Origin of the sequence: Streptomyces sp. NPDC001401, from assembly GCF_042895385.1 — a bacterium.
Classification (GTDB): Bacteria; Actinomycetota; Actinomycetes; order Streptomycetales; family Streptomycetaceae; genus Streptomyces.
The window spans coordinates 57,672-112,859 of sequence record NZ_JBIAWI010000013.1; the positions used below are offsets into that span (position 1 = coordinate 57,672).

At 68.8% G+C, this 55,188-nt stretch carries 56 protein-coding genes, 1 tRNA gene and 2 pseudogenes (2 of these 59 running past the window's edge); 25 read left to right on the forward strand and 34 right to left on the reverse strand.

Annotation, left to right across the window (positions count from 1 at the left end; genetic code table 11):
* The 4 genes from ACFY10_RS35330 to ACFY10_RS35345 form a co-directional block, all read left to right on the forward strand.
* Nucleotides 1-40 carry the 3' portion of a transposase gene (locus ACFY10_RS35330; protein WP_390669319.1) on the forward strand. Its footprint begins 716 nt before the window's first position, so the window shows 40 of its 756 coding nt (coding positions 717-756); its start codon lies beyond the left edge, outside the window; the stop codon is at nt 38-40.
* Between the two features lie 188 nt (nt 41-228).
* Nucleotides 229-615: a hypothetical protein gene (locus ACFY10_RS35335; RefSeq protein ID WP_390669320.1), complete on the forward strand. Its 387-nt coding sequence runs from the start codon at nt 229-231 to the stop codon at nt 613-615.
* 1,375 nt (nt 616-1,990) lie between these two features.
* On the forward strand, nt 1,991-2,134 hold the full coding sequence (locus ACFY10_RS35340; RefSeq protein ID WP_390669321.1) for a hypothetical protein: 144 nt from the start codon (nt 1,991-1,993) through the stop codon (nt 2,132-2,134).
* Entirely contained in the window at nt 2,113-2,406 is a 294-nt protein-coding gene (locus ACFY10_RS35345; protein ID WP_390669322.1) for an MMPL family transporter, read from the forward strand. The genes ACFY10_RS35340 and ACFY10_RS35345 overlap by 22 nt, the downstream gene beginning before the upstream one ends.
* Nucleotides 2,407-2,976: 570 nt before the next feature.
* On the opposite strand, the gene ACFY10_RS35350 is transcribed toward ACFY10_RS35345, so the two are convergent.
* The 5 genes from ACFY10_RS35350 to ACFY10_RS35370 are packed head-to-tail and all read right to left on the reverse strand — an operon-like array spanning nt 2,977 to nt 8,998.
* Nucleotides 2,977-3,321, reverse strand: coding sequence for a DoxX family protein (locus ACFY10_RS35350; protein ID WP_390669323.1), 345 nt, complete (start codon nt 3,319-3,321; stop codon nt 2,977-2,979).
* Entirely contained in the window at nt 3,318-5,285 is a 1,968-nt protein-coding gene (locus ACFY10_RS35355; RefSeq protein WP_390669324.1) for an acetoacetate--CoA ligase, read from the reverse strand. Before ACFY10_RS35355 ends, ACFY10_RS35350 begins: the two co-directional genes overlap by 4 nt.
* A complete protein-coding gene (locus ACFY10_RS35360; protein ID WP_390669325.1) occupies nt 5,282-6,865 on the reverse strand; it encodes a bifunctional 3-(3-hydroxy-phenyl)propionate/3-hydroxycinnamic acid hydroxylase in 1,584 nt (527 codons plus the stop codon). The genes ACFY10_RS35355 and ACFY10_RS35360 overlap by 4 nt, the downstream gene beginning before the upstream one ends.
* Nucleotides 6,866-6,884: 19 nt before the next feature.
* On the reverse strand, nt 6,885-7,823 hold the full coding sequence (locus ACFY10_RS35365) for a fumarylacetoacetate hydrolase family protein (protein ID WP_390669326.1): 939 nt from the start codon (nt 7,821-7,823) through the stop codon (nt 6,885-6,887).
* 29 nt (nt 7,824-7,852) lie between these two features.
* On the reverse strand, nt 7,853-8,998 hold the full coding sequence (locus tag ACFY10_RS35370; protein WP_390669327.1) for a VOC family protein: 1,146 nt from the start codon (nt 8,996-8,998) through the stop codon (nt 7,853-7,855).
* 134 nt (nt 8,999-9,132) lie between these two features.
* On the opposite strand from ACFY10_RS35370, the gene ACFY10_RS35375 reads away from it, so the two are divergent.
* Nucleotides 9,133-9,768, forward strand: a complete 636-nt coding sequence (locus ACFY10_RS35375; RefSeq protein ID WP_390669328.1) for a TetR/AcrR family transcriptional regulator — start codon at nt 9,133-9,135, stop codon at nt 9,766-9,768.
* Nucleotides 9,769-9,779: 11 nt separating this feature from the next.
* Here ACFY10_RS35375 and ACFY10_RS35380 read toward each other — a convergent pair whose 3' ends face one another.
* A complete protein-coding gene (locus ACFY10_RS35380; protein WP_390669329.1) occupies nt 9,780-10,565 on the reverse strand; it encodes a DUF2993 domain-containing protein in 786 nt (261 codons plus the stop codon).
* Nucleotides 10,566-10,601: 36 nt separating this feature from the next.
* Entirely contained in the window at nt 10,602-11,240 is a 639-nt protein-coding gene (locus ACFY10_RS35385) for a TetR/AcrR family transcriptional regulator (RefSeq protein WP_390669330.1), read from the reverse strand.
* 184 nt (nt 11,241-11,424) lie between these two features.
* Here ACFY10_RS35385 and ACFY10_RS35390 point away from each other — a divergent pair, with 184 nt between their 5' ends.
* Nucleotides 11,425-13,038 carry an MFS transporter gene (locus ACFY10_RS35390; RefSeq protein ID WP_390669331.1) on the forward strand — a complete coding sequence of 538 codons (1,614 nt, stop codon included), beginning with the start codon at nt 11,425-11,427 and terminating at the stop codon, nt 13,036-13,038.
* Nucleotides 13,039-13,607: 569 nt separating this feature from the next.
* On the opposite strand, the gene ACFY10_RS35395 is transcribed toward ACFY10_RS35390, so the two are convergent.
* The 4 genes from ACFY10_RS35395 to ACFY10_RS35410 all read right to left on the reverse strand — a co-directional run bounded on the left by ACFY10_RS35395 (nt 13,608) and on the right by ACFY10_RS35410 (nt 17,427).
* Complete coding sequence (locus ACFY10_RS35395) at nt 13,608-14,234, reverse strand: TetR family transcriptional regulator (protein ID WP_390669332.1); 627 nt, start codon at nt 14,232-14,234, stop codon at nt 13,608-13,610.
* 113 nt (nt 14,235-14,347) lie between these two features.
* Nucleotides 14,348-15,436, reverse strand: a complete 1,089-nt coding sequence (locus ACFY10_RS35400; protein ID WP_390669333.1) for a catalase family protein — start codon at nt 15,434-15,436, stop codon at nt 14,348-14,350.
* A gap of 28 nt (nt 15,437-15,464) precedes the next feature.
* A complete protein-coding gene (locus tag ACFY10_RS35405) occupies nt 15,465-16,805 on the reverse strand; it encodes a Dyp-type peroxidase (RefSeq protein WP_390669334.1) in 1,341 nt (446 codons plus the stop codon).
* Nucleotides 16,806-16,818: 13 nt separating this feature from the next.
* Nucleotides 16,819-17,427: a hypothetical protein gene (locus ACFY10_RS35410; protein WP_390669335.1), complete on the reverse strand. Its 609-nt coding sequence runs from the start codon at nt 17,425-17,427 to the stop codon at nt 16,819-16,821.
* Between the two features lie 275 nt (nt 17,428-17,702).
* Between ACFY10_RS35410 and ACFY10_RS35415 the strand changes: the two genes are divergently transcribed.
* From ACFY10_RS35415 to ACFY10_RS35425, 3 genes are read left to right on the forward strand one after another with little or no spacing between them, the layout of a single operon-like run.
* Nucleotides 17,703-18,878 carry a DUF4331 family protein gene (locus ACFY10_RS35415; RefSeq protein ID WP_390669336.1) on the forward strand — a complete coding sequence of 392 codons (1,176 nt, stop codon included), beginning with the start codon at nt 17,703-17,705 and terminating at the stop codon, nt 18,876-18,878.
* A complete protein-coding gene (locus ACFY10_RS35420) occupies nt 18,875-19,957 on the forward strand; it encodes a hypothetical protein (RefSeq protein ID WP_390669337.1) in 1,083 nt (360 codons plus the stop codon). The genes ACFY10_RS35415 and ACFY10_RS35420 overlap by 4 nt, the downstream gene beginning before the upstream one ends.
* A 29-nt stretch (nt 19,958-19,986) precedes the next feature.
* Nucleotides 19,987-20,580, forward strand: coding sequence for a TetR/AcrR family transcriptional regulator (locus ACFY10_RS35425; protein WP_390669338.1), 594 nt, complete (start codon nt 19,987-19,989; stop codon nt 20,578-20,580).
* Nucleotides 20,581-21,602: 1,022 nt separating this feature from the next.
* On the opposite strand, the gene ACFY10_RS35430 is transcribed toward ACFY10_RS35425, so the two are convergent.
* The 9 genes from ACFY10_RS35430 to ACFY10_RS35470 form a co-directional block, all read right to left on the reverse strand.
* The gene (locus tag ACFY10_RS35430; protein WP_390669339.1) at nt 21,603-21,761 is read right to left on the reverse strand and encodes a hypothetical protein; all 159 of its coding nucleotides are present in this window, start codon (nt 21,759-21,761) and stop codon (nt 21,603-21,605) included.
* A 190-nt stretch (nt 21,762-21,951) separates the two neighbouring features.
* Nucleotides 21,952-22,566, reverse strand: a complete 615-nt coding sequence (locus ACFY10_RS35435; RefSeq protein ID WP_390669340.1) for a nucleoside deaminase — start codon at nt 22,564-22,566, stop codon at nt 21,952-21,954.
* A 32-nt stretch (nt 22,567-22,598) separates the two neighbouring features.
* Nucleotides 22,599-23,432 carry an ABC transporter permease gene (locus tag ACFY10_RS35440; protein WP_390669341.1) on the reverse strand — a complete coding sequence of 278 codons (834 nt, stop codon included), beginning with the start codon at nt 23,430-23,432 and terminating at the stop codon, nt 22,599-22,601.
* Complete coding sequence (locus tag ACFY10_RS35445) at nt 23,429-24,208, reverse strand: ABC transporter permease (RefSeq protein ID WP_390669342.1); 780 nt, start codon at nt 24,206-24,208, stop codon at nt 23,429-23,431. Before ACFY10_RS35445 ends, ACFY10_RS35440 begins: the two co-directional genes overlap by 4 nt.
* Nucleotides 24,205-25,065 (reverse strand): ABC transporter ATP-binding protein, encoded by an 861-nt coding sequence (locus ACFY10_RS35450; protein WP_390669343.1) that lies wholly within the window; start codon nt 25,063-25,065, stop codon nt 24,205-24,207. Before ACFY10_RS35450 ends, ACFY10_RS35445 begins: the two co-directional genes overlap by 4 nt.
* Nucleotides 25,066-25,149: 84 nt before the next feature.
* The gene (locus ACFY10_RS35455; protein WP_390669344.1) at nt 25,150-26,256 is read right to left on the reverse strand and encodes an ABC transporter substrate-binding protein; all 1,107 of its coding nucleotides are present in this window, start codon (nt 26,254-26,256) and stop codon (nt 25,150-25,152) included.
* 113 nt (nt 26,257-26,369) lie between these two features.
* Nucleotides 26,370-27,359, reverse strand: a complete 990-nt coding sequence (locus ACFY10_RS35460; RefSeq protein ID WP_390669345.1) for a PDR/VanB family oxidoreductase — start codon at nt 27,357-27,359, stop codon at nt 26,370-26,372.
* A gap of 10 nt (nt 27,360-27,369) precedes the next feature.
* Complete coding sequence (locus ACFY10_RS35465) at nt 27,370-28,413, reverse strand: Rieske 2Fe-2S domain-containing protein (protein ID WP_390669346.1); 1,044 nt, start codon at nt 28,411-28,413, stop codon at nt 27,370-27,372.
* A gap of 393 nt (nt 28,414-28,806) precedes the next feature.
* Nucleotides 28,807-29,298: a molybdopterin-dependent oxidoreductase gene (locus tag ACFY10_RS35470; protein ID WP_390669347.1), complete on the reverse strand. Its 492-nt coding sequence runs from the start codon at nt 29,296-29,298 to the stop codon at nt 28,807-28,809.
* A 117-nt stretch (nt 29,299-29,415) separates the two neighbouring features.
* Here ACFY10_RS35470 and ACFY10_RS35475 point away from each other — a divergent pair, with 117 nt between their 5' ends.
* Nucleotides 29,416-30,018 carry a TetR/AcrR family transcriptional regulator gene (locus ACFY10_RS35475; RefSeq protein ID WP_390669348.1) on the forward strand — a complete coding sequence of 201 codons (603 nt, stop codon included), beginning with the start codon at nt 29,416-29,418 and terminating at the stop codon, nt 30,016-30,018.
* A gap of 33 nt (nt 30,019-30,051) precedes the next feature.
* Here ACFY10_RS35475 and ACFY10_RS35480 read toward each other — a convergent pair whose 3' ends face one another.
* Nucleotides 30,052-30,888: a TauD/TfdA family dioxygenase gene (locus ACFY10_RS35480; RefSeq protein WP_390669349.1), complete on the reverse strand. Its 837-nt coding sequence runs from the start codon at nt 30,886-30,888 to the stop codon at nt 30,052-30,054.
* A gap of 558 nt (nt 30,889-31,446) precedes the next feature.
* On the opposite strand from ACFY10_RS35480, the gene ACFY10_RS35485 reads away from it, so the two are divergent.
* Nucleotides 31,447-31,544, forward strand: a tRNA-Ser gene (locus tag ACFY10_RS35485).
* Between the two features lie 919 nt (nt 31,545-32,463).
* On the opposite strand, the gene ACFY10_RS35490 is transcribed toward ACFY10_RS35485, so the two are convergent.
* The 7 genes from ACFY10_RS35490 to ACFY10_RS35520 all read right to left on the reverse strand — a co-directional run bounded on the left by ACFY10_RS35490 (nt 32,464) and on the right by ACFY10_RS35520 (nt 39,317).
* A complete protein-coding gene (locus ACFY10_RS35490; protein WP_390669350.1) occupies nt 32,464-32,763 on the reverse strand; it encodes a hypothetical protein in 300 nt (99 codons plus the stop codon).
* Nucleotides 32,764-32,888: 125 nt separating this feature from the next.
* A complete protein-coding gene (locus tag ACFY10_RS35495; protein WP_390669351.1) occupies nt 32,889-33,152 on the reverse strand; it encodes an integrase core domain-containing protein in 264 nt (87 codons plus the stop codon).
* A gap of 83 nt (nt 33,153-33,235) precedes the next feature.
* Entirely contained in the window at nt 33,236-34,252 is a 1,017-nt protein-coding gene (locus ACFY10_RS35500) for an ABC transporter ATP-binding protein (RefSeq protein WP_390669352.1), read from the reverse strand.
* A gap of 44 nt (nt 34,253-34,296) precedes the next feature.
* Nucleotides 34,297-35,400 (reverse strand): ABC transporter ATP-binding protein, encoded by a 1,104-nt coding sequence (locus ACFY10_RS35505; RefSeq protein ID WP_390669353.1) that lies wholly within the window; start codon nt 35,398-35,400, stop codon nt 34,297-34,299.
* On the reverse strand, nt 35,397-36,407 hold the full coding sequence (locus ACFY10_RS35510) for an ABC transporter permease (protein ID WP_390669354.1): 1,011 nt from the start codon (nt 36,405-36,407) through the stop codon (nt 35,397-35,399). The genes ACFY10_RS35505 and ACFY10_RS35510 overlap by 4 nt, the downstream gene beginning before the upstream one ends.
* Before the next feature lie 110 nt (nt 36,408-36,517).
* Nucleotides 36,518-38,281, reverse strand: a complete 1,764-nt coding sequence (locus tag ACFY10_RS35515; protein WP_390669355.1) for an ABC transporter substrate-binding protein — start codon at nt 38,279-38,281, stop codon at nt 36,518-36,520.
* A 40-nt stretch (nt 38,282-38,321) separates the two neighbouring features.
* Complete coding sequence (locus tag ACFY10_RS35520; RefSeq protein ID WP_390669356.1) at nt 38,322-39,317, reverse strand: ABC transporter permease; 996 nt, start codon at nt 39,315-39,317, stop codon at nt 38,322-38,324.
* Between the two features lie 475 nt (nt 39,318-39,792).
* Between ACFY10_RS35520 and ACFY10_RS35525 the strand changes: the two are divergent.
* Nucleotides 39,793-40,227, forward strand: a pseudogene (locus ACFY10_RS35525) (MFS transporter); the annotation flags it as partial.
* Nucleotides 40,228-40,436: 209 nt separating this feature from the next.
* Nucleotides 40,437-40,697 carry a hypothetical protein gene (locus ACFY10_RS35530; protein WP_390669357.1) on the forward strand — a complete coding sequence of 87 codons (261 nt, stop codon included), beginning with the start codon at nt 40,437-40,439 and terminating at the stop codon, nt 40,695-40,697.
* A 63-nt stretch (nt 40,698-40,760) separates the two neighbouring features.
* Here ACFY10_RS35530 and ACFY10_RS35535 read toward each other — a convergent pair whose 3' ends face one another.
* Both ACFY10_RS35535 and ACFY10_RS35540 read right to left on the reverse strand, forming a co-directional pair.
* Entirely contained in the window at nt 40,761-41,411 is a 651-nt protein-coding gene (locus ACFY10_RS35535) for a DUF305 domain-containing protein (protein ID WP_390669358.1), read from the reverse strand.
* Between the two features lie 88 nt (nt 41,412-41,499).
* On the reverse strand, nt 41,500-41,913 hold the full coding sequence (locus ACFY10_RS35540; RefSeq protein WP_390669359.1) for a DUF6153 family protein: 414 nt from the start codon (nt 41,911-41,913) through the stop codon (nt 41,500-41,502).
* Between the two features lie 109 nt (nt 41,914-42,022).
* On the opposite strand from ACFY10_RS35540, the gene ACFY10_RS35545 reads away from it, so the two are divergent.
* The 8 genes and pseudogenes from ACFY10_RS35545 to ACFY10_RS35580 form a co-directional block, all read left to right on the forward strand.
* A complete protein-coding gene (locus tag ACFY10_RS35545) occupies nt 42,023-42,244 on the forward strand; it encodes a heavy-metal-associated domain-containing protein (RefSeq protein WP_390669360.1) in 222 nt (73 codons plus the stop codon).
* A 95-nt stretch (nt 42,245-42,339) separates the two neighbouring features.
* Nucleotides 42,340-42,708, forward strand: coding sequence for a BlaI/MecI/CopY family transcriptional regulator (locus tag ACFY10_RS35550; protein WP_361254786.1), 369 nt, complete (start codon nt 42,340-42,342; stop codon nt 42,706-42,708).
* Nucleotides 42,705-43,610 carry a M56 family metallopeptidase gene (locus tag ACFY10_RS35555; protein ID WP_390669361.1) on the forward strand — a complete coding sequence of 302 codons (906 nt, stop codon included), beginning with the start codon at nt 42,705-42,707 and terminating at the stop codon, nt 43,608-43,610. The genes ACFY10_RS35550 and ACFY10_RS35555 overlap by 4 nt, the downstream gene beginning before the upstream one ends.
* Before the next feature lie 155 nt (nt 43,611-43,765).
* Nucleotides 43,766-44,791 (forward strand): NlpC/P60 family protein, encoded by a 1,026-nt coding sequence (locus ACFY10_RS35560; RefSeq protein ID WP_390669362.1) that lies wholly within the window; start codon nt 43,766-43,768, stop codon nt 44,789-44,791.
* Between the two features lie 32 nt (nt 44,792-44,823).
* Nucleotides 44,824-45,696, forward strand: a complete 873-nt coding sequence (locus ACFY10_RS35565; protein WP_390669363.1) for a F510_1955 family glycosylhydrolase — start codon at nt 44,824-44,826, stop codon at nt 45,694-45,696.
* A gap of 113 nt (nt 45,697-45,809) precedes the next feature.
* A complete protein-coding gene (locus tag ACFY10_RS35570) occupies nt 45,810-46,355 on the forward strand; it encodes a hypothetical protein (protein ID WP_390669364.1) in 546 nt (181 codons plus the stop codon).
* Between the two features lie 104 nt (nt 46,356-46,459).
* Nucleotides 46,460-47,119 (forward strand): TetR/AcrR family transcriptional regulator, encoded by a 660-nt coding sequence (locus ACFY10_RS35575; protein WP_390669365.1) that lies wholly within the window; start codon nt 46,460-46,462, stop codon nt 47,117-47,119.
* A gap of 74 nt (nt 47,120-47,193) precedes the next feature.
* A pseudogene (locus ACFY10_RS35580) lies at nt 47,194-47,688 on the forward strand (sensor histidine kinase); the annotation flags it as partial.
* Here the strand turns inward: ACFY10_RS35580 and ACFY10_RS35585 are convergent.
* From ACFY10_RS35585 to ACFY10_RS35600, 4 genes are all read right to left on the reverse strand, one after another.
* Nucleotides 47,646-48,329, reverse strand: a complete 684-nt coding sequence (locus tag ACFY10_RS35585; protein WP_390669366.1) for a DUF2218 domain-containing protein — start codon at nt 48,327-48,329, stop codon at nt 47,646-47,648. The pseudogene ACFY10_RS35580 and the gene ACFY10_RS35585 overlap by 43 nt on opposite strands.
* Before the next feature lie 28 nt (nt 48,330-48,357).
* The gene (locus ACFY10_RS35590) at nt 48,358-48,987 is read right to left on the reverse strand and encodes a class I SAM-dependent methyltransferase (protein WP_390669367.1); all 630 of its coding nucleotides are present in this window, start codon (nt 48,985-48,987) and stop codon (nt 48,358-48,360) included.
* A gap of 270 nt (nt 48,988-49,257) precedes the next feature.
* Complete coding sequence (locus tag ACFY10_RS35595; RefSeq protein WP_390669368.1) at nt 49,258-50,883, reverse strand: multicopper oxidase family protein; 1,626 nt, start codon at nt 50,881-50,883, stop codon at nt 49,258-49,260.
* Nucleotides 50,884-50,957: 74 nt separating this feature from the next.
* On the reverse strand, nt 50,958-51,365 hold the full coding sequence (locus tag ACFY10_RS35600) for a DUF6153 family protein (RefSeq protein WP_390669369.1): 408 nt from the start codon (nt 51,363-51,365) through the stop codon (nt 50,958-50,960).
* Between the two features lie 210 nt (nt 51,366-51,575).
* Between ACFY10_RS35600 and ACFY10_RS35605 the strand changes: the two genes are divergently transcribed.
* From ACFY10_RS35605 to ACFY10_RS35620, 4 genes are all read left to right on the forward strand, one after another.
* A complete protein-coding gene (locus ACFY10_RS35605) occupies nt 51,576-52,787 on the forward strand; it encodes an Ig-like domain-containing protein (RefSeq protein WP_390669370.1) in 1,212 nt (403 codons plus the stop codon).
* An 89-nt stretch (nt 52,788-52,876) separates the two neighbouring features.
* On the forward strand, nt 52,877-53,746 hold the full coding sequence (locus ACFY10_RS35610; RefSeq protein ID WP_390669371.1) for a DUF5134 domain-containing protein: 870 nt from the start codon (nt 52,877-52,879) through the stop codon (nt 53,744-53,746).
* Between the two features lie 216 nt (nt 53,747-53,962).
* Nucleotides 53,963-54,256, forward strand: coding sequence for a heavy-metal-associated domain-containing protein (locus ACFY10_RS35615; RefSeq protein WP_390669372.1), 294 nt, complete (start codon nt 53,963-53,965; stop codon nt 54,254-54,256).
* Between the two features lie 109 nt (nt 54,257-54,365).
* Nucleotides 54,366-55,188, forward strand: partial view of a heavy metal translocating P-type ATPase gene (locus tag ACFY10_RS35620; RefSeq protein ID WP_390669373.1) — the 5' end (the start) only. It continues 1,460 nt past the right edge of the window; only the first 823 of its 2,283 coding nucleotides appear in the window; it begins with the start codon at nt 54,366-54,368; the stop codon falls past the right edge of the window.

Consider the following 55,188-nt stretch of genomic DNA (forward strand, 5'->3'; position numbering starts at 1 on the left):
CGGATTCGAACTCCTGCGCAAGATGATCCTGCTCCAATAGCGTCCCGCCCCAAGCTCTGCAGCCAACCCTGGTCACACCAGCGACTGTGACGGGCTGAGAAGATCGCCACGAGACTTCAGGTTCCCCCGAGACCGAGAAGGACAGGAATGTCGAGGAGACTGCCCATAGACCAGGCGCAAGAGTGCCTTCGACACGCGCTGAGCCCTAGACAACAGCCCCTCACCGAAATGGACTCGGACGAGGTGTGGCCCAGGTTCGTACGCTTCGGCTCACAACGCTTCGACACCGCGAACACACCCGACGCAGATGGCCTGCTCTGCCAGTACGGGACCCACACCTTCGAGGGGCCGCCTGCCTTCACGCTGGACTTTGCCCGGCAGTTCGAGGTCAACGATGCCTCAGGCGAGCATGATCATTATATCCAGCTCCACTGCGAACTTCGGTACGAACCCGTCCCTCAACTTCGGGCGCTGGGGCACTTCGAGTCCTGGTTCTTCCACGACACGGACGACGAACTCGACCGCTGGGTTGATGGCCTCGGGCTTCACGAATTTTGGACGATCGTCCGCAATTTCCATCCCACGGAAATCAGGGTCTACCAAGAACAGGTGTGATCACAGCAGCGATGCGACTGGCCTAGTGACCCTCCGCGACCGCTCGCAAAGGTCGGTGCCAGAGCCCAGGTCACACGTACAAAGCCAGTCAGTACCCTTCGTCCATGAGACGTCGCGTCCGCACCCCCTCCTGGAGGGTGCTGCTATGCCTCGCGGCCGTTGTCCTTGCGATGTCGGGCTGGTATGCGACCCGCACCGTGCGGCCACACTGCGCGATCACCGTCAGCGCCCCTCCAACCGACAGTCGCGGGAACCCGCTGCTGACCATCGCGAACTGGAAGCGATGGACTGCTGAGCAACGCACCGATGCGGCCTACTGGTTCGCGGTTGGTACGGGCCGCTGCAAGTCGCCTGAACCTCGCTGGCGGCAGTGGATCGGCTGAGTCTGTCAGACGGCGGGGCGTACACGGTCTCACGAACGAGCAGCCAACCCACGATCAAACACCGCGGTGACGCTCCGCGACCGCTCCCCAAGATCTGTGCCAGAGCCCAAATGACGTCGTCGTAGCCAGCGGGATCCTTTGCGTCGGTAAGGAACTCCGCTGCGGGTGAGTTCTAGGCCGAGACCGAGACCTGCGTTGACGTTCTCACCGTGATCCCCGACCCCCGGCGGGACGGGTCTGCTCAGCTCCGTAGTGGACAGAAGGATCAGGAAGAGCTGGGAAGGAGTCGGACGGGCTCGACCATGAAAAGTTGCCTGACCTGCAGAAACAGGAAGATCACGACCGGACTCGGAAGATCACGGAAGATCCTCAAAGGACTCATAATCCGTCGGCCGTGGGTTCGAGTCCCACCCGCCCCACCTGCGCAGGGCTCTGACCTGCGGAAACGTTCATTTTGTCCTGTCGGATCGTCAACTTCGCCTGAACGGACTCAATCCGCTGCTCGTGGGTTCGGCATCGTGGCCAGTGTCGATGGTGCGTGTGGCTCTGACCTGCACGGATGTTCTGGTTCGCAGCGGTTGAGCCTGCGGTACATGGCTCCTGCGGCTCGTTGGGCACCGAATTCTGGACGCTGGCTGGACGCGAGGAAATCGGAAGGGATAGTTCCGGAGTCGAGTCGTCCATGTTGCCCCGGAGGAGCGGAGCCGGTGCGGCGTGGTGGCAATGGGCTCATGCAGTTGCCGACGAGGCCGATCGGCGCGAGAGAGAAACGGCCCGTACTGAAAACGGCCCAGATCGCACGCCTCTCACCCTCGCCAGCCTGACCGCACCCTCTCTCTCACCCCTTGACGGGAGGCGCGCCGGCTCGGTGGGTGACCCACGCGCATCGGTCTCCCCGATCCGAATCGCCCTGACGCTGGGTAGCGCCCCTTGCGTGACGGCTGGCCGAGCCCGCCTTCCGCCGCCGCAGACTCGTCCTCGTCCTCTGGGCCGTGGTGATCGCCGCAGTCGTGGCAGGTCTTGGCATCGCCGGTGAGGACACCGACGACACGTTCACGAACCCCGGCTCGGGGTCCCAGCAGGCTCTCGAACCCCTCGGTCGGGTGCGTTTCGAGTGGTCGCTGCTGCCGCGTTGATCATGGTGGCGGTCTTCGCCGGCTTTGTCGCGACGCAGGACGCGATCGTGAAGCCGATCGCCTTCGCCCTGGACTTCGGGGTTCTGGTCGACGCCCTCCTGATCCGGATGACGTTCGTGCCCGCAGTGCTCCTGTGGGTCGGCCGCCGCGGGTGGTGGCTGCCGCGCTCGCTGCAGAAGATCCTGCCGAACGTGGACATCGAAGGACGTGATCTGCCCAAGTCGGCCGCGCAGCCCAGGGGGACACCCGCCGCTGCCCCTCAGCGCGACTGACGCGGCCGGGCGCAGAGACAGCGCGTCCGGGGCCTGTCGAGCCCAGCTGTCTCGCAGGCCCCGGACGTCGGCGCGAGCCACCCCGGCCTCGGAGGGGAGGAGGCCGGGGTGCGATGGCGACCCGCGGGGGAGCCGGGGTGAGGACAGCCGCCGCTCGTCGGTCAGCCGCGGTACCTCGGCGAGGAGCCTGTTGAGGACGACCCCCTGGCCGAGCCGGTGCGCCCGTAGCATCGCGGTGACGGGCGTACAGTGCTGGGCCGGCCGACGGGCGCGTTCCACGTCGGCCGGCGGTGGTTCGATGTCACCCGGCTTGATGCCCAGTTCCAGTCCGGTCAGCACGCCGACGACATGTTTCGCGATGTTCTTGGCGGTCATCCGGGCGAGGTCCGGGGCGGTCCAGAGCTCTGGAACCTCACGCCGCAGGCATCGCGCCACCTCTGCGATCAGCTCGTCCGCTCTCGGTGCGAGCTCACGCGCGACACGGGCCATGAGGCCATCGGCCGTGACGTCGGCGCTTTCGACGGTACGCCGTGCAGCATGCCTGAGTCATCGGCGAACCTTCGGACGATGTCAGCCCAAGGAGACCGCCGCCCCTGCGTACGCCAGCGCCGCCACCGCCAGTACGGCCGCCGGGACGGCCCGGGGCGGCGGGTCGCCGTGGCGCAGGTGGACCACCGCCGCCGCGGCCATCAGCAGGGCGAGGCCTGTCGCGGCGGCTACGCCCAGTGGCGTCCAGGCCAGACCCGTCAGCAGACCGGCGACCCCGGCCACCTCCAGCGTGCCGACGACGCGATAGAGCCGGACCGACATGCCGAGATGGGCCGCCGCCTGGCGCATGAACGGCACCGCGGCGAGCTTCGCCAGCCCCAGCGGAAGGAAGACCAGGGACAGGACGACGGCGAGCACGATTGTCATGAGGAGGACCTGCCCTTGCGGCGCTCCTCGCCCAGCCGGGCGTAGTGGTCGATGAGATCGGGGTCATCCACGGTGGCAGGGTTGACGACCTGCTCCACCGCGGCACCCTGGAGCAGCCGCTTGATCGGGACCTCCAGCTTCTTGCCGGTGCGGCTGTGCGGGATGCCGGGCACTTCGAGGATCTCGTCGGGGACATGGCGGGGCGAGGCGCCGGTGCGGATCGCGTCGCGGATACGGTCGCGCAGGGCGTCGTCGAGTTCTACGCCGGCCGCCGGGACGACGAACAGCGGCATCCAGTAGCCGCCGTCGGGTTCCTCCGCGCCGATGACCAGCGCCTCGGTGATGTCGGGGAGGCGTTCGACGACGTCGTGGATGTCGGCGCTGCCGAGCCGGACGCCGTTGCGGTTGAGCGTCGAGTCGGAGCGGCCGTGTATGACGACCGAACCGTGCGAGGTGAGCGTGATCCAGTCGCCGTGCCGCCACACTCCGGGGTACGCAGAGAAGTAGGTGTCGCGGTAGCGGGTGCCCTCCGGGTCGTTCCAGAGGTACAGCGGCATCGACGGCATGGGGCGGGTGACGACCAGCTCGCCGACCTGGTCGACGACGGGGAAGCCCTCGGCGTCGTACGCGGCCAGCGCCACACCCAGGTGCGGCGCGGACAACTCCCCGGCCCAGACAGGGGTGTTGGGTGCGCTGCCCGCGAAGCCGGAGACGATGTCGGTGCCGCCGCTGATGGAGGCCAGCAGGACGTGTTCGCCGACGTGTTCGCGGACCCAGGGGTAGGCGGAGGCGGGCAGGGCGGAGCCGGTGCAGCCCACGACGCGGATCGACGACAGGTCGTGCGCGGACGGGGCGATGCCGAACTTGGCCATGCCCAACAAGTATTGAGGGCTGGTGCCGAAGACAGTGACACGGTGGCGGGCGGCCAGCTCCCACAGGACGTCGAGCTTGGCGAAGGGCGCCGGGCTGCCGTCGTAGGTGCAGGTGGTGGCGCCCGTCAGGAGGGTGGAGACGACCAGGTTCCACATCATCCAGTGGGTGGTGGTGTACCAGAGCAGACGGTCGCCGGGGCCCAAGTCCGAGTGCAGGCCCAGGGTTTTCAGGTGCTCCAGCAGCACGCCGCCGTGGCCGTGGACGATGCCCTTGGGCAGGCCGGTGGTGCCGGAGGAGAACACGACCCACAGCGGATGGTCGAACGGCACCGGCACACAGGTGAGTGGCTCGGTGCGGGTCGAGGCATCCTCCCAGGGGATCACCAGCGACGGGTAGGCCTGCGAGGGCCACGGCAGCCCCACGTGGTCCACCAGCAGGGTCGCCTTCAACGTCGGCAGCGCGCCGGCCAGTTCGAGGACGGCGTCGCGGCGATCGTGGGTGGTGCCGTTGAAGAGGTAGCCGTCAGCCGCGATCAGCACGGTGGGTTCGAGCTGGGCGAAGCGGTCGGCGGCGGCCTTGGGGGCGTAGTCCTGCCCGCACACCGACCACACGGCACCCAGACTCGCTGCGGCGAGGAACGCGACGATGGCGTGCGGGGTGTTGGGGAGGTAGCCGACGACCCGGTCGCCCTTGCCGACGCCGAGGTCGCGCAGGGTGGCGGCGACGGAGGCCACGAGGGCACGCAGCCGTGCGCCGGTCACCTCGTATCCGGAGCCGGTCTCGTCGAGGGCGAGGATCGCCGCGTCGTCGTCGCGGACGTTGCGCAAGGCGTGGTGGGCGTAGTTGAGGGTGGCGCCGGGGAACCAGCGGCCGCCGGGCATGGTCTCCTCGGCCAGGACCTGCTCGTAGGGGGTGTTGGCGTCGATGTCGAAGTACTCCCACACCGCGGCCCAGAAGCCCTCCAGGTGAGTGACCGACCAGCGATGCAGGGCGGCATAGTCGGTGCCGTCCACACCGACGTAGCGGGCGAAGTCCGCGATGCGACTGGCGGCCGCCGTCTCCGGATCGGGGGTGAAGAAGGGCGTGCTCATCGCGTCGTACTCCTCAACAGGCTTTTCGGGGCCGTCCGTTCGAAAGGAACAGGGCTTCGAGTGGTGTGCAGCAGGGACGCCCAGGCGGCGGTCGACGTGAAGTCGCGGCCACCCGAGGGGACGACGTCGATCACGACGCGGTCGGGCCGCAGCAGGACCGCGTCTGCGCGTCCGGCACGCAGCCAGGCGGCGAGGGTGCCGTCGTCGCCGAGGTCGGCCACCGGGATCGCGTGCACGCCGAGGCTGTGGGCGAGCGCGGTCAGGGAGGGGCCGGGTTCGGAGGCGGTCAGCACGGCGAAGGAGTCGCCGAGCACGTCGTCGAGACGGGTAGGCCGTCCACCGACGCTCACCCACGGTTGCGGACAGTGCGTGCCCGCCAGGCCCCGGCGGATTCCGCGCCGCACCAGCGGTCCGGCGGTCAGGGGCGGGCTGAGGTCGCGGCCGGCCAGCTCGGTCAGGCCGGGTATCCGGCAGGCGGCGGCCAGTGCCCTGCGGCGGAGGGTGGCGGCGCTGTCCTGACCGCCGGTCATGGCCCAGCCCATGGCGACAGCCAGCCGGACCACATGGCGGGCGTGCGGCTTGCGTTCGCTCTCGTAGGTGTCCAACAGCCGTTCATCGCTGCCCTGTAGGAGGACGCGGGCGAGCTTCCAGGTGAGGTTGTGGGCGTCCCGGAGGCCGGAGCACAGGCCCTGTCCGACGAACGGCGGGGTGAGGTGGGCGGCGTCGCCGAGGACGAAGACCCGTCCCTTGCGCCAGCGGTCGGCGACACGAGCCCGGAAGGTGTACTGCGTCTCGCGGACGACCTCGAAGTCACCGTCGTACGAGGTCGGCAGCCACGGGGCGATCAGCTCGCGGACCGTCTCCTGCCCTTCGCCGAGCCGGAATTCCCAGCGGTAACGGTTCTCGCTCACGCGCATGAAGGTGGCCGGCCGGGCCGGGTCGCAGACCTGGTCGACCCCCTCCCAGCAACGGACGGGGCCCGTCGTATCGACGTCGATGACCTTCCAGCGTTCCTCGAAGCGCAGGTCCTCCCACACGCCGCCGATCGCCTCGCGGGTGAGGCTGCCCGCGCCGTCGCAGCCCAGGACGGCGTCGGCCCACAGCTCATGCTCGCCGCCGTCCTCGTCACGGTAGGTCACCCGGACCGGGCCGGTGGTGTCCGGGCCGACGCCGGTGACCTCCACGCCGCCGCGCAGTTCGCACTCCGGGCGCCGGTCCAGGGCGTCGCGCAGTACGCGTTCCAGTTCGGGCTGGTCGAACATGCTGGACTGCGGATAGCCGTGGTGGCCGTGCGGGGTGCGGCGGAACTCGGCCATCACCCGGTGCCGGGAATCCAGCAGCCGCAGTCCACCCGCCGGGCGGGAGATCGCGGTGAACTCCTCACCGACGCCCGCGGCTTGGAGGATGCGGTGGATCTCGTCATCGTTGGCGACGGCGCGGGGGAGCGGGTAGATGTCCCGGTGGCGTTCGAGGACGACACTGCGGACTCCGCGCCGGGCCAGGAGGAGGGCGGCGGTCACGCCCACCGGCCCGGCCCCGACGATCACGACGGGCACACGTGCGGCTTCATCGACGGTCATGTGCGGCTCACCTCGGGTGTCAGTTCGCGGCCGCGACGGGCGTACGCTGCTCGCCGAGGTCGATGCGGCCGTCGGGGGTCGCGATCGTCGCCGTGATCACATCGCCCGGGTTCAGGTAGTGCGGGTTCTTGGCCTGGCTCTTGAAGAAGGCCTTCCACTTCACCGCGGGAGGCAGCAGCGCGCCGATCTTCTCGACGGCCTTCGGCGGGGCCTTCAGGGCGGTGCCGCCGGGGGTGCCGGTGAGCAGCAGGTCGCCGGCGTCCAGGGTCTGGAATCGGGCCAGCAGGGTGAGTGCCTGTGCCGGACGGACGATCATGTCGGCGAGGGTGCGGTCCTGACGCAGCTCACCGTTGACGCTCAACTTCAGCCGCAGATCGAGGAGATGGGTGAAGTCCTCCAGCTCCAGCAGCGTGAGGTGCGGGCCGGTGGGCGTGAAGGTGGGGTACGACTTGCTCTCGTAGAACTGCGTCTTGGTCAGCTGCACCTCGCGGGCACTGATGTCGTTGGTGATCACCAGTGCGGCGACGTACGACGGCAGGTCCCGCTCCTCGACCACGGTGCCGACGGGCAGCGGCGCACCCATGACGAGCCCGAGCTCGATCTCGTAGTCGAGGAACTTCACGTGGGAGGGGCGGACGACGGCGTCGCCCGGGCCGCTGACTGAGCCGGACGCCTTGCGGAAGAAGGCGGGCGGGATCTCTCCCTTGAAACCCGAATCGCGGGCGTGGCTGCGGTAGTTGACCATCTGGGCGACGACCCGGCAGGGGGTGGTGACCGGCGAGAGGGCCACCAGGTCGGCGACGGGCGTGCCCGCCTCACCCGAGAGGGCCGCCTCTCGTACGGCGTCCCGGTCGGCGAGCAGTTCGGCGGTGGTGGCGGCCTTGGTGTCGACGGGGACGGCGTGGTCACCGCGGACGACCCACCAGCCGTCGGCGGTACGCAGGACATCGGTACTCATGTCAGTGCCTTTGTGAGGGAGTCGGGGGTTCAGGAGTTGGCGGCCTTGAGCAGGCCGAGCAGGCGTGCCGGGTCCATCTCGTTGTCGCCGCGCAGGGCCTCGATGACATCGCGGACGCGTTGCGGGGAGGGGCTCGCGCCGAGGAAGTCGCGGGTGGCCGGCGGGCCCCACTGGGCGAGGCCGCTGGTCGACATGGGCGCCCAGCCGGGTTCGACGTCGCTGGAGAACAGGTCGCCGTCGGCGAAGTGCTCCAGCATGAAGTGGTCGGGGTCGCGCCAGTAGTCGAAGAGCTGGCTGCCCTGGATGTGCCTGCCGATGCCCCAACTGCGCTTGTAGCCACGCTCCTTGAGGTACTCACCACCGGCGGCCATCGAGTCCAGGTCCGTGACCTGGTAGGCCGAGTGGACGTATCCGGTGCCCGGCCCCAGATGCATCGCCAACGTGTGATGGTCGGCCGGCACGCCGCCCAGATCACAGCGGATGAACGCCATCGTCGGACCGCGGCCGCGCTGCCCGTCCAGGAACAGGAAGTCGGACACGATCATCCCGAGGGTGTCCAGATACCAGTCCAGGGCCTGGCCGAACACCCGTGTCTCCAGCACCACGTGGCCGAGACGCTGGATGCGCGAGGGCTCGCGCGGCGGGCGTTGGGTGGTGTTCGTACGACGGTGATCCGTGCCGAAGTTGAGCAGCAGCGGTCGCTGTTCCGGCAGTGCCGGGAGCTGTTCGCCGCAGTGCACGACCCGGACCGGGAAGCCCGAGGGGTCGAGCAGGTCGACCACCTTGCCGCCGCCGGGGACGTCGGAGTCCCGCACGGACGATCCGGTGGCGCGGGCCAGCCGGTCCAGGTCGCCCCGCTCGGCGGCGCGAAACGCCGGACCGATGAAGTGGGACGTGCGGCCGCGCCGGATCACCATGCAGGGCGAGCCGCCGAAAGTGCCCCGCAGCCACAGTTCGGTGTCGGTGCGGGCCGCGATCTGGAACCCGAAGTCCCGGGCGAAGACCTCGGCCCGGTCCAGATCGGGCTTCTGGAACTCCAGCCAGGCCAGGTCGGCCACCTTGATCACCGGGTTCCGGGAGCGACCGGGGTGTTCGCCCCGCAGGGCGCCCTGCTCGCTGTGGAGGTCCTGGTGGGCCGTGATGACGCCGGCCCCCTTGACGCGGATTTCAGACATGGTGCCCTCCGAGCAACATTGCCGTAATGAGGAAATCATCAACTGTGACAGTTCTGTCGTCAAGATGTTCGCGGCAGGAAATGATGAATTCATCAGGACTGCGATCACCATCGCCCGGCGGTTAGACTCTGCGCATGTCTACGTCAGCCCCGCCCAGCAACCGGTTCGAGCGGCGTCGCGCAGAGACCCGCAGGGCTCTTGTGCGAGCGGCCCGGCAGATACTCGCCGAGAGCGGTGACACCAGCGCGAGCATCCAGGCGATCGCCGAGCGCGCGGACGTGGGCTTCGGCTCCTTCTACAACCACTTCGACTCCAAGGCGGAGTTGTTCGAGACGGCAGTGATCGACGCCTTCGAGGAGTTCGGGCAGGCCTTCGACGAGCATCTGACGGGGATCGACGACCCGGCGGAGCTGCTCGCGGCCGGCTTCCGGCTCAGTGCCCGCATGGCCGACTCCCACCCGGAGCTGATGCAGGTCCTGCGCCGCCGTGGCCTCGGGCACATCCACTCGGGCAACGGCCTGGCCCGACGCGCCCTGCGCGACCTCCAGGTCGGCATCGCCTCCGGCCGCTTCACCACTCTCGACCCCGTGGTCGCCCTGTCCGCACTGGGCGGAACCCTGCTGTCCCTGGTGGAGCTGCGCTTCGCCCGCCCCGAGGTGGACGGCGACGAGGCCGCGGTCAACCTCGCCGAGATGGTCCTGCGCATGCTGGGCCTGTCCGCGGACGACGCCCACGAGGTGGCCCGGCGCCCGCTGCCCGACCTCGACTGACCGCCCTGCCTCTAGGCACTCGACGACGAGTCCGGGCGGAACGTGACCGAGCGGCCGGTGAAGCGGGCGTCGATCCCGTCCTCGGTGGTGGTCACCGACCGCAGACGCAGCCCCTCGGGGATGTTCCGCAGCGGAATGGGCTGGTCCAGGGCCTTGTCGAGCAGTGATTTCAGCGGGGGGAGCAGTTCACCCTGCTCCGCCCGTACGTCCGTGAAGGCGATGCGGTTGCCGCTCGCCGCAGAGACGGCCGCGCTCACGGTCACGTCACCGACAAGCGGCAGACTCGCGGTCGCGTCGACCCGGCCGGACTCGTCGCCCTGCGACACCTGCACGCCGAGCGCGCTCGACACGTCGGCGTAGGACAGGAACGCGGTCGCCGTGACGCTGTCCGCGTGAGCCTCGTCGGCGCTCCCCGAGGTCTTCAGCCCGTCCATCCCGACCGTCAGCCTCGTCACCGGGAGCGGCCGGGTGGTGCCGCCGGCTGGAATGTCTTGGGCGGTGAGGTCGACGTGGTCAAGGCGGCCCTCGGCGAGCTGGGTCAGCACGGGAAAGCCCCTGACGTGCACCGATGGCCGATCGGCGGTCCCCATGCCGTCCTGGAAGGCCTCGGCCGTACGGCTCTCCGCGCGCGCCGCGGCGATCCGGTCGACCGCGACGGCGCCGATCAGCAACGCCGCCACGGACGCGACGGCGATGATCAGGCGTCGCCTGGTTCGGGTCGGGGGGCTCACATACACGGCGCCGTCGCCGTAGTAGGGCTCGCCGACGTCCTCCTCGTCGTGGTGGGGCTGGTACATGGTTCTCCTCTTCGAGTGGTGCTTGGGAAAGTTCGCCTATGCGGCGTCGCCCTCGGGCCGGACGAGCCCGTGGACACATGTCGCCGCGCTGTCGCCGGCCACGCCCATCGCGATCAGGGCGGCGGTCGCGGTGCCCGTGCCGTCGTCGCTCCAGGCCCCGCTGTTCACGCAGTCGAGAAGCCCTAGCAGGTGCCCCTCCAGCGCCCGGGTCAGTACGGCCGGCGGAACGCTGGTCTGGAAGGCGCCCTGCCGTTGCCCCCTGCCGATGATCGCCTCCGCCATGTCCCGCGCGGGGCCCAGGACTTCGGCACGCCGATCGGCCCCGAGGTCTTGGGGGGCGAGGCGGAGCAGGATGCGGTAGCGGTCGCCGACGGGCCACACGGCGAGAACGAAACGCGCCAGTTCCGTGACGGCATCCGCCACCGGCACGCGCGGAACCGCGAGCGCCTGTCGCAAAGCCTGCGCGGCCTCCGCCACCAGCCCCTCCACCAGCGCGGCCCGGCCGTTGAAGTGGCCGTAGACCGTACGGCGCACCACCCCTGCCACCTCGGCGATGTCGCTGAGGCTGCTGTCGGGGTCACGGCCGAGTTCCTGCCGGGCCGCTTCGAGGATGCGGGCCCGGGTGAGCAGGGTTCGGCTGCGTTCCGGGGCGGCTGTGACGGGTGCGTGGGTCATGTCGGACCTCCGGTTGACGGGGGAGGGCGACTCGATAGTTGCACATTGACGGGCAATAAACTAGTCTGCACATCAGCGGGCAATTAACCGCCCTGGTGCCGGGCCTCCTCGAGGCCCCGCCTGCACCTCTCCCACCGATCCGCACCCGAAGCCTCCGCTTCACCTCCTGCCGAGGAGCCCGACCATGCCGCTCGTTCCGAACACACCCGTCGAGAAGATGACGGAGCCTTACCACCGGCGCTGGTGGGCCCTGCTGGTCCTGTGCCTGAGCCTGCTGATCGTCGTCATGGCGAACACGTCACTGATCGTGGCCGCCCCCGACATGACCAAGGACCTGGGCCTGAGCAGCAGCGACCTGCAGTGGGTCATCGACGGCTACACCGTCCCCTACGCCGCCCTGATGCTCGTGCTCGGCGCGATAGGCGACAAGTACAGCCGCCGCGGCGCCCTCATCCTCGGCCTGCTGATCTTCGCTGGAGGTTCGGTGATGGGCGGCCTGGTCGATGAGACGAACCTCGTCATCACAGCCCGCGCGATCATGGGTGTCGGTGCCGCCGTCGTCATGCCGGCCACGCTCTCGCTGCTGGTCGCGATCTTCCCGAGGGCGGAGCGCGCCAAGGCGATCACCGCCTGGTCCGCGACCTCCGGCCTCGCCATCGCCGCCGGTCCACTGGCCGCCGGCTGGCTGCTGGAGAACCACGCCTGGGGCTCCACCTTCCTGATGAACGTCCCCGTCGCCGTCCTCGGCGTCGTCGGCGCGCTGCTCCTGGTCCCGCCGTCGAAGGCGGAGGGCATGGGCCGCATCGACTACGTCGGCGGTCTGCTGTCGATCGCCTCGGTCGGCTCCCTGGTGTACGCGACCATCGAGGGTCCGCACTTCGGCTGGGGCGCCGGCCCCATCACCGCGGCCGTCGTCGCCGGCGTGGGCCTGCTGGCCTTCGTGGCCTGGGAGTTGAAGCACCCCAACCCCATGCTGAACGTGCGCAAGTTCACCGAGCGCCCCTTCAGCGGCTCGATGCTCGCGGTGCTGTTCTTCTTCTTCGGCACCTTCGGCTCGATCTACTACTCCACCCAGTTCATGCAGTTCGTCCTCGGCTACAACGCCCTGGAGACCGGCATCCGCCTGCTGCCGCTGGCCGGAGCCGTGTTCGTCGGCTCCGCCGTCACCGGCAAACTCGCCCCGAAGCTGGGCGTGAAGATCGTGGTGGGCACCGGCATGGTCATCGGCACCGCGGGCGTCTTCCTGCTCACCCAGATCGAGACGGCCTCGACCTACACCGACTTCCTGACGCCCCTGCTGCTGCTCGGCTTCGCCATCGGCCTGAGTCTCGCCCCGGCCACCGACACCATCATGGGCTCCTTCCCCGAGGACGAACTGGGCGTCGGCGGCGGTGCCAACGACACCGCCCTGGAACTCGGCTGCGCCCTTGGCATCGCCATCCTCGGCTCGCTGCTGGCCACGTCCTACAAGGACAAGCTCACCGACATGGTCGGCGGCCACCTCCCGGCCGAGGCCATGGACGTCGCCAAGGACTCCGTCGGCGGCGGCATCGCAGTCGCCGAGCAGGTCGCCAAGAACCCCCAGGGCGGCGCCGAGCAGGCCCAGACCCTGCTGGGAGCGGTGCACGAGTCCTTCGCCCACGCCATCGCCCACACCAGCCTCATCGGCGGCATCATCATGGCCGCCGGAACCCTGATCGTCATCGCCGTCCTGCCCGGCCGCAAGCACACCACCAAGCACGGTGAGGAAGAAGCGGCGCCGGCGACCGAGGAGCAGACCGAGACCGTGGGCGCCTGAGCCCCGTACACCGGAGGCCGGAACCCGATTCCGGCCTCCTCCACCCCCAGGACGGGTCGTGCCTTGAGCGGCGCACGGCCCCGGGACGGTGCCGGAAGGGGACACCCGGCACCGTCCCCCCTTTTTTTGTGTTCCAAGGCGTGCAGGCCGGCCTCGACGAGGTCCGCCGTGTGGCCAAGTCCTCCGCGTACGAGGCGCGCATCATCGAAGAGCTAGTCCAACCGCTCGGGGACCCGGTCCGACGGGCCGAGTGGACCTATCCGTACCGCGTGGCGGCACTGGCCCGGCTGTACCGCATCGCCACGACGCTGGCCCATCGCAAGGGTGCCCTCCTGAAACTCCTCAGATCACTTGCACAGGGCGGTGTGACCTTCGGGACCTGGGAGAAGCAGATCGAAGCCCTGGTCAAGGCCGGCCCTATCCCCGAACTTTCGGAACTGGAAGGTTCCCTTCCGGCGAAGTTCCTGCGTAAGATAATTGCACATTTAAGGGTAAGTAATGAAGTGGGGGTGTACACAGGAGGACCCCGGCGCTTCGCACCGGGGTCACGTCGGACTGTGGGGGCGAACTCACGCCTCGGCGGCGGCCACCTCGTCGACCACGATCTGCGCCCGCTTCTCCGGCACCCCGGCCGCGACGAGCGTGGTGACGGCCACCCGGGTGCCGTCGTCCTCCAGCGCCCCGGTGTTGACCTCTTCCAGCAGGGCGACCGTCATCGCCTCCAGGCCGACGCTCAGCACCGGGGCCGGCAGGTGGGTGTGGAAGATCCCGTCCCGTTGTCCCTGCTCCAGGACGGCCGTGACCCTGACCCGGGCGGGCTCCAGGATCCCGGCGACCCGGTCCATGCCGAGGTCCCGTCGAGCCAGCGCCAAGAGCATCCGGTAGCGGTCGCCCACGGGCCAGAGCGCCAACGTGAAGTGGGCGAGCGCCCGGTCCGCCGGTTCCGTCGCGCCTGCTCCTACTGCAACGGCGGCCTGGAGCGCCTCCGCAGCCTCCTCGGCCAGCGCGTCCAGCAGTGCCGTCCGCCCGGGGAAGTGCCCGAACAGCGTGCGCCGTACGACACCGGCGGCGCGCGCCAGTTCCTCCAGGGTGATGTCGGGATTCCGCCCCAGCTCCTGACGCGCGGTGGCCAGGATGCGAGCCCGGTTGGACCGAGCGTTGCGTCGCTGGGGCACACGGCCGACGGGCTGGGACACGAAAGGAACCTCGAAGAAGCCGGAACGGAGAACGGACTTCTCCATTCTGGCATGCAGGCCCCGACCGATCCGCGGCTGCATCCGGGATCGGTCGGGGCCTGGACAGGCGGGAATCAGGCGGGCAGGTCCTTGATGTCGGAGGGCTCCTGCGGCTCGATGCCGTTGAAGCGGTGCCGGAAGTCGCTGGAGGCGGGGTACGCGGCGCGGCGGGAGCGCATGATCGAGCCCAGTGGGCGGTGGGCCTCCAGGGCGTGCCAGGGGCTGAAGGACAGGACGTCGTCGGCGTAGCGGCGGCGGGCGTCGCTGTAGGCGTCCTGGGCGGGCAGATGCAGCACGGCCACGGTCTGGTGCGGTGACAGTTCCTCGGGCCACAGGACCGAGGCGTCCTCCACCGGCATCCGGTCGATGTCCGTGCACAGTTGGGCGCGGATCTCGTACTCGGCGCTGTTGTCTGCGAAGAAGTCGATGACGAGGTCGCGCAGGGCCGACTCGCCGGCCTTCTTGTCGACGTGGCGGCCGGTGAGGGCCCTGACATTCGCCGAGCGGGGCGCGGCGGACATCTTCGCCACGTGGTCGCCGTAGCGCAGCGCGGCCATGGAGTGGAAGGTCTCGCCGAGGATGTGGTCGTTGGCGGCGGCCAGGGTCTCGACGGCGGGCGGAAGCGGACGTCCCACCCGCGTGAGGGCCTTGGCGGCCACCCGGGCGGCCGCGCCGGTGAGCTGGAGCTGCTGGTCGCTCTGGCCGGGCTGTTTCTCCAACAGGCCCTGGAGTTTGGCGTATTCGGCGATGTTGCCGAAGGGCAGGGTGGGGTGGTTGACGAGGAGGAAGTCCTGGGTGGTGAAGCCGTCGTCGAGGGCGCGGGACCCGGGGGCGCCGATCACCTTCATCGCGAGGCCGCGCTGGACGGGCACCTGGTCGGAGCGCAGGTCGCCGGGGGCGGAGGAGAAGCGGACGATCACCGGGTAGGTGGCCGGTGCGGCGAAGAGGCCCTGGGCGAGGTGGGCGGGCAGGTCGGGCTGGATGCGCAGCTCACCGGCGAGGACGCCGTGGCTCTTGGCGTGGGCGTCGCGCAGGCCGTGGCGGTGTTTGTCGGCGACCTGCTGGTTGGCCTTGCCCATGGCCGCGACGACCTGGCGGACGAGTTCGTCCTCGTCCGGAAAGGGCTGTTCGAGGTCGGGGCTGTAGGGGACGTACGAGGTCATGGGGAGTGTCTCCGCGCGGGGGTGGGGGTCAGTTGCTGCTGAGCCAGCGGATGGCGGACAGGCTGGGCATGAAGAAGTACTCGCCGCCGAGGAGGGTGTTGAAGGACTGGATGTTCTGGACCCGGCGCGGCGGGGTTCCGGGCACGGTGAAGTAGGCGCCCTTGTCCTGGAGCGAGATCATCGGGTCCTTCTCCTTGCCCAGGCCCATGAAGTTGCCGGAGCCGACCCATTCGCTCTGCAGGAACTCGACGTTGTCGATGGCCCGGGCGCCGAGGGCGATGAAGTCCAGGCCGCGCGGTGTGCCGTCGTCCTTGAGGCGATCTGGGGGCAGCGGGGTGCCGTAGGAGGTGCCGCGTCGGATGATCCGGCGGATGTTGACGTCGCTGAGGACCGTCAGCTTGGTGTCGCGCGGGTTCATCCGGCGGATGTGGGAACCGAGCGGGGTGCGCAGCCCGCGCGGGTCGGCGGAGTAGTCGAAGTCGTTGATCCGCTTCGGGTCCTCACCGATCGCGGGGGTGTCGCGATCCGGGGTCAGGGCCAGGGGCGCGCCGCTGCGCCAGCGGCCGACCAGCTTGGCCGCCAGCAGTTCGCGTTCGGCCTCGGTGGAGGCGTTGTCGTGCAGCCACTTGTTGAAGGCCGCGACATGGGAGTGGTACTTGCGGAAGACGACGTACGTGCCGTTGCGGCCCAGGACGTCCGGAGCCGGTACGGGCAGCGGCACACCGGTCTCGCTCGGGTGGCCGAGGACGAACTCCCCGGCCTTGATGGGCCGTCCGTCGCCGGGCAGGGGTTCGGCGCCGCTGCCCTCGACCACCGGCTGGCTGAAGCCGTCCCGGTAGCCGAAGACGTTGAACCCGTCGGCCGCGAAGTCCTGGTGCGACAGCAGCCGGACGCCAGGGACCTCGCCCAATTCCTTTTCGTAGGCGGCGACTTCGGCCCGCCAGTCGTCCTCGCTCGCGGCATACACCGTGACGGCGACGTGCACGCGCGGGGTGCCGAAGGGGAACTCCCAGCGGTCCGGCGCGTTCACGCCCGTGTCCCGCAGCCGCTCGGCGCGAGCCGCCATCCCGGCCCGGAAGTTGGCCGGGAAGGAGGCCAGTGAGGCCTCCGGCAGCCCCAGTGCGACCAGACCCTGGTAGCTGAGGGCGAGGGCCAGCCAGGACGGCTGCGGCTCGTCCCAGCGGGCCGCCGAGGTCACCCGAGGGGCCAAGCGGCGCAGCAGTTCCCTGCCCGCGGCCGGTTCGGTGATCTCCAGGATCGCGTGGGTGCCGAAGTAGGGCTCGGGCCGGGCCCGCAGCAGGGTCGCCTGGATGTCATCGAGGTCCAGGGTGGGCGGGCGGCGCAGCCGCCGGAACAGCGGGGAAGGCATGGCGTGTCTGCCTTCAGTTGAGGTCCGACAGGAAACGCTGCACGGTGGCCTCCTGCCGCTTGAGCCGGTGGCCTTCCGCGACGGTGAGGTTGGGGTGGGCGACGAACCACGCCTCCGCCGGGATCTGGTACTTGACGATGAACTCCTTCACGTCCGGCGAGGTGATGCCGGGCCAGCCCTCGACGTTGCTGAACAGGTAGTCCATGAACTCGGGGATCTTGGTCGCGAAGTCGTCGATGTACGGGTCCCACTCGCCGTCGAAGGCGGTCGCGAACAGCAGCTTCGTGTCGTTGTCGAGGAACACGAACCGCATGTTGTGCAGGGTGCCGACCTGACCGGCGCCCGCCAGGTTCCCGCCGACCAGGCCGAAGAACTTCCGCAGTCGCGCGGCGCCGTTCGGCTTCAGCGGCAGGATCGTCGTCAGCTCGGACACCTCACCGCTCTTGGCGCCGATCCGGCCCGCGGTGGTGACGGCGTGTTCGGCCATCTCCCCCTTGTCGGCGAGGATCTCGGCGGCCTTGAGCTTGAGGGCGATCTTGGCGTCCGACAGTGCAGTCTCGACCTTCTCGCGGACCGCATCGGGGAACTGCTGGAACTTGGCGTGCAGGTCTGTCTCGCTCATGGCGCCTCTCCTTGGGCGTGGGCGGCAGCACTTCACTTACCGCCACAAATAGGTCATCGCAGGGTGACGTGCAAGCGGGAGGGAACCCGCTTTCTGACCACCTCCGCATAACTGATTACATCATCAGTTCGCTGTTCCGGCTTGTCAACGCGCTACTCGCAGGTAGTCACATGGCTCACGCCGCTATGAGACAGATTGACTCACAGCGCCTCTGTGAGTCATCGTGTCTCACAGGTGGCGCACCTCGACCCACCCATCACTCGAAGGAGTTCCCGATGGCGGATCACTTCTCCGGACCGCGCATCCTCTTCGACCCTGCGTCCGACGTCGCTGACGTCTTCGCCTTCCCCAGCCCGGACCGCCCCGGCTGCCTGGTACTCGTCCTCGACGTGTTTCCGGCCGCCGCTCCCACCGCGCTGTTCTCCGACGCGATCACCTACCGCTTCCGGGTCCGGCCGGTCGCCCCGGCGGCAGATCGGGCCGCGTTCACTGTCGGCGACACCGAGTACGGCCTCAATTTCACCTTCGCCACGCCCGGTCGGATCCCCGGCGGCGACGAACCCCTTCAGATCGGCACCTGCACGACGTCCAGCGGTGAGGAGGTCCTGTTCCTGGTCGGCGGCGAGAAGCCCACCGAGGCCGAAGGGCTGAGGATCTTCGCCGGACCACGACTCGACCCGTTCTTCATCGACCTCGCAGGCGTTCTGGCCGCCGACGCCACGCAGAAGCTGGCCTTCCGTCCCGGCGCGGACAACGTCCTCGAAGGGATGAACGTGCTGAGCATCGTCGTCGAGGTGGACCCCGAGGTGGTGTTCGGCCTGGACTGCGGCCCCCTGCTCGGCGTCGTCGGCGAGACCGTGACCTCCGGCGGGCGCCCGGTCCGGCTGGAGCGCATGGGCCGCCCCGAGATCAAGAATGTCGTCCTGGCGAGCAAGAGCTACGACCCCGTCAACAGCGACCTGGAGATCCGAGACCTCTACAACGAGGAGGACGCCTTCGCTGTGCGACCGGACTACGCCGGGGTCTACCGGGCGCGGTTCGACGCCAACCTGGCCTTCTTCGACCGCCTCGACGGAGAGCTCGTCTGGCCGCCGGACGACCAAGGCACTCACCCGCTGACGGAACTCCTCCTGGCCGACTTCCTTGTCGTCGACATCTCCAAGCCGTTCGCCGAGGACAGCTGCTTCGAGATCGAGACCGCGCTGCTCGCCGGACGCCCCCACGCGACCTGCGGCGGCCGTGCGCCCAACGACGACATCGTGGACACCCTCTACACACTCCTGGTCAACGGCGTCGACGGCCCGCGCATCAGCGACGGCGTCGACCAGGCCACCCGGCCGGCCACGCACGATTTCCCGTACCTCGTAGCCCCCAACCCGAACCCGCCGGACCTCATGACGGTGATGACCGCGCTGCTCGCCCCGCCGGAGCCTGAGGTGGAAGCGGCATGACGGGCCAGCCCGTGCGCGCCGACCAGGAACCGGTCACGACCAACGGCACCCTGGCCCTGGTGAACCTGTCGGCCCAGATCGACGGCATGGCGGCGCCCGTAGGCCGGGCGGGCTCGACCGCGCCACTCGCCGTCGCACAACAGGCGGTCCTGGTCGACCTCCTTACACTCCGCGGACACCTCCTGGGTCGCGTCGCCGACTACGAGCGGGCCGCACGGCTCTCCGAAAGGAACGCACCTGACGACAGTGCCGCCCTGCTGGCCCGGGCCCGCACCCGGGCGACCCTGCACCGGTTCGCCGAGGCCATGGCCGACCTCGACGGCGCGGGCCGGGCCGGCGCGGAGCAGGCCGCCCTGGACGCGGAACGGGCGTCGATCCTCCAGGCGGTCGGCGGTCATGCCGAAGCCCATGCCCTGCTGCGGAGCACGGCGCCCCATCCGTCCGATTTCACCATGCTGTCGGCGCTGGCCGTCTTCCAGGCGGAGCGGCGCGAGACCGCCGAGGCGGAGCACCTCTTCGAAGAGGCGCGCGCCGCTCACCGGGGCGTCTCGCCCTTCCCGCTCGCTCAACTGGACTTCCGCCGCGGGGTGATGTGGTTGCGCGAAGGCGACCTGCCCACGGCTCGGTCCTGGTTCGACGCGGCCCGGCGCCGGGTGCCGGGCTACGCACCGGCGACCGGCCATCTCGCCGAGGTCGACCTGCTCCTGGGTGACCCCGAGACCGCTGTCGCCCGCCTGCGCCCGCTGATGGAGACGAGCGACGACCCCGAGTACCCCGCACACCTCGCACTCGCCCTGCGCGCGGTCGGACGTCACCAGGAGGCTCGGCCGTGGCGGGATCGAGCGGCGGAACGCTACGAGGATCTGGTGGCACGTCACCCGGAGGCGTACGCCGATCACGCCGCCGACTTCTGGCTCATGGTCGGAGGCGATGTCGACAGAGGGCTCCAACTCGCCCTTCAGACTCTGGTCATGCGCCAGACCAGCCGCTCGTACGCCCTGGTCAGGCGCGCCCGCGAGGCAAGCCGGGGACTCGCCCACGACGCCTCCGGACCGAGACACCCTGCGACTAGCATGTGAGGCAACTTGTCTCACACGAAGGGTGCCACATGCCGGAGGAGCGAGCCGATCCACGCCAGGTGCGCAGCCGCGAGGCCATGGTGACCGCAGCCACCACGCTGCTCACCGAGGGCGGCCTGGAGGCCGTCACGCACCAGGCGGTTGCCGCCCGCGCCGGAGTCGGCCGGGCCACGGTCTACCGTCACTGGGCCGACCTGCTCGGTCTCCGTCTGGCGGCACTGGAGGCAGGTATGCCGCCCCTGTCACCGGCGCCCGAGGACGTGCGGGCGGCGTCCGGTGCCGAGCCGCGCGCCGAGCTGGTCCATTACCTGCGCCAGCTCGGCGAGCGGCTCGACGACGCCCAGGCCGGGGCCGTTCTCGCCGCCGTACTGGGCGGGGCGCAGTACGACGACGGGATGCAGCACCTCCGCCAGACCCTGTTGACCCAGATCGTTGACTCCCTGCGCCCTGCCGTCACCGCAGCCGTCGCCTGGGGGCGCCTGCGCGACGACGTCACGGCCGAGACGTTCGCCATGACGACCGTCGGGCCACTCGTCTATCAGCGGTTCCTCGTGGGCGCCCGGCTTGGTCACGACATGGTGGGCGCGGTGGTGGATGCGGCGCTGCGGGCGTGGGCGCCATAGCGATTCCAGTTCGACCGGGATCCCCAGCCACAGCGGCGCGTTGTTGCTTGCACTCGTGTCCTATGGCCATCGAAGCTCTGCCCCCGTACTGGGGCAGAGCTTCTGAGCGTTGGTAGGTGAATCCGCTGCGGGCGAGTTCGAGGCGCACTCCCGAGCTGGGGCGATCGTCTCGGAAGCTGGTTGGGCATGTCCTTCCAGGCCCCGTTCTGGACGCAGGTTGGACACAAGGATCGGAAAAGACTGACAAGGGCTGAGAAGGGGTGAGGTGCCAAACCCCTTCTGAGCTGGGAAAACGGCCAAAATTGGCATTGATCGACAAGAGTCGCCAAGATCCTCAAAGGACTCATAATCCGTCGGCCGTGGGTTCGAGTCCCACCCGCCCCACCTGCGCAGGTCTTTGACCTGCGGAAACGTTCATCTTACTTTGCCTGAACGGACTGAATCCGCTGCTCGTGGGTTTGGGGTCCGGCGGTGGTCGGGGAGCCCCAGCCTCTCTGACCTGCGGCGGAGTGAGCGATCGAGGTCGTCGCTCTCCGTCCGGGTGACTGCTCTGAGGGTCGATGCCGGGACCCAGGGGCCGTACAGGGGCCGGGACGGCGAAGGTGTGTCCAGTCGTCGGTGTCTCCGGGCCGGTTCGTCGTCCCGTTTGCTTGCTGCGCGGCATGGGCTGCCAGCTGCAGCGTGGACAGTCGAGTGCCGGGTCGGCACTGGAGGCAGCGCGGATGCGGGTGCCCCTGGTGCGCGGGCCCGGGGGCAATGAAAAAGCCCCAAGAGGAAACGGCCCTACGGCGTCAGCGGCGATTTTCCGAAGCCATGGGGGCCGGGGTGCGCAGGAGAAGGCCGTCGTCGAGAGACGGGGCATGCGGTCTTGTCGTAGCAGTTCTGCCGTCGGCGGCTCACGTGCGCAGTCCGTGCAGTGCCCCGCCCGGGTAGCGGCGGCCTGGCTCCAGTTGTGTCTCCTGGTCGTCGGCATGGACGTTGGCGACGCAGGCTACTGCGCGCGTGATCTGCTGCGGGTCGGCTCAGCCGACCGCGCCCGGTACGGATCCCGCCGCGTGGGCACGGCCTGGCAACCGGTCGGCCAGGGTGTCCAGGGTTGTGCAGTATTCCCTGGTGCTGAGCAGGACATGGTTCGGCGCGGCGCACACGGTGGCGACGAGCGGGCCGGTTGGCTTCGGCACCGAGAACTCCCATGAAGGTGTCGTCCGTTTCGACCACGACCACTGCCTGAAAGGCTGGACCCTGACCGAACCCAGGTGGAGCGGCTGGACGGAATTGGCCCGAGCGCACGGTGTGCGGGGCCGCCGTGGTCGTTGTCGGCGTCGGCGCCGCCGTGATCGGTCCGCTGGTCGGGGACGCGACCCGGGCCGACTACGAGATGACGGTCACGGACCCGCGCGCGTTGTAGATGACGGCATCCTCGCGTTCGCCGTAGGCCTGGAAGACCGTGACTGCCTCGTCACGAAGCACGCCGGACACGACCTGGATGCCACGCTGCTCGAACTGCTCGGCCCAGTCCTCGCGCATGGGGCCCTCGTCGAAGCCGGTGAGTTGTTCCACCTCGGGACCTTCTCCGGCGATGACCAGACGCCGGATTCCGGACCACATCGCGGCGCCGTAACACATGGTGCAGGGGCGCCAGTTGACGACCAGTTCAAGATCAGGGCCGCCAGGGGCGCCGAGGTCCCATGCGCCCAGCCGGGTCTGCGCGAGGGAGACGGCGACGACCTCGGCGTGGGTGGAGGAGAGACCTGAGGACAGTACGAGGTTGACGCCGGCCGACACGAGTCGTCCGGTCCCCGTCTCGACGACCAGGGCGGCGAACGGGCCGCCGGTGTCCTCCTGGTGGTTGCGTTCAGCGAGCCGGTTGGTGAGACGGACGCGCTCCTCGTCGGTGGGCAGGGTCTCGGGCACGCCGGCCAGCTCGGTCAGCACCCATGCGGGGAGCTGGGCGCCGAACGTCGTGGCGAGGGCGGAGGCATCCATTGAGCAGGTATCCAGTCGTAGGCCGGATGGGGTCAGGTGCCCGGGCGGATGTTGGGCGCGAAGCGGGCCAGGGCGACGGTCTCGATGGCCGCGATGATGTTGTACGCCAGTGCGGACACGGCGGTGAGGACGGCGACCGAGGCCCAGAGGTGGTCGTAGTCGAAGGTGGAGGAGTCCTTGAGCATGGCGTAGCCGAGGCCTTGTCCGGTGGAGAGCCATTCGGCGAGCATCGCGCCGATCAGGGCTCCGGGGACGCCGATGCGTGCGCTGGCGAAGAACGCGGGGACCGCGCTGGGCAGCATGACCTTGCGGGCGATGGTCCAGTCTCCGGCGCCGTACGCGCGGCACAGGTCGGCGGCCTGGCGGGAGGCGGAGCGCAGGCCGAAGGTCATGGTGACCAGGGCGGGGAAGAAGACGATCAGGCCGCTGATGACGGTGGTGGCCATCAGGCCGCGGCCGAAGATGAGCGTGATGAGCGGGGTCATCGCCACCAGGGGCACGGAGCGTACGACGACGGCCATCGGCAGCAGGGCCTGCTCGACGCTCCGGAGGAGGACGAAGACGACTGCCACGCCCACCGCCGCCGCCAGCCCGGCGACGAAGCCGACCCCGGCGTCCAGCAGCGTGCGGCCCAGACCGGAGGAGACCAGGGAGCGGTGGGCGCCCGCGTCCGCGCCCGTGAACAGGTAGTGGAATATGTCGACCGGCGACTTGGCCACCAGCGGGTCCAGGTCGTAGACCTGCAGGAAGACGATCCACAGGACGATGACGGCCGTCATCGTCACGATCACGTTCAGCAGCGGGCGCAGCACGCCCGCCGCGAAGCGCAGCGCGGGGGCCGTCCGTGTCTGGGGTGCGGTGCTCATGCGTGTCCGCCTTCCACTGTCGTCGTGCGCGACCACGGCAGGGCGTAGCGGGCGACGATCCCGACTGCTCCGTACGCGAGGCCTGCCACCGCTCCCGAGACCAGGGCGATGCCCCAGGTGCGGGGCACGTCGAGCTGCTGCTGGGCGATGGTCATGGCGATGCCGAGGCCGCTGTCGACCCGGCCGAGGTACTCGCCGATGATCGCGCCGAGCAGCGCCGCCGGACCGGCGATCTTGAGTGCGGCCAGTGTGCTGGGCAGTGCGGCGATCAGGCGGACCCGCAGCATCTGCTGCCAGCGGCCGCCGCCGTAGGCGCGTACCAGGTCGAGCGTGGCCGGGTCGGCCGAGCGCAGCCCGAGCAGTGCGCCGATGAGGGTGGTGAAGAAGACCGACAGCCCGGCCATCGCGGACATCGGCTTGTCTCCGTCCAGGACGAGGGACAGGATCGGGCCGATCGCCACGATGGGCAGGCAGTAGGAGGCCACCGCGATCTGCGTGATCACCCGCTCCAGTACGGGCACCAGCAGCACCAGCACCGCCAGGCCCAGCGCCAGCCCGTTGCCGACCAGATACCCGGTCAGGGCCTCGCCCACGGTCTGCGTGACATGCGGGCTGTAGAAGGACCAGCCGTCGTCGAACACGCTCGCCACGACCGCCCACGGGGTGGGCACGCCGTCCCCGGTGCTGACGACCGTGGTGGACAGCAGCGACCACGCTCCGATCAGAGCGGTGATGCCGATGGCCCCGCCGGTCCAGGCGGAACGCCGCGCACTCATGACGCCACCGCCGCGGGATCGGGGGCGTCGGCGGGGGCGTCGGCGCGGCCGAACAGGAGTTCCGACAACTGGTCGGCGTAGGCGTGGAACTCGGGCGAGCGCATCATCTCCGGGGTGCGCGGCCGAGGCAGGTCGATGGTGACGACCTCCACGATCCGGCCGGGCCGCGGGGACATGACGGCGACGGTGTCGCTGAGCAGCACGGCCTCGTTGATGGAGTGGGTGACGAGCAGGGTGGTCACCGCGCGGGCCTGCCAGATGCGCTGGAGTTCGAGGTTGAGCCGCTGACGTGTCATGTCGTCCAGTGCGCCGAACGGTTCGTCCAGCAGCAGCACCTTGGGGTCGACGACCAGCGAGCGGGCGATGGCGACGCGTTGCCGCATGCCGCCGGAGAGCTGGGCGGGGCGGGCCTTCTCGAAGCCTTCGAGGCCGACCAGTTTGATGAGGTCGGAGATCGCTGCCGGGTCGGGTTTGATGCCGCTGATCTCCAGCGGGAGCCGGATGTTGGCGGCGACCGAGCGCCACGGCAGCAGCGCGGCGTCCTGGAAGGCTATGCCCAGGTGGTGCCGTTTGCGGGCCGCCTCCGGGTCCTCGCCGTGTACGAGGGCCGTACCGGAGGTCGGGCTGTCGAGCCCGGCGAGGATCCGCAGAACGGTCGACTTGCCGCAGCCCGACGGCCCGAGCAGCGACAGGAACTGGCCCTCGGCCGTGTCCAGATCGACGCCGGCCAGTGCGGGTACGCGCTGTCGGCCGAGCTTGAACTCCTTGCTCAGCCCGCGCAGGGACAGCCCGGTGCCGGCATTGGCTGGGCCTCCCGAGTCGTCGGATGGCTCGGGAACGGCTGCTGCGGTACTCATCAGATGGTGACCTTTGTGTGCGGTGCGGGTACGGGAAGCCGGTACCGGCGGGACGACGGGGCCGCACCGGTACCGCCGGGGGCCTTAGATGAGGCTGGGGTCTTCCTTGTAGACCTCTTCGAGGATCGAGAGGTCGAAGAGCTTGGCGGCGGTGATGTCGAGGCCGCCGTACTTCAGCGTCTTGATGTTCTCGTCGATCAGCGCCTGCGTGACCGTGAACAGGCCGTTCTTCTTGGTGTCGGCGCTCACCATCAGCTCGCTCTCGTCCTTGGACTCAAGGGTCTGCTCCTTGGTCGTCAGCCCGAGCCCCTTGCCGTACGTCTCGGCCGCGAGCTTCGCGCCGAGCGCCGGATCGGCGATGTTCGCCTTCCAGCCCTTGATCTCCGCGCGCAGGAACGCCTTGAGCAGGTCGCGCTGCTTGTCGATGGTGTCCTGGCGGACGCAGTACGTCTCCGAGACCAGCGGGTAGCCGGTGTCGGCGAGCAGCATCGTGGCGACCTTGAAGCCCTTCAGGCGCAGCGAGTTCGGCTCGTTCGTCACGAAGGAGAACCAGCCGTCTACGGTGCCCTGGGTCAGGGGCAGCGGGTCGAACTGCACCGGCACCTTCGTGATCTTCGATGCGTCCAGCCCGGTCGCCTTGATGTACGCCGCCCACACGGACTCGTTGCCCGCCTGGACACCGATCTTCTTGCCGTACATGTCCTCCGGCTTGGCGATCGGGGCCTTGGCCATCGACATGATGCAGAACGGGTTCTTCTGGTACTGCGCACCGATGATCTTCAGTGGCGCGCCCTTGGCGACAGCCGCGCCTGTGATGTCGGGGGCGCTGATCGCCACGAGTGCCTTCTTGGTGACGACGTCCGTCTCCATCGGCGTCGCCGACGGCCCGCCGCCGATCAGCGTGACCTTCGAGAAGCCTTCGTCCGTGTAGTAGCCCTTGCTGTCCGCGATGTAGCTGCCCGCGAACTCGACGTTCTTGATCCAGGACAGCCGAAGCGTCAGCTCACCGAAACTCTTGGAACCGGAGGACGTGGGGGAGGAGGCCGAGGACGACGAGTCGGAACCGCCGCACGCGGCGAGCAGCGGGCCGCCGAACAGCGCGGCGCCGCCCAGCTGCAGTCCCCGCCTGAGGAAGAGACGGCGGTCGGTGGCGGCGAACGCTCTGCCGTCACTGTTCGTACTTCTGGTCATGGCGCGCTTTCCTTTCACTGGCCGGGTGGGCACCGGCACATGGGTGGGGCGTGGCCCGGACAGTGCCGGGCCGGTCTCCGGTCGACCTGTGACCCGGGATCAGGGATCCCGGGTCACAGGTCGAGGAGGAGTTCGGGGGTGCGGGCGCGGGAGCAGCAGACGGTGATCCGGTCGTTGGCCGCGCGCTCGTCGGGGGTCTGGACCTCGTCGCGGTGGTCGGGTTCGCCGGCCAGGACGGTGGTGAGGCAGGCGCCGCAGATGCCCTGCTCGCAGGAGAGCTCGACCTCGACGCCGTGGGCGGTGAGGACCTCGGCGATGGTGCGGTCGGCGGGGACGGGATAGGCGGTGCCGGTGCTCGCGATCCGTACGGTGAACGCGGTGGCGACTTCGGCTTTCGCTCCGTCTCCCTCTCCTCCTCCGGTGGATGGCGGAGCCCCCGGGGCGAAGCGTTCGGTGTGAAGCTGGCCGGGCTGCCAGCCCGCAGCGGTCGCCTTGGCCACGACGTGGGTCATGAAGCCGTCGGGCCCGCAGACATAGACGGCCGTGTCCGGTTCCGGGACCAGGAGTTCGGCGGGCAGCCCCGCGCGGACGGTGTCCCCCTGGTCGCTGTGGTGGACCACTGTCCGCTCGCCGAGAGCGGAGGTCTGGAGCCGCTCCAGGAGGGGGGCCTCCGCCGCGCTGGAGGTGTAGTGGTGCAGGACGAACGACGCTCCCCGTGCGGCCAGGGCTTCGGCCATCGACAGCAGGGGTGTGATGCCGATACCGCCCGCGACGAGCACGTGATGCTCGGCCGCCACGAGTGGGAAGTGGTTGCGCGGGGGCGAGATCCGTAGCCGTCGGCCCACGGTGAGGTCATGGTGCAGGGTGCGGGAGCCGCCCCGGCCGGTGTCGTCGCGCCGTACGCAGATCAGGTAACGGCCTTTTTCCCGGGGGGAGTTGCACAGGGAATACTGACGGACCAGGGAGGGCCCGAGATGAACGTCGATGTGGGCGCCGGCCTCGAAGGACGGCAGGGTCCCGCCGTCCGCCGCCCGGAGTTCGTAACTGAGGCTGGTGCCGGAGGCGAGGGAGATCGTGTGGACGATGACGTCGAGTGTCTGCACGGTGGGGGCCCTACGCGGTGAAGAAGTGACTCAGGCCCAGGTCGCGCAGACCGCGCCGGTAGGCGATGGAGCTGCGGTCGGCGGGGATGTGGACTTCGAGTTTCGGGTCGAGGGGGAGGTTCTCGGGTTTCTGGACCTCGACGATGGCGCGGTCCTCCTCGAAGACCGTGCGGTTGAAGTCGTATACGGCCTGGACGGGTTGGTCGGTGTCGAAGTTGCGGGCGATCGGGGCGAACATGCGGGTCTGGCGGGCGGAGACCGGGGAGGCGGCGTTCATGATGTTGAGCAGTCCGCCGTCGGGGAAGTGCACGACGAGGGTGGCCGTGAAGGGTAGGTGCACGTCGAAGCGGCGCAGCCACTGGTAGCCGGGCGGGGCCTGCTTGGTGCTGCCGTGCGGGTAGTTGCTGACGGTGCTCCAGTAGTCGACGGAGTGGCCGTACTGGTGGCGGACGGGGGTGTAGTCGGGGACCTCGGTGTTGTCGGGGTCGCCGAAGGAGTCGAGGTGGACGAAGCCGAAGTGGGCGACGTCGAGGAAGCCCTCGACCTGGCGTCCGGCGAAGGCGGCGATGTCGATCCAGGGGCAGTTGATCTGCTGGAAGTCCTCGTCGTCCCAGTGGGCCATGGTCGGGATCACCGGGGCCGCGTCGGGCTCCGGGCACAGGCAGGTCCACACCAGGCCGTACCGCTCGACGACCGGGTAGGTCCGCAGGTTCAGCCGGGACGGGATCTTCGACTCCGGATGGGCCGGCACCTGCACGCACCGGCCGCCCTCGCCGAACCGCAGCCCGTGATAGGCGCAGGTGATGCCGGTTCCGTCGCCGCCGCCGAGGCTCAGCGGCACCCCGCGGTGCGGACAGATGTCGTGGGCCACGACCATGGTGCCCCGCGCTCGGTAGGCCACCAGGGTCTCGTCGAGCAGGCGTACGGCGGTCGGGGTGTCGCCGATCTCGCTCGACAGGGCGACCGGGTACCAGTGCTGGGCGAGGATCGCCCAGTCGTCGGCATCGAACGTGCAGTCCCGGGGCAGGACGGGCCGGGGCGGAGCAGTGGTCATGCAAAAATCCTTCTGCGTAGCGCGGCTGGCAACGGCCGGACAGACACCTGTGAGGCGCGCACGCCAGGACGACGGCGTGGGACAAGTGCGAGGCGAAAGAGTGCGGCGACAAGCCGATCCCGGGCCAGAGACACCGTGGAACCGCAGACCGGGCAGGGCACCGGCCGCGGTCGTCGGTATGAGGTCAGTTGTGAGAGCCCTCGGACTCCGGATGTGAACCGTGCGCCACGCGTCCGCGCGTCCAGGCCGACTGGTGGGCACGGCACCGGAGGTCTGTGCTGCACTCGCTGACAAAGCTCATCGCGCTTCCCTCCGTGCTCAGTGCCGACTGTCTGTCGCCGGACGACCAAGCCGAGACTGACGCACGGAGATTGCCCTGTCATTCCGTGTTTGTTACTTACGGATTCCATGCCCGGTTTTGGCTCGGGGTGCCGAAGCGAGAGCCCACGCAACCGTGGCAGGCAATGGAATTCTCAGTGCCTCGGGATCATCGGACTCGATGGCGCGCAGCCACTTGGGGCTCTTGCAGCCGAATAGGTGGGGCTCGACCAGGCGGAGTGGGAAGCCGTGTTCGGCGGTGAGGGGCTCGCCGTTGTGGTGTGTGACCTCCGGTGCGGGCGGCATCAGGTCCAGGACGGCCGGAGTGAGGATGCCGTACGTTTCGTGGTCGTTGGAGGTGGAGCCGGTCGCGCAGTGCAGATCGGCGACGACCGTGACGTGGGGGAGTGCGGTGCGGTCCTCGAACATCCAGCTGTGTTCGGAGCCGGCGGAGGTGGCGTCGTGGACGCGCAGGTTCCAGCGTTCGGGGCGGAACCGGGGGTCGGGCCCGTAGCGGGAGACAGGCCGTCCATTCTGGGCAACCAGGTGATCAAGCTGTGGGTGCATGTGATCAATCCCTGGCTGCGGGCCGAGGTGCTGCTGAAGGCCGCCGTGTCCATGAGTGTCTCGTCGAGCCCCGAGCCGCTCGGTTAGGCCCGCTGAGCTGCGGGTAATGTGCTGGCCATGCCCGATACCCCGGCCCTGCCCGAACGCGACCGCCTGCTGAGGCTGACCGCGGACTACGTCCTGGAGCACGGCGTCGCGGAGATGACCCTGCGCAAGCTCGGCAGCGCGATCGGCACCAACAATCGCATGCTGCTGTACTACTTCGGCTCCAAGGAGGAGCTGATCACGGCTGCGCTGGCCGAGGCGAGCGGGCGCTTCCCGATTCTCGGCAAGGCGTTCGCCATCATGGACGACCAGCCGCGCCCGCTGCGCGAGCGGATTACCGCGGCCTGGGACGCAGTGGCGGCAGCCGAGAACCTGCCGTTCCACCGGACGTTCTTCGAGGCGCTGGGCCTGGCCGCGCATCAACGCGGTCGGTTCGACAGCTTCCTGGGGTCGGTAGGCAGGGACTGGCGCGAACAGCTCGCGGCCTCGCTGGGCGGCGGCGGTGTGCCGAAGGCCGCCGCGGACGATCTGGCCCAGGAACTGGTCGCGCTGTGGCGCGGCCTGCAACTGGACCTGATCACCTCGGGCGACCGGGCCGGGACCGATCGGGTGATCGCGTCCGCCGCCGAGTCGATCGCCCGGCGGGCGGCGACGGCCGCCGCTCCTGAATCCTGATGTTCCGTCACATCGCCCTGGGCGATGGGGTTTTCAAGATGCCATCGGGATCCGGGGGACGATAATGTCCAGTGGGCCGTCCGGAACCGCGACCGCGTCCTGGCTCCAGCCCCAGATCGAACAGACCTTGCGCAGCGGATCGCTGTGCCCGTCCCTGCCGTGCAGCACCCGATAGTTGTCGATGCAGATCATCTCACCCGGGCCCACCCGGAACATCGGCCCGCTGTCACGGGCCGCGACGACCGCGTCCTGCCAGGCGCGCACATACGTCCAGTGCTCCGACTCCAACGGGCCCTCGACCGGCGCGAGATAGGGATGGTGACGGCCCTGGAAGCGGCCCGACGGGGTCCGCCGGACGATCGGCGAAAAGCCGCCCTGGGGGTAGTTGGGCTCGGAGTGGTCGATGTCGACAGTGCGGCAGAAGTGGGCAAGCGCGGTGCTGCCGGGATCGGCGGCCAGCAGGTCCAGCAGCCGGGCGGTGTCGATCAGGAAAGAGTCGCCGCCGCTGGCCGCGGGCCGCTCGCACCACAGGAACAGATGGTCGGGGGCGTAGTCACCGAAAGCGAAGCCGTCGTTGTGGGCGACCATCCGCTCCTCGGCCGGGCCGGCGTCGCGTTTGCGGCCACGCCTGTCGGCGGGCTGCGCCCTCATCTTCATCGCCTCGACCCGGCCGCTCTCCTTCGTCGCCTCGAACTGGGTGCCGCAACGCACAGCCCGGTCCCCCATGATCGCGCGGCCCATCGCGACCGCCGTCTCCTCGTCCGGCAGCCCGGTCATGATGGCCGCGCCCTCGGCGGCGAGCACCGCTGCCGCCTCCTGTGGGCCGGTTACTTTGCGCGGGATGAAACTTGCGGTGCTGACGTCCAACACAGCGCCTCCTGAAGTCCGCGGAACCAAGCCCGATTGAACCAATCGGTTCAATCAGCGTAGAAGCCCCGTGTTTCACCAAAGTGACGCACCCGCGTGCTTTGGGTTGCCCATGCGGACCCTGGAGTCCATCCGGCCCCGGGCTCGTGCCATGCACGGTTTGAACCTGATCCAGCAGTGGCCGGGGCGAGAGTGGGGCCGAGGGAGTGGCCCGGCTGCGGGTCGAGAACACGCGGCCTGCTGACTTCGGTTATGAGACCTACGTCCTCGGTTGATCCGGTCGGCACGCCGTGATCCAGACCCAAGCGCAGTCCGGTGAGTGAACTCGTTTCCTGGCGTCAGGGATGATGCTCCGCCCCGGGACAAGGGCGGAGCATCATCTCGTCGGTAGGGGACTCCGCTGTGCGAGGGTTCTATCCCCTTGGCTGAACTGCGCGGACGCGACTGGTTCTGTGGTGAGCGTCCAACTCGTCGCCCCCCAGGGGCCATTGAGGGGCCACAAGGACAGGAATACATCGACAAGCACCACACAGGACTGACACGGATCAGCACGTCTGACCTGGGAAAACGGCAAAGATGAGTGTTGATCGGCAAGGACCGCCAAGATCCTCAATGGACTCATAATCCGTCGGCCGTGGGTTCGAGTCCCACCCGCCCCACCTGTGTAGGTCTCTGGCCTGCGGAAACGTTCATTTTTGGGTGTCGGATCGTCAAGTTCGCCTGAACGGACTGAATCCGCTGCTCGTGGGTTTGGGGTCCGGCGGCGCCCGGGGGAGCTTCAACCCATCTGACCTGCGGCGGAGTAGGTGATTGAGGGTGTCGTTCGCCGTCCGAGCGGCTGCCATTAGGCTCGATACCAAGATCCAGGGGCCAGGCAGGGGCCGGGACGACGCGGCCGTGTCCAGGCCGACGGTTTCTCCGGGGCGATTAGTTGTCCCATTTGCTGATTGCGTGGCGCGGGTAGGGCGACGTCGGCTGGTCATCGCGCCGTCGCGGCATCCATCCGCCGCTGCTCGCGGACCGCGGCCTCGACGGCGCTCGGCGCGCGATGCCCCGCAGGCCGGTGCCGCCTGCGGGTCGGTCTTGGTGCCGGGTCCTCACCGGGGCGCTGTTCGGGTCGTTGCCTCGCGAATGACCTCGTCCTGCGTCACGGATGGGAGGTCTGCCAGCCGCGTTGCCGAGAGACTGCGATGCAAGGTCCGCAGATCCCGGAGAGGCTGCCGCTCGCGTCTGCTGTGACTGCACCCGTTGACATTGCTGCCGGGGTGTTCGAGCGGGCAGCGGCCCGTCGAGGAAGGGGGACGCGCTCGGGCAGGCGGCTGGCGATGGCCTGGTTGCCTCCCGCCGGCATTCGACGGACGCCGGGCCCTGCCGACAGGCATGCGCCATACCGCCGCACGCTGGTGCGCTCCGGGGAACCGCCTGCAAGCCGGAGATCCCGGGCCCGGGGAGCGAGAGGCGGCCGGACCCGGACCGCAGCTCAGCCGGCGTCGGGAGACGGTTTGCGGAGTGTGGTGGAGAAGACGAGGAGCTGAATCAGGCGCAGCGCCCGCTCGGTGTCCCAGAGTCGGGGGGAGATCAGGGGCCGCTTTCGGCGCACAGTTCGTCCGGTGGGAGATCCGCCATGGTGGGCATGACGCGCAGGACGTCGTCGAGCAGCGTGCCGAAGTGCTCGCCGACCGGTTCGGCGGCCGCCCGGCGGAGTTGTTCCAGCGCCGGTTCCACCGCGGCGAGTCGGGTGAGTACTGCGGCGTTGTCGACGACCTTCCCGGGCGGCGGTGCGAAGTCCATGGACTGCAGGGCTCGTTCTGCCACAGTGGCGTCGGCCGGTGCGGTCCGCCGCTCGTGGGCGTCGAGTGCGTCCTCGGCGCGCTGCACGATCTCAGCGACCGCGCGGGCGATGGCCGGGGGTGCAGGGCGAGCGGGCGGCCCGGCCAGTCGCCCGCGTACTCGGCGAACGAGAGGTCGATCCTGTCGATCCCCTGGTTGCGTAGAGACGTTGGTTATGCGGCCCGGCCTTCCTGATCGATCCGAGCTCGCGTTTCCTGGATGATCCGTTCGAACTCGACGGGCGGCTTCCCGCCGGCCGCGCTGTGACGGCGTTTCGTGTTGTAGAAGTCCGCGATCCACGTCGCGGTCTTCAGCCGGGCCTCGGCGCGGGTGGCGAAGGTGTGCCGGTAGATGTACTCGACCTTGAGGATCGAGTGGAACGACTGCGCGGCGGCATTGTCCAGGGCCGACCCGACGCGCCCCATCGACTGCACCACGCCCCACCTGCCGCACAGCTGCTGGACGCCTCGACGTGTATTCGCTGCCGCGGTCCTGCGCCGGGGCCGACGCCCCGCGCAGGCTAGCCTGCTTCGCCAGACATGTTTTCCGGGAAGTGGCAGGCCACCAGGTGTCCCCGCTTGAGCTCTCTCAGCGGTGGTTCCTGCACCTTACAGATGTCCTGCGCCTTCCAGCAGCGGGTGTGGAAGCGGCAGGCGGGGGGTGGGTTCACGGGCGAGGGCACGTCACCCGTGAGGAGGATCCGTTCGCGTTTGGTGCGGCGCTCGGGGTTCGGGACGGGGACCGCGGACATCAGTGCCACCGTGTAGGGGTGCATGGGCCCGCGGTACAGCGACTCCTTGCCGCCGATCTCCACCACCTTTCCCAGGTACATCACCGCCACCCGCGTCGAGACGTGCCGGATGACCGAAAGGTCGTGCGCGATGATCACGTAGGTGAGGCCCAGCTCCTCCTGGAGATCGTCCAGCAGGTTGACCACCTGGGCCTGGATGGAGACGTCCAGCGCCGATACCGGCTCGTCCGCCACGATCATCTTCGGCCGCAGCGCCAGCGCCCTGGCCACGCCGATGCGTTGCCGTTGGCCGCCGGAGAACTCGTGCGGGTAGCGGTTGTAGTGTTCGGGGCTGAGCCCGCACAGTTCCAGCAGGTCCTGGACGGCGCGCTTCACTCCCTGTGCGGTCTTCACCTTCTGCAGCCGGAAGGGATCGCCGACGATCGTGCCGACGGTGTGCCGGGGGTTGAGGGAGGAGTACGGGTCCTGAAAGATCATCTGGATGTCTTTGCGCAGGGGGCGCATCGCGCCCGGCGACAGGTGCGTGATGTCGTGCCCCTCGAACTCGATCTTCCCTGCGGTGGGCTCGAGGAGCCGGATGATCAGCCGCCCGGTCGTGGTCTTGCCGCAGCCCGACTCGCCGACCACGCCCAGCGTCTCTCCGGGCAGCACGCTGAAGTCGATGCCGTCCACCGCCCGCACCGCGCCGACCTGACGGCGCAGCAGGCCCTGGGTGATGGGGAAGTGCTTCACCAGCCCCTGGACGTTCAGCAGGGGCTCGTGATCGGTGGTCTGCGTGCGTCCCATGAGACCTCCACCTCCTTCTCCGGCCGTACAGCCTTCGTCCGGCCTCACAGCCCGGGCGCCACTTCCTTGGCGAAGATCCGGCGCCGTTCCTCGGGCAGCAGATGGCAGGCCACGAGATGGCCGGTGCCTGACGCGTCGGTCAGCTTGGGGACCTCTGTGCGGGACTTGTCACCGTTGCGGTCGGCAAACGGGCAGCGCGGGTGGAACGCGCATCCGAGCGGCAGTCTGATCAGGCTCGGCGGGTTCCCGGCGATCGGGATCAGCCGCGCCTGCATTTCGCGGTCCATGCGCGGCATGGAGCCCAGCAGGCCCCAGGTGTACGGATGCTCGGGCGCCGTGAACAGTTGCTTGGCCTCGCCCTTCTCCACGCACTTGCCGGCGTACATCACCAGGATGTCGTCGGCCAACTCGGCCACCACCCCCAGGTCGTGAGTGATGATGATCACCGCGGAACCGAACTCCTGTTGGAGCTCGCGGATGAGGTCCAGGATCTGCGCCTGGACGGTGACGTCCAGTGCGGTCGTCGGCTCGTCCGCGATCAGCAGCGAGGGGTCGTTGACCAGAGCCATGGCGATCATTGCGCGTTGACGCATACCGCCGGAGAACTGGTGCGGATAGTCGTCCACCCGGGTGGCGGGTTGCGGGATTCCCACCCTTTCGAGCATCTCGACCGCCCGTAGGCGGGCCTCCTTGCGGCTCGTTTTCGGGTGGTGCACCCGGTAGGCCTCGGTGATCTGGGCGCCGATTGTGTAGAAGGGGTGCATCGCGGTCAACGGGTCCTGGAAGATCATCGCCATCTTGCGGCCCCGCAGGTGCTGCACGCGTTCGGGAGGGGCGGAGATGAGTTCTTCGTCGTCCAGCCAGATCTCGCCGGAGATCTTGGCCTTGAGCGTGCGGTGCAGGCCCATGATGCCCAGCGAGGTCACCGATTTGCCGGACCCGGACTCGCCGACGATCCCCAGCGTCCGGCCCCGCTCCAGCTCGAAGGAAATGCCGTCCACGGCCCTGACCAGACCGTCGTCGGTGTCGAAGTGGATGCGCAGGTCGCGTATTTGGAGAAAGCCGGTACCGGGCGGCGCGCCGCGGCCCGCCTCCACGCCGCCAATGGACGACCCCTTCGACGGCTGTTCGCGAGGTTTGCGGCTCATGAGTACCTCACCCGGGGGTCGACGGCGACGTACAGCACATCCACCACGAGGTTGGCCACGACGATGAAGAAGGCAGCCAGTGTGGTCACGGCCATGATCTTCGGCAGGTCGTTGTCGGTGATCGCCTGCACCGCGTACTGCCCGACTCCTGGCAGCGAGAAGGCGGTCTCGGTCAGTACGGCGCCGCCGAGCAGCAGACCGATGTCCAGGCCGAAGATCGTGAGGATCGGGGTGAGGGCGGAGCGCAGACCGTGCTTGACGACCACCGTCCGTTCGCTGAGGCCCTTGGCCCGTGCGGTGCGGATGTAGTCCTCGCTCATCGTCTCCAACATGCCTGCCCGGGTGAGCCGGGCGTACAGCGCCGAGTACAAGAAGGCGAGGGTGACCCAGGGCAGTACCAGATTCTTCGCCCACATCAGCGGGTCCGAGGTGAAGGGCACGTAGTGCAGGTTCGGGAAGATCGACCACTTGTAGCTGAACAGTGCGAGCGAAACCAGCGCGGTGAAGAAGATCGGCAGCGAGACGCCGGCCAGCGCGATGCCCATGGAGAGCCGGTCGAAGATCGAGCCGCGCTTGAGCGCCGACAGCACGCCGATCGACACACCGCTGACCAGCCAGATGGTCGCCGCCCCCACGGCCAATGACAGCGTCACGGGGATGCGTTGGGTGATCTGCGGCCAGACCGGCAGGTGGCTCTTGAACGAGTAACCGAAGCACGGCACCTGGCAGTAGGAGGCATCCGGCCCGAAATGGAACGTGCGGCCGGCGAAGATCCCGTGCACGAACTGCCAGTACTGCGTGTACAGCGGCTGGTCGAAACCCAGGTTCTTCTGGACGGCGGCCAGCGCCTCAGGACTGGGGTCGCGGCCGACGTACTGAGCCGCCAGCTGAGTGCTGGTCTCGCCGGCCAGTCGCGGCACGAGGAAGAAGATCGCGAAGGTAATGGCCGTCACGACGAACAGCAGGATCACCGCCGCCGCTACGCGCCGGATGATGTACGCACCCACGGTCGGGCGGCGGGGCCCCTGCCGGCCGGACCTCGGCCCGGTCGGCGGGCGCCTCGCCCTTCACCTCCTCAGCTCCTCCGTTCCGGTACGGTCCGCGCGTCCGCCAAGGGCTACTTGGCGCCGACGTTCAGGTAGTCGTACATGCCGTATGCCTCGGTGACGAACACGTTGGTTGCGTGGTCCGGACGGTACAGCGGGTCCTTGCGGTAGAGCAGAGGCACCAGAGGCGCCTGCTCCATCGCGGCCTTGTCGATGTCACCCCACGCCTTGGTGCGGGTCGCGGCGTCGGTGTTGCCGATGGCCGCGTCGAGCATCTTGTTGATGCCGGGATCGTTCAGCTCGGACAGGTTGGAGTTACCTGAGGCCTTGATGGCCGTGCCGTCGACGATCTGCTGGAGGAAGCCGTAACCGGTCGGCCAGTCGGCGGCCCACGCCATCATCATCAGACCGAGACCGTGCGAGTGGACGAAGGCCGGAGCGCCGGCGTTGTCGGTGAAGTACTTCCCCGACGGGTACTGCTGGATGCCGACGCTGATCCCGACCTTCTTCAGCGAGGCCTGGACCGCCTGGGCGATCGCGATCTCGTTGGGCCGGTCGGCCCGGGCGGAGAGGTTGGTGGAGAAGCCGCCCGGGTGGCCGCACTGCTTGAGCTCACCCTTGGCCGCGGCGAGGCCCTCCGCCGAGTTCGCTCCCTTGTAACCAGGGGTCTTGTACAGGTCGTAGTTGACGTGGCCGGAGACCGTGGGCGGCAGGATCGTCGTGGCGATGTCACCGTGGATGTCGCCGCCGGTCGCGGTCTGCGCGGAGACCTTGTCGACCGCGTACTCCACCGCCTTGCGGCAGTGCACATTATTGAACGGCTTCACGGCCGTGGAGATCGCCACATAGGCGAGTGCGCCGCTCTGTGCGTCGTCGATGTGTCCCTTCTGGGTCGGGTTGCTCAAGGCGGCGGCCTGGCTTTGCGCCGCGATGCCGGCGCCCGCGATGTCCAGCGTGGCGTTGCCGGCGATCAGGTTCTGGTCGACCGTGGTCTGGGCGATGTTGAACTGGACGGTGATCTTGTCCGGGAGCTGCTTGCGGATCGGGTCGGAGGACGCGCTCCAGTTCGGGTTCCTCACCAGCGTTGCGCCCTTGCCGTCCTGATAGCTCTGGAACATGTACGAGCCGGACGAGATCACGTTCTTCACGTAGTCCGAGCCGGTGTCCTTGGCCTGGGGGACAGGCGCCGTCTGCGGATTGCTGACCAGGTAGTCGAAGTCTGCGAACGGCTGGTTGAGATGGAAGACGATGGTGGTGGCGTCCGGCGTCTCGATCGACTTCAGGCCGCCGGTCTTGTCCTTGTACGGCCCCTGGTACTTGGGGGTGTTGTCCACCAGATACGCGTTGAAGTACGTGGGCCCGTTGGACATCACATCAGGCGCGTAGTTGCTGCGCTCGATGGCGTACTTGACGTCCTTGGTCGTGATCGGTGTGCCATCGGAGAACTTCAGTCCCGGACGGATGTGGTAAGTCCAGGTCTTGCCGTTGTCACTGGGCTTGCCGAGCCCCTCCGCAAGGTCCGGTACGAGCTTCAGGCCGGCACCTCCGGGTGCGGGCTGGAAGGTGGTCAGTGCCCGCGCGTAGACCCGGGTGAAGTCCCACATGAAGGCGTAGTAGGTGTTGCCGGGGTCCATCGAGTCCGGTGTGCTCGAAAGCTGGTACACCACTGTCCCGCCCTTGTGGTCGGAGGGATTGACCACGCCGGTGATGCCGGCGTTGTAGGCGGGGGCTTTCCCCGCCGTTCCGCCGCCGCCGTTGCCGCCGCCGCACGCTGACACGACCAGCGCCGCGACTGCGGCACCCGCAAGAACGAATGTGGTCTTTGATCTCCTCATGACGAGCTCCCCTCGCCTGAGCCGGGAATCGGTGCGCGCATCACTTGCTCCGCGGGTCCAGGGCGTCCCGGAGTCCGTCGCCGAGCAGGTTGAATGCCAGGACAGTGATGAAGATCGCCAGACCCGGGACCAGCATGAACCACGGATCCGCCTGGTAGAGGCTGATGGCCTGGTTGAGCATGCCGCCCCAGGACGCCTGCGGCGGCTGGATGCCGACGCCGAGGAAGCTCAGACCGGCCTCGAAGAGGATGTTCGTCGGGATCAGCAGCGTCGAGTAGACGATGATCGGTGCGACGAGATTCGGCAGCAGTTGCTTGAACAGGATGTGCGGCCCCCGGGCGCCGAGGGTGCGCGCCGCGTCGACGAACTCGCGCTCGCGCAGCGAAAGCGTCTGGCCGCGGATGATGCGGCCCATGTAGGGCCAGCTGAAGAAACCGATCACGAAGATCAGCACGCTGATGTGGAGCGTCAGCCCGTGCAGTCCGAAAGCGCCGCCCTGAAGCGAGGCGGACAGTGCGATCGCGAAGAGGAGCAGCGGGAAGGCCAGGAAGATGTCCATGAGGCGGCTGATCACCGTGTCGACCCAGCCCCCGTAATAGCCGGCGGCCACGCCCAGCACCGTGCCGAGGGTCACCGACAGCACGGTCGCGCCGAACGCGACCGCCAGTGACACCCATGCACCTTCGATGATCCGCGCGAGCAGGTCGCGGCCGAACTGCGGGTCGACGCCGAGGGGATGGTCCCAGCTGATCCCGCCCCAGGCCCCTTTGGGCCTGAGCAGCACCGGATCGATCAGATTCTGGTGGAAGGCGTTCGGATCAAGCTTGAAGACGGATTCGATGACCTTGGCGAAGACTGCCAGCACCAGCAGGCAGAGAACGACGATGCCGCCCGCGACCGCGACCTTGTCACGCTTGAACCGCATCCATGCGATCTGCCCGAGCGACCGGCCCTCGATCCCCTCGCCCATCCCGGACAGCACGGACTCCGGCTGCGCCTCGGCGGCTGAGCCGGTGACCTCTATGGGGGCCGTCATGGCCGTGCACCCCCTGTCCGGTGGTGACCGGTTCCAGGTGCAGCCATGACGGACGATGGCCCGGCGGGCGATGATCATCCATCCAGCACCGGTCCGAAGGGTCGCCAGACCAGGGCGGTAGGAACGCCTCATTATAGGACGAATAAGGCGCTAAATATGCAAATGGGAAGATAGGGGATATCTACGGCGTGCCCACGGCGCGGGGGTCGAAGCGGGGGCTTGTGCTGAATGGGGACATCTTGGCCGGTGCACGATGACGCCTTAGCGGGGCCCCGAGGAGGTTTGCTCCGTATCGGCAGGTGAGAGCACCTGTGACCGTGCACGGACGGCCGTGGCCACGGTGATCGCGCCGAGCGGCGCGCCGCCGGAGGGCCGGGCACCATATTCCGCGCACTGTCTGACATGGCGTCGCCTGGCAGTGGCCGCAGGCTTCCTCGGGCTGTTGAAGTCACGCTCCGTCCGGCTGCTGATGGGGATGACCGCGTTCGGGTGGGCCCCGCTCAGCGTGACCGCCACCGTCTCCATCTACTTCGGCGTGCACGTCATGGGTTTCACCGAGGAAGAGGCGTCGCTCGTCATGCTCACCTGGTTCATCGCCGGCCTCGCGTGGCTGCCGCTGGTCAGCCACCTGACGCACCGCTGGGGCAAGAAGCAGACCTACGGCGCCTTCACGATGTCCTGGGCCTTCGTCCAATCACTTTTCCTCCTGGTCGACGCCGGTGACCTGGTCCTGTTCTGGGTCCTGATCCTGATCAACGCGGCCGGGGGCATGGCAGTGGCCGTCACCGGATGGGCGATGCTGGCCGATCTCACGGACGACGACCAGCTGCGCACCGGCGGAACCCGCCGCGAAGGCGCCATATACGGCCTTGGAGCCTTCGCCCAGACCGGCCTGGCTGCGGTCGCGATCCTCCTGGTCGGCATCGTGCTGTCCGCCGTCGGCTACCACGGCGGTGATGACCCCACTCCCCGGGCTGTCATGCCGCCGCTGCCTCCCGAGCCTCAGACGGCTCTTCCCCTCGCCCTCACCCCACCGGAGACCCCCACCGCCGTACTCACCGCCCTGGTCGTGTCGGTGACCCTGCTCGCGCCGGCAGCGCGATCGTCTACCCCTTCGAGATGGACACGGTCGTCACGCTCTCCGGCAATCGTCTCGTCGCCACCCACTACGGCCTGTACAACACCGTCTCCGGCCTTGGCATCACCCTCGGCAACTTTTCCATCGGCGCCCTGTGGGACTTCGCCGAACGACACGACGCCCTCTGGCTGCCCTGGTGGGCCCTGGCCGCCACAGGGTTCGCCTGCGCGGCCTCCGTCGCTGAGCTCGCGCGCAGCGGACGGCTGGTCGCGCGGGAGGAGGAGCGGCTCGCTCCCCTCTGACGCCGCAGGAAGGAGGTGTGGCTGTCGCCGTACGACGACGGCCACACCTCCACTGGCGATGCGTCAGCTCTTGCCGAGCATCTTGTTCATCTGCTCGATCTCAGCCGTCTGGGCTGTGATCACGTCGTCCGCGAGCTTTGCGGCGGGACCGTACTTGCCGTCGGACTTCTCCGTCTTGGCCATCGTGACGGCGCCCTGGTGGTGCTCGACCATCATCCCGAGGAACATCTTGTCGAACTCCGTGCCGGAGGCCTTGTCCAGCTTGTCCATGTCGGCGCTGCTCATCATGCCGGGCATGGCGGAGGAGGTGTCGTGGTCCATCCCGGGCATGGAGGACGACATGTCCTCGGGGACCTCCTCGCCCCATGAGGTGAGCCAGCCGGACATTGTCTTGATCTCCGGGTCCTGCGCTCCCTTGATCTTCGCGGCGAGGTCCTTGACCTCCTGCGAGGAGGCGCGGTCGGCGGCCAGATCGGCCATGTCGACGGCCTGACGGTGGTGCTGGATCATCTCCTTGGCGAAGGAGACGTCCGCGTCGCTGTGGGCGCCCGCCTTGGCCGAGGCGAGCGCGGACGGGCTGGAGTCGGAGTTCATCGACCCCATGTCGTGACCGCCGCTGTCGTTGTCGCTGCCACAGGCGGCGAGCACGACGGCGGCCACACCGGCGGTGACGGCGAGAGCGGTACGACGGACAAGGCTGCGGTGTGCAGTCATGGTTGAGCTCCTGCGTTCGGATCTGTTGAAGGGCATGCCGGAGCACGGCGCCGCGTCCGCAAGAGCGTGCGGCGATGTGCGGGCCGTTCTAGATCCGCAGGAGTTGGAGTTCGGAGAGTGAGGGCGGGGCGCGACCGCCGTCAGGGCCGCTGCCGAAAGGAGAGGCGCCCGCAGGCGGCTGCTCGGCGCACGACGCCACGTCGGGCAGCAGTACCGGCACCACCACGGGAGTCCCGGCGACGGACGCGGAGGCACAGGTCGCGTCCGCATGGTTGACGTGGCCACTGCAGCCGCCGTCACCGTGATCACATTCACCCGGCATCGAGGCCCTGACATCCGTGTGCGCAGCCGCCGCCATCCGGTGGTGTCCGGAGTCAGCTGCGTCGCCGGGGACCGGCCCGAGACCGTGCATGCCGAGCAGTCCCAGCAGAAGCGTGCACACGAGCAGCACGCAGGACCGCAGCGCCAACTGCGGTCGGGCGAGCTGTCCGGGGCCTGTCACGGCCCCACCGTAGGCACGGATCATCTGCCCCTTGCATCCCGGACGTCACCGGAGTAGACACGGATTGTGATACCCACCCAGGGTATAGCAGGCTCTGGCGGGAGGGACCGTGTCCGACGTACTGACGACCGAATACAGCGTGTCCGGCATGACATGCAGCCACTGCGAGAACGCCGTGAAACAGGAGGTCTCCGCACTCGAATCCGTCGTTGACGTGCGGGTCGACGTCCCAACCGGCCGCCTCACCGTGACATCCGCCACCCCGCTCGACGACACCCAGGTGCGCGAGGCGATCGACGAAGCGGGTTACGAACTCACCGGGCGGCTGTGATCCCGCCGTTGGGCCCCGAAGGCCTCGCAGCTCGGCCGTCTACTATGGCCCTGCGTACTCGCTTGCGCATTCGGTGGCGAAAGGAAGTCGGGGCCATGCGGCGGCTGGGGGACCTCGAGGCGGAGATCATGGACCGCTTCTGGACGTGGAACCGTCCGGCGACGGTGCGTGAGGTCGTCGACGACATCAACAAGACCCGTCCCGTCGCCTACACCACGGTGATGACCGTGACCAACATCCTCTACAACAAGGGCTGGCTGCTGCGAGGCAAGCACGGCCGCGCCTGGCTGTACTCCCCGGTCCGCAGCCGCGAGGCATACGCGGCCGCACTGATGGAGGACGGCCTGGGGGAGAGCAAGGACCGTCCCGCCGCGCTGGTCCACTTCGTTGAGAGAATGTCCGAGGAAGAGGTGGCCGCCTTGCGCAAGGCCCTACGAACCGTGGGACGACAGGCGAAGCCGTGAACGCGGCCCCCGTGTTGCTCGGCTACACGGCGATCGTGGGCTTCCTCGCACCGCGCCTGCTCCTCCGTGCGGGCTGGCCGTACCGGGCCCCCGCCCTCGCGGCGGCCGTGTGGCAGACCCTGATGGCCTCGTTTGCGATCGGTGCTGCGCTCGCCGCCTACAACCTGGCCATGCCCACCGAGCATCTGCACGCGGGGCTCATGGGTCTACTGCACTCCTGCGGAATGCACGTCAGTGCGGGCGAGCCCGACCTCGGCACGGCGCATCGGCTCGCTGTCGCCCTGCCCGCCGTCATCGGCATCGCCCTGGTCTCGAGCTTCGCCTTCCACATCGTACGAGCCCGCCGGGCGCGGGCACGGCATCGCGAGGCCGTGGACCTGGTGGGCCGCCACTCCGCCGGCCTGTCCGCCACCGTTCTGCCGTACGGCATCCCCGCCGCCTACTGCCTGCCCGGCCGCCACGCCCGCATCGTGATCAGCGACGCGGCCGTACGGGAGCTCACGCCAGAGCAGATCGGCGCCGTACTGGAGCACGAGCAGGGCCACATCGCAGGGCGCCACCACCTGGCCCTGGCCGTCGCGGAGGCGTTCCACTCGGTGTTCCGCCGGCTGCCCCTTGCCCATCACGCGCGGGAACAGACGGCGCTTCTGCTGGAGATGGTCGCCGACGACCGGGCCCTGCGGCGTCACTCCAGCGAGGCGCTGGCCACGGCGATGTACGAGATGGCCGTCGCCCGCACGCCGGCGGGCGCCTTCGCGGCGGGTGGGCACACCGTCCTGATCCGCATGAAGCGGATCCTCGGCCCGCGCCAAACCACTCACCCTGCCCTGTGGGGGTGTGTGGCCGCGGCGACCGTAGCGGTCCCTCTGCTGCCGCTGGTGGTCGCCTGTCCACTCGGTTGACCGACAGCGAGTGAGGCCGCTGTCACTCCGGACCCGGTTGCGCCCCAACTACTAAGCTACTAAGTTCTAACGGACTTGCCGCCGACGTCGCGGCACCGTCCCGACGGCCGCATCCCGTCCCTCGGTACACAGACGCGCAGAGGAGCCACCTCACGATGGGAACGCACCGTCGGCCGAAGCCGCCCAGCCGCGCCCGGATAGCCACCCTCGGCGTTGCAGCCGGCGCGGTGAGCCTCCTCCCGGCGCAGAGCGAGGCGGCCCCGAAGCCCACGGTCGACGAGGTGCGCAAGCAAGTCGAGAAGCTCTACGAGGAGGCCGAGGCTCCCACCGAGGAGTACAACGGCATCCTCGAGAAGCAGCAGAACCTGCAGCGTGAGGTGGACGGCGCACAGGACAGCCTGGCCCGCAAGCAGCAGGAGTTCAACGAACTCCGCGAGAAAATAGGCCCGTTGGCCGCCGAGCAGTACCGCAGCGGGGCCATCGACCCGAGCGTGCAGCTCTTCCTGTCCAGCGACCCGGACGACTACCTCGACAAGGCCGAGGCGCTCGGCCGTACCGGAGACCGGCAGGCCGCCGCGCTGCGGGCACTGCAGAGCAAGCAGCGCGAACTCGCACAGGAACGCGCGGACGCCGCAAAGCAGTTGAAGGACCTGAGCGAGGCGCGTACCGAGGCCGCGAAGAAGAAGGACGAGGTCCAGGGCAAGCTCACCAGGGCCCGCAAGCTCCTGAACAGCCTGACTGCCCAGCAGCGCGCCAGGATGGACGCCGCCCAGGACCGCGAGGACGCCGCCGCGGGCACCAGCGACGCACCCGCCAGCTACAACGGTCCGGCCAGCGGTCGTGCGAAGACGGCCATCGAGTTCGCGTACGCCCAGCTCGGCAAGCCCTACGAGTGGGGTTCGACCGGCCCCAGCTCCTACGACTGCTCGGGCTTGGTGGGCGCGGCCTGGCGCTCGGCCGGTGTCTCACTGCCCCGCACCGTCAAGCAGATGTACGACGCCGGCCGCAAGGTGGCGCAGTCGGACCTGCAACCCGGCGACATCATCTACTGGTACAACGACAGCCAGCACAACGGCATTTACATCGGCGACGGCAAGGCGATCCACGCCCCGCGCACGGGCAAGAACATCGAGATCACCCAGGTCAGCTACATGCCGTTCTACGCCGCCACCAGGCCCTGAGCACCAACACCCGCACCACCTGAGGAACTTCCGTGCCTGCACGTCCGACCGTCCGCACCCCGTTCACGGTCGCGGTGACCGCACTCGCCTCTCTGGTTCTCGCAGCTTGCGGGGGTGGCGGGTCCTCCGACACGGGCGAGGAATCGGCAGCGTCCCACTCGGAGTCGGCGCTCTCGCACGTGCACGGCCTGGGCGTCGACCCCGCCGACGGGCGCGTGTACGTCGCGACCCACGACGGCCTGTACACGATCGCCAAGGGGCAGAAGCCGAAGCTCGTCGGCGACCGCCGGGACGACTTCATGGGCTTCATGGTGACCGGCAAGAACACCTTCATCGCCAGCGGACACGGCGTCGAAGGCAGCGACCGCCCCGGAAATCTCGGCCTGATCCAGAGCAGGAACGCCGGCCGTGCCTGGACGTCTCAATCGCTGTCGGGAGAGGCCGACTTCCACTCGCTGGACTTCGCGAAGGGCACGCTCTACGGGTACGAGGGCGGCCGGATCCGGGTCAGCACCGACCTCAAGGAGTGGGACGACCGGGCGACGCTGGAGGCCCTGGACCTCGCGGTCGGCCCCTCGGGCGACAGGCTGCTGGCGACCACGGCCGATGGCGTGGCCACGAGCACCGACGGCGGCCGCACCTTCCGCAAGGGCGCCGGGCCGGTCCAGGCGTTCGTGTCCTGGCCCGCGCAGAAGGCCCTGTTCGGCATCGACACCTCCGGAAAGCTGAGCACGAGTCCGGACGGCGGCACGACGTGGAAGCAACTCACGACGGTGCCCGGCGGACAGCCCCAGGCGCTGACCGCCATGGACGCCGGCCACGTCCTCGCCGCGACGATGGCAGGCGTGTACGAGTCGCGCGACGGCGGCAAGACCTTCACCCAACTGGCGCTGCTTGCTTCCTGAGTTCTCCGCCGCAGTCGGTCAAGGCTTCGCCATGTGACACCGGTGGCTGAGTGGGCGGGAGTTACCCGACGTACTAAGGGAGTAAGTAGAACGCCCCGGCGAAGGGAAAATCCGTGATCCAGCAACGCATCGTCTTCCTCTCGGCCGCAGGGCTCGCCGCGGCGCTCCTCCTGGGGGCGTGCGGCAGCTCGACGGACCAGACCGCCGCCGGTATGAGCCCTGGCAGCACCGCTCCGGTCGCCACGGCCGCCTCGGAATCAGCGACCTCCGCACCGGCCGGCAGCGGGCACATGGCCACGACCACCATGCTGATGGCTAAGACGGTCAAGGGCATGGGCAGCATGGTGACCGATGGCAAGGGGATGACCCTCTACCGCTACGACAAGGACCAGCCGACTCCGTCCAAGTGGACATGCGCGGGTGAGTGCACGAAGACGTGGATGCCCGTCATGGTCCAGGACTCCGTACAGACCATGGGGGTCGAGAAGAGCCTTCTCGGCACGGTCCACCGGGACGGCATGAAGCAGCTCACTCTCGGCGGCTGGCCGCTGTACCGGTACATGGGCGACACGACGGCCGGACAGATGAACGGCCAGGGCAAGGACGAGGCGTGGTATGCCGTCACCCCGTCCGGCAAGAAGTCCACCATGACGAGCTGACCTGCGGATTCCCTTGATTGGCGGCGAGGCTGCACGGTTTCCAAGACACAGTGTTACGGGGCTGACCGGGGTGTATGGACAGCGCCACCGCGTACACTGTCGGGGTGCCGAAGCTGTGGACCGAGACGATCGAAGAGCACCGGCGTACGGTGCGCGACGCGATCCTGAACACCACGGCGGAACTGGCCGCCGAGCGCGGAGTGCGGTCGGTGACCATGTCACAGATCGCCGAGCAGGTCGGCATCGGCCGGGCCACGCTGTACAAGTACTTCCCGGACGTCGAGACGATCCTGCTCGCCTGGCACGACCGCCAGATCGCTGAGCACCTGGGACAGCTCGCGGAGGTCCGCGACCGGGTCGACGGCGCCGGCGAACAACTCGAAGCGGTTCTCAGGGCGTTCGCTCACATCTCACGCCAGTCCCGCGGGCACCACGGCGCCGAATTCGCGGCCTTCCTGCACCGGGACGAGCGGGTCGCCCACGCCGAGCAGCAGCTCCACGGCATGATCCGGGACCTCCTGGCGGCAGGCGTGCAGGCCGGCGACTTCCGGAACGATGTCGCACCGGACGAACTCGCGGCGTACTGCCTCCACGCCCTCTCGGCAGCTGCCACCCTGCCTTCCGATGCGGCCGCCGACCGCCTCGTCGCGGTCACTCTGTCCGGGCTCCGCGCCGGGAAGCCCGTAGCTGACGATCCGAAGCCCGCGAGCCGACGCGCACGCCCCCGCCATCACGACCCCGGCGCACAGCACTCCGGTCACTGAACTTCCCCGGCTGTTTCCGCAGCTCCGCATTGCTCTGGCAGCGGACTCCTCTAGTTATTGCAGGGAATCCCACGGCAAGAGAAGCCGGGGCCACGATCCGGCGCCTCAGCGTTCAGACGCTGGACGAACTGCAGCACATGGTCAGCGTCCTGCGGGCCTCCGGAAGTCGGCCCACTGAACTGATCCCCCAGCCGTCCCTCGCCGACCTCGAGCGACTGGTCGGCAACAGCGGTATCGAGACCGAACTGCGGACGAACCTGCCCGACGACCTCCCACCGACCGGTCAGCGCGCCGTCCACCGCACGGTCCAGGAGGCGTTAACGAACGTACGCAAGCACGCCCCCGGCGCGACCGTCGCCATCTGCATTCAGCACGAGAACGGCACCATCAATGTCGCTGTCACCAACTCCGCTCCTACCCGGCCCGCTCTCCCGCTGCCCGGCGCCCAGCACGGCCTCGTCGGCCTGCACCAGCGGGCCGAACTCCTCGGCGGCACCATCACTTCCGGCCCCACGGCCGACGGCGGCTACGAACTCCGCCTGGAACTGCCTGTCCGGGGTGATTCGTGACCCGACCTGCGCTTCCGGGTATGCAGGTGGCCGTGGCGGGCGGCCAGAGTCCCGATGCCGATGACCTTCGCGAGGACGACCACTAGAACAACGGCACCGGCGCCCCAGCCCAGCCACCGCGAAGCCGCCAGCACGGACCCGCCGAGTACCAGGTGGGCGACGATGATCAGGGCGACGACTCCGCCGACCACCCCGAAGGACCAGCGCCGTTGCGCTCCCATGGGGTGCTGCTCCTCCCGAGGCTGAGACCCTGCTACCGAGTCGGGTTCGTCCGGCTGCAGGTCGGTCGTCCCAAGCCGCTGCCAGGTGACGGTGAGGCGATCGCGCCTGCCGATCTTTTCGATGCGTCCGGCGACGAGCTTCTGGAGCCGCTGCAGGTCTTCCTCTGTGTCGGCCTCGGCTCGCAGCGTCAGCGCCTCTGCGGTGGCCTGCATGGTCCACTGGCCCAGGCTCACACGCACGGTCCCGTGGGTGTCCGTCCACTCGACGTGATGCACTTCCGGGGGCCGATGCGCGTCACCGCCGCTGTGGGCGCGGGCCCCGTAGTGGGAGCGCCGGCCCATCTGTTGGGCGTGGCGGCAGAGTTGGACGAGGTAGCGGCTCGCGCGCTCGGTTTCGACTCGGGCTTCCGCGGTCAGCATGGTGTTCCTCTCCGGGCCTCTCACTGGATCAGGTCCTGGTGAGGGCGACGAGCCAGGCCCGGATGCCGTCCGGGTCGGTAGTGATGTCGATCGTGCTGGGTTCGATGGAATCGATACGCCATCCCTCGGCGAACGCTGCCTCGATCTCGTCCCGCGCGAGCTTGTGCACCCGTCCCCACTCGCCGGGCTGCCGGTCGCTGAAGCACAGCATGAAGTAGCTGCCACCCGGCCGTACGACCGCTCGCAGGCTGTCGACGTAGGCGGTGCGGTCGGCGTCGCCGAAGATGTGGAAGAGCCCGCAGTCGAGCACGGTGTCGAAGTTGTCGCGGAGATCGGCCAGCTTCAGGGCGTCCCAGGGCAGGAACCTCGCCGTGCGGCCCCGCTCGCGCGCCTTCTCCTCGGCGGTGCGTAGGGCCCGGGAAGCGAGGTCGACACCCGTGGCGTCCAGGCCGAGGCCTGCGCACATGAGCACGTGCTCGCCGGTTCCGCAGCCGACGTCCAATACCCGGCCCTGGATGACGCCCGCCTTGGCGAGCGAGAGGAACGCCGGTTGCGGCCTGCCGATATCCCAGGGCGGCGGGCTGGCGTACAGGTCGTCGAGCCCGGACGGTTCTGCGGAATCGGGGTGGTGGTGCGGGTGACGGAGTGAGCCGGCCATGCCGGTGTCCTTCCCGTTGCGTCTGGCATCCCGGGGCCTTGTCCGGCTGCTCGTGACGACCACAAGCTTTATCGAGACACAGTGTCTCTGTCAATCCATGTTGTCTCGATCCTGGCGTCGTGTCGACGGCTGTGGTGGCGTGGCTCCGGGGTGCAAGGCGGCCACGTGTACGGGGGCGCGTGCAGGGCGGAGGACCGAAGAGCTGCCCACACGGCGTCCGGGCGGGTTCGTCGGCGGCCGACGAACCCGCCCGGATGGCGCGAGTGAAGGTCAGGCCTGGTAGGCCACGTTTGCCATCATCCCGGCCTCGCCGTGGTAGGCGTTGTGGCAGTGCAGCATCCACTGGCCGGGGTTGTCGGCGTCGACGAAGACGGACAGCTTCTTCTTGGGCAGCACGATCGCGGTGTCCTTGCGGGGTCCCGAAGCGCCGAGCTGGTACGTGTGGCCGTGCAGGTGCATCGGGTGCCACATGTCGGTGTCGTTGACGAAGTCCAGCCGTACGCGCTGGCCTTCCTCGATGAGGATCGGGTTCGCCTCGGGGGCGTTCATGTCGAACGGCGTGCCGTTGATGGCCCAGTTGTACTTCGTCATGCCGCCGGTCAGCTTGATCCGGTGTGTGACGTCGGTCTTGGCTGACTCCAGGCGTACGTCGTCGGCGGCCCGCAGCTGGGACGTCGTCATGATCATGCCGTTGAGTTCCTTCGGGCGTACGGTCGCGGACGGCTTGGTCCCCGCGCCCGTACGCACCAGAGCCAGACCGTTCGCGTTCTTGCCCTCGGCTAGCGCGACGAGCGGGAAGACGCCGTCGCCGAGGGTGACCAGGACGTCGTAACGCTCGCCCATGCCGACCAGCAGGGCGTCCACCTCCTGGTGCTGGACCGGGAAGCCGTCGGTATGAGTGATGGTCAGCCTGTGGCCGCCCAGGGCGACGCGGTAGGCGGTGTCCGAACCAGCGTTGATGATCCGCAGCCGTACCTTCTTGCCGGGTTTGCCGGAGTAGACGTCCGGGTCGGTCGCCACCCGGCCGTTGATCAGGTGGTGCGGGTACTTCACATCACCGGCGTCGCCGCCGAGCAGGTCGCTCTCGGCGCCCATGAGCATGTACTTCATCGACATGCCGCTGGAGGAGGAGGTGGAGGAGGGGGATGCGGAACCGCCCATGTCCATCCCGCCCATGTCCCCCATGTCGTGGCCGTCCATACCGCTGGAGTTCGAGCTGCTGGGGCTGCTCGATCCCATGTCCATCCCGCCCATGCCCTGCTTGAGCTCGGCAAAGACCTCGTCAGGCGTGCCGGTGACGCCGTCGACCCAGTCGTCGAGGAGGACGACCCATTCGTCGTCGTAGCCCAAGGTCTCCTTGGGGTCCTCGACGATCAGCGGGGCGTACAGGCCGCGGTCGAGCTGGACACCAATGTGCGGGTGGAAGAAGTACGTGCCCGGGGCGTCGGCGATGAAGCGGTACGTGAACGTCGAGCCGGCCCGGACGGCGGTCTGGGTGGCGGGCGGCACGCCGTCCATGTCGTTGCGCAGCGCGATGCCGTGCCAGTGGATCGACGTGGTCGTCTTGTTCGGGAGCTGGTTGGACAGCTCGGCGACCAGGGTGTCGCCGACGGACAGCCGGACCTCCTTGCCCGGGGTGCGCCCGTCGAAGGCCCAGGTCTTGGGCATGACGCCGCCGCCCAGGTCGATCATCGCGGGGGCCGCGGTCAGGGTGAGCTTCTGCTGTCGTCCGGTGCTGGTCCGCTTCTTGTCGGCGGCGGCGACCGCCGAGCCGGACGGGTTGACGAGACCCTTGTCGCTGCCGGAACCGGAGCCGCTGGTGCAGGCGGCGAGCGCGCCGACGCCCGCGGCACCCAGCCCGGCGAGCAGGACGGAGCGACGGTTGATGCTGTTCATGGGGTTGTGTCCTCTGACTCGAAACTGCCGATGTGGTCGCGGGGGACGGCACATCGCGCGCCGTCCGGCGCGGCCTATATGCGCAGTTGAGAGAGGACGGAGAGGTCGGGTGGGGCGCGGCCGACAGGTGCGGCGCCGAGAGCGCGCCCGGCTGTGGCCTGCCGCAGTTTCATCAGTGGATCGAACGCGGCCTGGGCGGGTGCGGCGAGCTGCACGGAGGCGACACTCGCCGCGGTGCAGTGCTGCATGGTCGGCATGGCGCACGTGCCGTCATCGGCGCTGTGCGCGGATGCGCCCGAGACGGACGGTGCCGTCCCGGCCGGCATGGTGTGAACGGCGTGAGCCGTGTCCGGCATGGAGGAGACGTCCATCGCGGGCGTCTCGTGGTGGACGAGCACGGCCAGCGCGACGCACAGGGTGAGGAACACCCCATACGCCCAGCGGGCGGCTATGCCGCCGCCGCGAGCCGACCGAATCGTCATGCGCTCCACCTGATGGATTGGGATTGCCGGATCTGCATCTTACCCCCAGGGGGTACCTCGGGCGTCTGGCGCTGCCCCATTCGGAGGCAGGCCGTCGACCTCCCGGGGCGCCGAGCATCGAGTGTGGCGGCAGGCGCGAGGGGGAACCGGGAAGCCTTCCTGATCGTCTACTAAATCACTTAGGTCTTAGGTCGATCGAGGGGGAGCCTCATGCGACAACGGCCGACACCGCGGCTCGTCCGCCGGATTGCGCAGCCGGTCGCACTCGCCTCGGCCGCCATCGTTGTCCTTGCCGGATGCAGCGGGGGAGGCAAGGCGGACGGTGGTTCGGGCAAGGCGAGGGGTGACAAGAACAGCGAACCGCCCTCGATAGTCGTGGAGCCCGGCAGCGCGAATGCCAAGGTGCCGGTCAGCCGGAAGGTGACGGTGCGCGCCCAGGGTGGGTCCTTGTCGTCCGTCGAAGTCACCTCCCCCGGTCCGGGCGCACTTTCCGGCACCTGGTCGAAAGGCAAGTCTGTGTGGACCTCCACGACACCGCTCGCCCCGGGTGCCACCTACACGGTGAAGGTGAACGGCAAGGCGTCCGGCGGATCGAACCTCAACAAGACCGCGTCCTTCACCACCGAGGCGCCGAAGAACCCGGTCGTCGGCGAGTACTTCCCCGACAAGGGCACGACGGTCGGCGTTGCGATGCCGGTCTCGATCACCTTCAACAAGCCGATCCATGACAAAGCGGCCATCGAGCGGAAGCTCCACGTCACCGCCTCCCCCGCGGTCGAGGGTGCCTGGAGCTGGATGAAGGACCGCAACGGCAAGGACCGCATCGACTACCGCCCCGAGAAGTACTGGAAGCCGGGCACCGACGTCACCCTCCGCATGGATCTCGCGGGCGTGAACGCGGGAGGCGGCGTGTATGGCACGCAGCAGCGTGTCGTGAACTTCACCATCGGCGACGCCGTGACCAACACCGTCGACGTCAACAAGAAGACCATGACGGTGGCGAAGAACGGCCGGTTGCTGCGGACCCTGAAGGTTTCCAGCGGCAAGAAGGGCTTCGAGACCTGGAACGGCACGATGGTCGTGCTGAGCAAGGTGCCGACAATCCGCATGAACTCCCGGACGGTCGGCATCTTCGGCTCTGAGGCGTACAACCTCGGTTCCGTGAAGTGGGACGTCCAGCTCACCCCGTCCGGCACTTACGTTCACGCGGCGCCGTGGAACGCGGGCAAGTTCGGCGTGGTCAACGGCAGCCATGGCTGCATCGGCATGAGCACGGCGGACGCCAAGTGGTTCTACGAACAGGTCCACCTCGGCGACCCGGTCACCGTGGTCCACTCCGTCGACACCGTGGCGGTCAACAACGGTTACGGCGACTGGAACGTCGGCTGGGAGGCCTGGAAGAAGGGCAGTGCCCTCGACTGACGCGCCGGTTCAACACCGTCTCCTGAACACCGCCCGGCCCTGGGGCGTACTAAGGGCGTTAGCAGTTGACGTCCTTCAGGATGGTGAACATGGCAACTCTGGCGCTCAGTTGGACCGTGGCGGCGGTCGCCGTTCTGGTGGCCGCCGTCAGCGCGGTGCGGGTGATGACCACCAGTGGCGAGATCCGGTTCGCGGCGGGCGGCGACCTGCTGATGGGGCTGTGTATGGCCGCCATGGCGCTGCCGGCGACAGTGGGCTGGTATGCGGGTTACGGCATGTGGTGGGCGGTGGCGTTCGGCGTCCTCGGGCTCGGGGGCGTGGTGATGGCGGTCAAACACACGCGTGCGTGCGGGTGGAGAGAGGGCCGTCACTGGGTGCACCTCATTGTGGGCAGCGCCGGGATGGTGATCATGACGCTCGCTATGACGAATACGTCGTCTGGGCCGGTGCTGGCCCTGGGCGGCTCCTCCATGGCGCACATGCCCGGTATGGAGGACATGGCGGGCACGACCAGCGCGCACGGGATGGCCGGCATGGAGTCCATGGAGGGGATGGATTCGATGCAAGGGATGGACATGTCGGGGATGACGCGTGCCGCCGCCGACGCAGGTTCCTCCGCGGGGTCCGGTTCCGTGTGGCGGTTCGTGATCGCTGGGCTCGCCGTGTACTTCCTGCTGTCGATCGGCGCGTCGGTGTGGGCGAGGGCCAGGGGTGCTGGTCCGAGCCGGCGGGGTGCCGACTCGCGGTTCGGCTGGGTTCGGTGGCTGCTGGCCATGCCGGACACGGTGCTCGTCTTCCTGGCGTCATTGACGCTCGCGGTGTGGGGCAGGGCAAGGTCTGCGGAGCGGTCCGAGCGCGGTCGGCGCCGCAAACTCGGGGCCGCGCCGGACGCGGCGCTGGCGGCGCACATCGGCATGGGCGGGACCATGTCCGCGATGCTGTTGATGATGGCCGCGTGATCGCCGGGAGTCGTTGACCGGCTCGGCGACGGGGCTTGATCCCGTATTGCCTTCACGCCCGCGCGCGTGCCGCCCGGTCGCGGAGGAGCCGTGTGAACGGCGCCACAGGCGGATGGAATACCCCCAGGGGGTATAGTGTTCTCGTTGCTGGGAGGGGTCGGGGAACGACGCCCTTCCCGGAGAGCGACCCACGCATCCACACCCTGAGGGAAAACCATGACTACTGAGACGAACTCCGGCTCCTGCTGCGGCACAGGTTCCTGCGGCTCCGGCGCCACGGTCGACGTCCAGGGCGCCGGCGTCACCACCGTCTACAAGGTGTCCGGGATGACCTGCGGCCACTGCGAGGGCGCGGTCTCCCAGGAGATCTCCGCGCTCGACGGCGTCACCGCGGTCACGGCCGTCGCCAAGACCGGCGAGGTGACCGTCATCTCCGCCGCCCCGCTCGACGAAGAGGCCGTCCGCGCCGCCGTCGACGAGGCCGGCTACGAACTCGTCGGCCAGGCCTGAAGGCTCCGCCGGGGCGGGCCCCGGCAACGCGAGAACCCTCCCCGCGCCGGGGCATGCCGCTCCGCTCATACGGACGCCGTACGTCCCGGCCTACCCAGGAGATACGCCCATGACCAGCACGGCTCCCGAGAAAGCAGTCCCCGAGGCACCACCCGCGCCCGCCCATGAGGTCGAGCTCTCCATCGGCGGGATGACCTGCGCCTCCTGCGCCGCCCGCATCGAGAAGAAGCTCAACCGCCTGGACGGCGTCACCGCGACCGTCAACTTCGCCACCGAGAAGGCGAAGGTCGCGTACGCGGGAGGCGTCGAGGTGGCCGACCTCATCGCCACTGTCGAGAAGACGGGCTACACCGCCGAAGAGCCGCCCCCGCCCGTCGCCGCCACCGCGATCGAGGGAGAGACGCAGACCGCCCCGGCGGCGGACGGCGAGCTGCTGTCGTTGCGGCAGCGTCTGTATGTGTCGCTCGTGCTCACGGTGCCCGTCGTCCTGATGGCGATGGTGCCGTCCCTGCAGTTCGACAACTGGCAGTGGCTGTCGCTGACGCTGGCCGCACCGGTCGTGGTCTGGGGCGCCTTCCCCTTCCACAAGGCCGCCTGGACGAACGCCCGGCACGGTGCCGCGACCATGGACACCCTGGTGTCCATCGGCACACTCGCCGCGCTCGGCTGGTCGGTGTGGGCGCTGTTCTGGGGCGACGCCGGGATGCCGGGCATGCGGCACGGCTTCGAGCTCACCATCTCCCGTGGCGGCGGCTCCTCCTCCATATATCTGGAGGCCGCGGCCGGCGTGACGACGTTCATCCTCGCCGGGCGCTACCTGGAGGCGAAGTCCAAGCGCAAGGCGGGTGCGGCACTGCGGGCACTGCTGGAGCTGGGCGCGAAGGACGTCTCCGTGCTGCGGGGCGGCAACGAAGTGCGCATCCCGGTCGCAC

Coding starts and splice junctions, on each gene's coding strand:
- ACFY10_RS35455 (WP_390669344.1), bottom strand. CDS start 26,256: ATGACCAGAAGTACGAACAGTGACGGCAGAGCGTTCGCCGCCACCGAC.
- ACFY10_RS35425 (WP_390669338.1), top strand. CDS start 19,987: ATGCCGGAGGAGCGAGCCGATCCACGCCAGGTGCGCAGCCGCGAGGCC.
- ACFY10_RS35390 (WP_390669331.1), top strand. CDS start 11,425: ATGCCGCTCGTTCCGAACACACCCGTCGAGAAGATGACGGAGCCTTAC.
- ACFY10_RS35370 (WP_390669327.1), bottom strand. CDS start 8,998: ATGTCTGAAATCCGCGTCAAGGGGGCCGGCGTCATCACGGCCCACCAG.
- ACFY10_RS35515 (WP_390669355.1), bottom strand. CDS start 38,281: ATGAGGAGATCAAAGACCACATTCGTTCTTGCGGGTGCCGCAGTCGCG.
- ACFY10_RS35615 (WP_390669372.1), top strand. CDS start 53,963: ATGACTACTGAGACGAACTCCGGCTCCTGCTGCGGCACAGGTTCCTGC.
- ACFY10_RS35450 (WP_390669343.1), bottom strand. CDS start 25,065: ATGAGTACCGCAGCAGCCGTTCCCGAGCCATCCGACGACTCGGGAGGC.
- ACFY10_RS35470 (WP_390669347.1), bottom strand. CDS start 29,298: ATGCACCCACAGCTTGATCACCTGGTTGCCCAGAATGGACGGCCTGTC.
- ACFY10_RS35420 (WP_390669337.1), top strand. CDS start 18,875: ATGACGGGCCAGCCCGTGCGCGCCGACCAGGAACCGGTCACGACCAAC.
- ACFY10_RS35360 (WP_390669325.1), bottom strand. CDS start 6,865: ATGACCGTCGATGAAGCCGCACGTGTGCCCGTCGTGATCGTCGGGGCC.
- ACFY10_RS35560 (WP_390669362.1), top strand. CDS start 43,766: ATGGGAACGCACCGTCGGCCGAAGCCGCCCAGCCGCGCCCGGATAGCC.
- ACFY10_RS35505 (WP_390669353.1), bottom strand. CDS start 35,400: ATGAGCCGCAAACCTCGCGAACAGCCGTCGAAGGGGTCGTCCATTGGC.
- ACFY10_RS35410 (WP_390669335.1), bottom strand. CDS start 17,427: ATGAGCGAGACAGACCTGCACGCCAAGTTCCAGCAGTTCCCCGATGCG.
- ACFY10_RS35610 (WP_390669371.1), top strand. CDS start 52,877: ATGGCAACTCTGGCGCTCAGTTGGACCGTGGCGGCGGTCGCCGTTCTG.
- ACFY10_RS35595 (WP_390669368.1), bottom strand. CDS start 50,883: ATGAACAGCATCAACCGTCGCTCCGTCCTGCTCGCCGGGCTGGGTGCC.
- ACFY10_RS35385 (WP_390669330.1), bottom strand. CDS start 11,240: ATGACCCACGCACCCGTCACAGCCGCCCCGGAACGCAGCCGAACCCTG.
- ACFY10_RS35365 (WP_390669326.1), bottom strand. CDS start 7,823: ATGAGTACCGATGTCCTGCGTACCGCCGACGGCTGGTGGGTCGTCCGC.
- ACFY10_RS35605 (WP_390669370.1), top strand. CDS start 51,576: ATGCGACAACGGCCGACACCGCGGCTCGTCCGCCGGATTGCGCAGCCG.
- ACFY10_RS35535 (WP_390669358.1), bottom strand. CDS start 41,411: ATGACTGCACACCGCAGCCTTGTCCGTCGTACCGCTCTCGCCGTCACC.
- ACFY10_RS35355 (WP_390669324.1), bottom strand. CDS start 5,285: ATGAGCACGCCCTTCTTCACCCCCGATCCGGAGACGGCGGCCGCCAGT.
- ACFY10_RS35375 (WP_390669328.1), top strand. CDS start 9,133: ATGTCTACGTCAGCCCCGCCCAGCAACCGGTTCGAGCGGCGTCGCGCA.
- ACFY10_RS35350 (WP_390669323.1), bottom strand. CDS start 3,321: ATGACAATCGTGCTCGCCGTCGTCCTGTCCCTGGTCTTCCTTCCGCTG.
- ACFY10_RS35415 (WP_390669336.1), top strand. CDS start 17,703: ATGGCGGATCACTTCTCCGGACCGCGCATCCTCTTCGACCCTGCGTCC.
- ACFY10_RS35440 (WP_390669341.1), bottom strand. CDS start 23,432: ATGAGCACCGCACCCCAGACACGGACGGCCCCCGCGCTGCGCTTCGCG.
- ACFY10_RS35405 (WP_390669334.1), bottom strand. CDS start 16,805: ATGCCTTCCCCGCTGTTCCGGCGGCTGCGCCGCCCGCCCACCCTGGAC.
- ACFY10_RS35435 (WP_390669340.1), bottom strand. CDS start 22,566: ATGGATGCCTCCGCCCTCGCCACGACGTTCGGCGCCCAGCTCCCCGCA.
- ACFY10_RS35500 (WP_390669352.1), bottom strand. CDS start 34,252: ATGGGACGCACGCAGACCACCGATCACGAGCCCCTGCTGAACGTCCAG.
- ACFY10_RS35335 (WP_390669320.1), top strand. CDS start 229: ATGGACTCGGACGAGGTGTGGCCCAGGTTCGTACGCTTCGGCTCACAA.
- ACFY10_RS35400 (WP_390669333.1), bottom strand. CDS start 15,436: ATGACCTCGTACGTCCCCTACAGCCCCGACCTCGAACAGCCCTTTCCG.
- ACFY10_RS35585 (WP_390669366.1), bottom strand. CDS start 48,329: ATGCTGACCGCGGAAGCCCGAGTCGAAACCGAGCGCGCGAGCCGCTAC.
- ACFY10_RS35445 (WP_390669342.1), bottom strand. CDS start 24,208: ATGAGTGCGCGGCGTTCCGCCTGGACCGGCGGGGCCATCGGCATCACC.
- ACFY10_RS35520 (WP_390669356.1), bottom strand. CDS start 39,317: ATGACGGCCCCCATAGAGGTCACCGGCTCAGCCGCCGAGGCGCAGCCG.
- ACFY10_RS35475 (WP_390669348.1), top strand. CDS start 29,416: ATGCCCGATACCCCGGCCCTGCCCGAACGCGACCGCCTGCTGAGGCTG.
- ACFY10_RS35530 (WP_390669357.1), top strand. CDS start 40,437: ATGGACACGGTCGTCACGCTCTCCGGCAATCGTCTCGTCGCCACCCAC.
- ACFY10_RS35600 (WP_390669369.1), bottom strand. CDS start 51,365: ATGACGATTCGGTCGGCTCGCGGCGGCGGCATAGCCGCCCGCTGGGCG.
- ACFY10_RS35590 (WP_390669367.1), bottom strand. CDS start 48,987: ATGGCCGGCTCACTCCGTCACCCGCACCACCACCCCGATTCCGCAGAA.
- ACFY10_RS35550 (WP_361254786.1), top strand. CDS start 42,340: ATGCGGCGGCTGGGGGACCTCGAGGCGGAGATCATGGACCGCTTCTGG.
- ACFY10_RS35380 (WP_390669329.1), bottom strand. CDS start 10,565: ATGTACCAGCCCCACCACGACGAGGAGGACGTCGGCGAGCCCTACTAC.
- ACFY10_RS35465 (WP_390669346.1), bottom strand. CDS start 28,413: ATGACCACTGCTCCGCCCCGGCCCGTCCTGCCCCGGGACTGCACGTTC.